This window comes from Alteromonas sp. 14N.309.X.WAT.G.H12, assembly GCF_036697315.1.
Classification (GTDB): domain Bacteria; phylum Pseudomonadota; class Gammaproteobacteria; order Enterobacterales; family Alteromonadaceae; genus Alteromonas.
Window position 1 is genome coordinate 1 of the sequence record NZ_JBAHZB010000009.1, and the last position, 57359, is coordinate 57359.

Consider the following 57359-nt stretch of genomic DNA (forward strand, 5'->3'; position numbering starts at 1 on the left):
CCATATGCCAGTATTGCGAAAGGGGGATAAAAGTGGCTCACAATGCTGGCCATAAGAAAAGCCGCGGCAGTATGACCAGAGGGTAAGCTAAACTTGTCTGAGGGTGTCACGTGTGCGGTAAAACCCGCCAGCAAATCGCAAGGACGGGGCCGTTTAAACATTTTCTTTAAAACCACATAAAGGGGGAGTTCCAGCGCGTATGCCATCAACGCGGTATATAAAAATAATTCACCGTATTGAGGTTCAAATACCCATAACAACAACCCAATGCAGAAATACAGGTAGCCGTCACCGGTTTTTGAAAGCCAGATGATGCTAGTGCAATTTCGTTTTTGTGTCAGTCGATAAAGCCGGAAGAATAAATGGGTATCGGCTTTCGACAAGGTTTTTAGTCTAAACATCGCCTGGGTACTCTCATGCCGGAATAGAATAGAATTTAAACAGGGTCTGTGACCACACCGTGACAAAAAAAAGAACTCTTTGTGACAGCACGACAACGTATGTGCATCGTTGTATTTGAGGGATTTTGTATTTATATAACAATAAATAATGCTATGCTAGAGCCAGGCTGTGAATACCGGATATGTGAGGCATTTGCCGGCCTGTAAAATCAGATGGATAGCAACTGTCAATGAGACCGTTGCTATGCGGCGTTTATCTTCAGCGAAAAGGCACAACGATGGACTATAACACTTCTGAATTATGCGATTTATTTGCAGACAGCGTCGATGTGGTAGACCCAATATTTGTTAGTTACGGTGGGCGTTATTCTTTTGGTGGCGAAATAACTACCATTAAGTGTTTTGAAGACCGGGGGTTAATCGATCGCGTACTGGCTCAACCGGGGGCCGGGAAGGTGTTACTCATCGACGGCGGGGGTTCATCCCGACGTGCGCTGTTAGATGCGTCGTCAGCCCAATTAGCTATCGATAACGATTGGGAAGGAATTATCTGTTACGGCAGTGTTAGGGAAGTGGATGCCTTGTCTGATTTGGATATCGGTATTATGGCCGTGGCCTCTATTCCTGTAAATGCAGATGTAGAAAGTATTGGTGATGTTGATATTCCGGTAAATTTTGGTGGCGTGACATTTTTGCCTGAAGACCATATTTACGCCGACAGCACTGGGGTTATCTTATCACCTGAACCGCTGGATCTCGATTAACCGGTATCCAGCGGCCCAAGCCAAATGCATTACTGGGTTTTGTCCGTTACCGCAAAAATGTTATTTAAATAATCGGCAATACGAATCCCCGCTTTCTGTAGGCGTTGTTTTTCGATGGGTAAAAATTCGTACACATAATCATAACTGAGATTATTGGCATCTTCTGGATACAAGGTATCGCGAATTGCGATACTTTCAGCAATCCATACATTGGGATCCAGAGTATGCCATTGCTGAATATCCTTCGCGCTAATCTTCTTATCGAGCCAGTTTGTCCACTCGGTATAAGACAATTTCTTGCTATCGAGCATTTTTGAATCCCAAACCGTATGAAGATTGGTGTCTTCCCAGAAAAAGCGCACTTTTACATCGTTACCGCCACGGTCGGTGCCATTGCCCGCATGAAGGGGTTGGTGTAGATCGCCGATAATATGAACCACGAAGCGCAAGGCCAGCTGTTTGTCTTGACGACTCGCTGATTTATCTTTCAATATCTTGGTAAAATGCATTAATGCTGTGTAGGCATCGCCTTGCTCCGGCGCGCCTACCTGGGTATAAGTTTTGCCTTCGGGGACGGTTACATAATGCCATGGCGGTGAGGTTTTGCGCCAAAATACATCGGGGTCAGAACGCATTTCGTCGGCGTAAGTTGACGCTTCTGCCAGTGATTCGTTCGGTAGCAATTTCACGATGGCAGCTTTTGCCGCCGGTGTGAGATGTTTCTCGGCAATGGCTCCGGTTATGCGGTGCCCTGTTTGCCCCCAGCCTAAGGCCGGTAAGCTTGTCATTAATCCTGACGCGAAACACAGCGCCAGCGCAATCGTGCGTTTAGCAAACACTTGCATGAATTTTCCTCTTTATTTTAATTTTTGTTACTTGGTTGATAACCCCAACGCATCATCAACGTGTGATCGACGCCCAAATGGTCAAGAATACGGGCGACGACGAAATCTACCAGATCGCCGATGTTTTGGGGGTTATGATAAAAGCCCGGTGACGCTGGCATAATGATGGCCCCCATTTGTGACAGTTTAAGCATATTCTCCAGATGGAGGGATGATAACGGCATTTCTCGGGTGACAAGAAGGAGTTGACCTCGTTCTTTTAATATAACATCCGCCGCCCGTTCTATCAGGTTGTCGCTGGCCCCTACCGCGACGGAGGATAAGGTTCCCGTTGAACAGGGACATATGACCATCTGCTTAGGTGCCGCAGAGCCTGATGCCACCGGTGAAAACCAGTCATCTCTACCAAAGACCGTTATCTGGCCCTCGCGAGCATTAAAGTGCTGACCTAAAAAGGCACTGGCGGCTTCGGGGTTGCCGGGGAACTTCATGTTCTCTTCCGTGGCAAAAACCACTTTGGCGGCTGATGACATCAGCACAAATACGTCGATGTCGGCCTTCACCAACACCTCTAATAACCGCAGCGCGTAAGGTGCCCCAGATGCGCCTGTTATCGCTAGCGTGACTTGTTTTGTTGCCATAGTGTATTCCGCCAATTAGACACTCTTGTGCCGATGATAAAGTCAAAGTGAACTTATTGCAGTATATCAAGCAATCGTTGATGAATGCCTTCAAATCCACCATTACTCATGACCAGTATATGATCACCGGGTTGGTGTTCGTCTTTTACCCGTTGCACAATGTGCTCAACGTCATGATAACAGAGTGCCGGTGTGGCGCTGGTTTTGGCTGCATCGGCGAGAGACCAGTCCATACCCGGAGGCTCAAACAATAAGACTTCATCAGCCTGTTGCCAGCTATTTGCCAGGGTATGCTGATGCACCCCCATTTTCATGGTATTGGAACGTGGTTCAAGAATGGCAATAATGCGGCTATTACCCACTTTGTCACGTAACCCTTTAAGGGTGGTGGCAATGGCGGTGGGATGATGGGCAAAATCATCGTACAAGGTGACGCCGTTAATTTGGCCTTTGCATTCCATACGCCGCTTCACATTTTTAAACTGTGTTAATGCATTTATGGCATCAAGGGTGGTAACCCCCGCATGATGGGCAGCGGCAATAGCCATTAAGGCGTTATCCACATTGTGCTGACCCACTAACTCCCATCTAACGGTGCCAATGGTTTCGCCTTTAAACAACACGTTGAAATCGCTGCCGTCGGCTTGGTTTAGTTGGGCCTGCCAGTCAGTACCTAAGAACTGTTGCTCCGACCAGCAGCCTCTGGTTAAGGTTTCATGTAGGGCTTTATCATCCTTAGGGGAAACGATGAGTCCGTTTTGAGGCACAGTGCGAATTAGGTGGTGGAATTGGGTTTGAATGGCGCCGAGATCGGCAAAAATATCCGCGTGATCAAATTCCAAATTATTCAAAATCAGTGTGCGGGGGCGATAGTGAACAAACTTGGAGCGTTTATCAAAAAACGCGCTATCGTATTCATCCGCTTCAATTACGAAAAATGGGCTGTCTCCCACCCGGGCGGAAATACCAAAATTTTGCGGAATGCCGCCAATGAGAAAACCGGGGTTTAAACCCGCGTGTTCAAGGATCCAAGCCACCATACTGGAGGTGGTGGTTTTTCCGTGGGTACCGGCAATTCCAATAACCCAGCGAGAGGTGAGTAAATTATCCAATAACCACTGGGGACCACTGGTATAAGGTAAATTTCTGTCTAGTACATATTCTACCGCAGGATTGCCACGGGACATGGCATTGCCAATGATTACCATATCCGGCGCCGGTTCGAATTGGCTAGGATCGTATCCTTCAGTCAGCGTAATGCCCAAGGCTTCCAATTGGGTACTCATTGGTGGATAAACATTGCGGTCAGAGCCTGTCACCGTGTGGCCCAAAGATTTAGCGATTGCGGCAATGCCACCCATAAAGCTGCCACAAATCCCAAGAATATGAACGTGCATAAGATTCCCGTGTTTAATTAAGGCGGCTACTTTAGCAGAACTACCCGTGTGCATGCCAATATCAGAATAAGCCGTTTCCCTTCGGCCCATTCGCGGTTACAATCATTTTTAACTGTTTCCATTAAATTAAAAAAGCTTACGGCGTGTTGTGCGCGCAATGGTTGTATAACATCGAAGAAGCAGTGTTTATTTAGGGTTATGTTGGCAGGATCGCCGACCATTACCCAAATTGTCACCCTACATGCAAATAAAACAAGGCTATTGCTTACAATGAAACGATTAAATTCTCAACTTCAAAAAGACGGGGCTCCCCTCGAACTGATACTTCTAATACGTACTTTGCTGGCAGGATGTAAGGAAATCTCTTTCCGCGTAAGTCAAGGGGCGCTAGCTGGTGTGTTAGGGTCTACGCTGAGTGAGAATGTTCAAGGGGAAACACAAAAAAAACTGGATGTGATTTCCAATCAAATTTTAAAGGATACCTTGGCCGAATCCGGCTATGTGAAAGCCATTTCCTCTGAAGAAGAAGATACGGTGGTTCCTTGTAATCCTGAAGGGAATTATTTGGTGAGTTTTGATCCCCTCGATGGTTCATCAAACACGGAAATAAACAGCCTGATCGGTACCATTTTTTCTATTGCCCATGCGCCTCAGTGGATGGAGCCGGATGATCCCTCTGCCTTTTTACAGCCTGGCACTCAAATGGTCGCGGCAGGTTATGTGTTATACGGGCCCTCAACCATGCTGGCCATGACCACAGGACGGGGAACACATATCTACACACTGGATAAAACCCATGGCGGCTTTTTGCTTACCCATCCGAATATTCAAGTGCCGGAGCAAACAACGGAATTTGCAATCAACGCGTCGAACCAGCGTCATTGGGAAGGGCCCATGAAAGCCTATGTGGATGATTTGCTGGCTGGAAGTGATGGTCCGCGAGGAAAGAACTTCAATATGCGCTGGGTGGCGGCCATGGTGGGGGATATCCACCGTGTACTTTGTCGTGGCGGTATTTTTATGTACCCTTATGATAATCGTAACCCATCGAAACCCGGTAAACTTCGTTTGTTATACGAAGCCAACCCCATGGCCTTTTTGATGGAACAGGCGGGTGGTCTAGGTGAAACGGGCGAGGGACGTATTATGGAAGTTATGCCCACAGAAATTCACCAACGGGTGCCTGTACTGTTAGGTTCAAAAGAAGAAGTGGAAACCTGCTTGTCCTATTTTGACAACGCAAAATAAGCCTATTCACCGGCAAAATAATGAACAGCACCTAAGACATGTGTCTTAAGCAGTTTTTATTTTGCCGTACTCACCGTATACTTATGCGCGATTTACCCGGGAAAGAAAATGCGATACGTTTTTTTTCCCGGCTAAATTCCATTTTAATTAAGTAAACAAAGGACTATTTCATGAGCCTTAACTCCGTTCCTGCTGGTAAAGATATGCCAGAAGTTGTGAATGTAATCATCGAAATTCCAGCCCAGGCTAATCCGGTGAAATACGAAGTTGATAAAGAAACCGGCGCTATGTTTGTGGACCGTTTTATGGCCACCTGCATGCATTACCCTGTAAACTATGGTTATGTTAACAATACTCTGTCTGAAGACGGCGATCCTGTTGATGTATTAGTGATGACACCGTTTCCGATTATAAGTGGTTCCGTAATTAAGTGTCGTCCTGTTGGCGTACTTAATATGACTGACGAATCGGGTACTGATGCTAAAGTGTTGGCGGTTCCCGTTGATAAGTTGTCTACGATTTATCGTGATGTAAAAGATATCAACGATGTGCCTGAGTTACTGAAGCAACAAATTGAGCATTTCTTCTCTCACTACAAAGATCTTGAGCCTGGAAAATGGGTTGAAATCGATGGTTGGGCAGATGCTGCAGCAGCAAAAGAAGAAATTATCGCTAGCGCCAAACGTTACGAAACGGCGGAATAATAATTCCTTCGTTAATAAAAAAGGCCCATGGGGCCTTTTTTTGTGTCTGCGGTGCGGCGCTATTTATACAATGGCTTCGGATAAAGATTTCCACAGGTTATACTTTCGTTGTATAAGCACATATCCCCTCTTGTGAACAACCGTAAAAAACGACTGTTTTTTCAGGAAGTGCTTATGGATGATAGCGGCAAAGTCCTTTTTCCAAGCAGACCTGTTTAGGCACGACTAGGGGGGAATGTGTGCGTTAATAACCTTGATATCCTTAAGCCGTCACACAGGTGCTTGAGCAACAGGCAGGGGCGTTTTCTTTTTATACAAATGTTTTAAATTGCGCTACACCCCCCATTTTTACTAGATTTGATCCGATCCATACAATTATCCCATCGTCAACACCTACTCATCGATTTTGCAAATGAAAAATGTGATGACGAACAAAACGCATCTTCGTTTTTTCAGTTGTTGTTTGGCTTTTGTTTAATAACCTGATTTAGGTGGCTGAAATAGCAGTCACAAGAACGTGGAAATAAAGGGAATGGGGAAACCCTAAATTGAGCCAGAAAAGCGGACTTTTCCACAGTATTACTGGGGTTTCGTTCACAGACTTATCCACAGGAAGTGCAGAGGGGAGATTACATCAATGGTTGATGAAATTGGCTTGATATGGAATGAAACCTGCTGTTTAACATAGAGAAAAGAGTAAAGAGATCTGCGGTTTGTGCCGATAGAAGAAGAAACTAGCGGTTATGCAATTATAAGTGATTCCTGCTAAGTTTAAATGTATTGAATGGTATTATGGTTTTTACAGGTAAAGACTGCAATTAGCGCTAGTTTATAGGAGATAGCATGCTGGTACTAAGATCAACCTTGGATGCGAAAGTAAACGAGAATAAGGCATTAGTTTCAGAAAATGTATCGTTAAGGGATAAGATCGCTGAGTTAGAAGCGCAATTGGCCGACGCGCAGTCTGATGCTGATAAATTGGCGGCGTCTTCTAAAGATCAGTATGGCGGATTAAAAAAAGCCATGCTCGAATCGTTGCAGCAAATTGGCGGTATTCGGGAAACGGTTTTAAGTTCGTTTTTAAAAATAAATGAAGAAAAGGAATATATTCTCAACATTAGTGATGTGTTTAACGAAAGCTCACAATCGCTCCAAACTATTCTTACTGAAATGGAAATGCTCAATAGTAAAATGACGCAGATGAGCGAGCGTATTTCTGGTCTTTCCGATACCGCAGATAACATTAATAAATTTGTTTCTACTATTACCAGTATTTCTGATCAAACTAACTTACTTGCACTTAACGCGGCCATTGAAGCGGCGCGAGCAGGGGATGCCGGCCGTGGTTTTAGTGTGGTAGCCGACGAAGTCAGAGCGCTGGCAAACGAAACCAATAAATCGGCAAATGAGGTGGCTGAACTGGTGCAGGGCATTATTCAGTCCACCCGAGCTGCCGTGGGTGTGGTGGGTGAGCTGCAGGAAAATAACGAGCACCTTTCAGAGGGCGTTAGCGGGTTGCACGGAAATTACGAAAAAATGGTGGAATTTAGCACCAGTATGAAAGATACGATAACCGAGGCCTCGTTACAGACTTTTGTACAAACCGTGAAGTTGGATCATGTGGTTTGGAAAAGTGAAGTCTATGGGGTTATTTGCGGGCAAAGTCATAAGAAGCCAGAAGAATTCGCAGACCATCACGCTTGTCGTCTGGGGCAGTGGTACAAAGAACAGACCCACACCGCAGTGGGTAAAAGCATGGCATTTGGTCAGTTAGATAAGCCTCATGCTGAAGTCCATCGTCTCGGTGTTCAGGCCATACAGGCCGCACTGGATGGTAATGATGGTGAGGCGGAGTCTTTGCTGCAACGCATGGAAAGTGCCAGTGCTGAAGTTGTGTTAATTCTTGATAAGATTTCAGAGCAGACTATCTGATTTAATTTAGGCTGTGGATTTGCCCGTAAGAGGAAGGGAATTTCTCTTACCTAATTTCTCTTTGTATGCTCAACAATAACGACCGGTTATTGTTGACATTTACTTTGCATAAACTCATACAAAAAAATGAAATTGTATTATAATTGAACCGCATACCGGCTTTCTATTACCTATAAGTATAAAATTTCCATAGAGGACAGGTAGCCATTGAAAGCCATTGGATCCTACGTTGTTTGACCATCGCTATAGTGAGAAATAGAATGCGTAACAATCAACCTGTAACTCAGGTGTTATACCCTCTTTCGCCCGAATCAAGATTGATCTCATCCACTGATACAAGGGGGGTTATCCTTCATTGTAATGATGCATTCACTGAAGCTAGTGGGTATTCCAAAGATGAGTTAATCGGTAAAAATCATAATGTTATCCGCCATCCGGATATGCCTTCTATGGTCTTTAAAGAAATGTGGAAAACATTGAGAGCCGGGAGAATTTGGATGGGCTTGGTGAAAAATCGTCGTAAAAACGGTGATCACTATTGGGTTTCCGCATTTGTCACACCGGTATTTGAAAAGGGACAAATAGTGGGTTATGAGTCAGTGCGTATTCCCGCGACATCACAGGAAATTACCCGCGCAGAACAATGTTATAAACGCTTGCGCAATGGCGCAGCGGCTATTCCCAAAAGTAGCCTTGTAGCAAATTACCTTTCTCATTACTTACCCTTTATCGTGGTTGGTATTCCTTTAGTTGTCGCTATTACCTTGCTTGGCGGAGGGATCTCAGGTGGGCTGGCGGCTCTTGGCCTTATTGTGTGTGCATTGTGGATGAAGCAAGTGTCAAAGGCAGAATGGTTAGATCTTATTGCCTTGTCGCCGGGGAGCTATTCTAACTTATTGGTGGCGCAGACCTATTTTAATCATATAGCCCATCGGGCTCGGGCTAAGCTAGTACTCGCCGGTGAACTGGCGCGTAATCGAACAGCCTTGGAGCGCATTCGGGAAGGAGCAAAAGATTTAAATAGTATTGCTGATTCAACCCATGAACAATCCGAAATTACCAGCCGTTCAGTGATGCAGCAAAATGAAGCAACACAATCCATTGCCTCGGCGGTAAATCAGATGTCCCAGACGATTCAGGGGGTTGCCGAGCGGGTTGAAAGTAATGCTGACAGTGCCCGAAGCGCGTCTTCGGATGTTGAAGCCGGCAATGCCAAAGCCGATGAAGCATTAACTGCCATCAATGAACTTAAAGATGCGGTGACTTCAATTTCTCAGACGGTGCAAGAACTGGCGCAATCGACAAATGATATCGGCGAAGCCGCCAGTATTATCTCTACCATTGCCGATCAAACTAACTTGCTTGCCCTTAATGCCGCTATTGAAGCTGCCAGAGCCGGCGAGCAGGGACGGGGGTTTGCCGTTGTAGCCGACGAGGTACGATCACTTGCCTCTAAAACCCGGGATTCCACCGACCGAATTCATCATATTATTCAAGTGCTTGCTGAGCGTACCGAGCGCGCGGTGCGTGTGTCGGGTGACGGCATGGCGTCAGCAGAGAAAGGGGCTAAAGTGGTGGAAGATACCCGCACTACACTGGCCGATATCAATGCTGCCGTTAGCGTTATCGCCGAGCAAACGCTGGAAATGGCAACGGCAGTGGAACAACAAAGTTCGGTGGCCGAACACATTAACCAGCAAATCGTGGAAATCGCAGATGGCGCGAAAAGTACCCACCAAGCCTCAGAAGCATCGTTAATGGCGAGTGAGCGCTTACGTAATACCGTTAGCGAAGTACATTCCGTGATCACCCGGTTTTCTACCGACGGCAATCCAAGCTAGTAAGAATAGGCCTGGCGGTTAACCCGACAGGCCACTATGCAGTGCTTGACGGTAAGCTTTTATGGCGGGTACCAAACTGGCTAACCAGGTGGCCGCCAATACAAGCATTATCACGATGGCTGTGCTACCGGTAAAGATATCCGCACTAAGAAATAGTCCGTATTCACTACTCATCCAATCGGCTGTCATTGCAATGATTGCCGAAACCAAGCCTATGGAGATTAAGCAGGCCAATAGGCTGATTAATAAGGCTTCGGTTTGAATAAGTAACAACACCGTGAAGGGACCTGCACCAATTGCCCGCAATACCGCCATTTCTTTTTGTCTTTCTCTTAAGGTGACAAGGAGTAGCGTAATTAACCCAACTAATGATGAGACTAAGATAAGTACCGAGATCGCCAGTAATAACTTCTCAACATTACCCATCAACTGCCACAATTGGGTTAATGCTACGCCAGGTAAAATTGCCATTAACGGCGCTTCTTTAAATTGATTAACCTGATGCTGAATTTGTAGTACGGCAACGCGATTTTTTAGCCCCAGTAACACCGCGGAAACTTGGGATGGGGGTTCTGTGGATAAGCGGTGGTGTTCGTCATCATGGTCATGTTCCATTGCAATGTGATGCTCTCCATCTTCTTCATGAACGTCATTGTCATGATGCGGATGTTCGCTACCTTCATGCTCATGCTTGCCATGGCTGTGATCATGGGCGGCATCAAGGCCATGCATGGTGACTTGAATCGCGCGATCTACCGGTGTTCCAGTGGGGGCGAGAATGCCGCTAACGATAAATGGATGGTTGCTGTGATGCTGAAAACTAACTGCACCAAGCCCATGAGAAATGATAATTTCATCGCCGACATGGTAGCCCAATGCTTCGGCCACATCGAACCCCAGTACGGCATCGTCATCGCTTTGAAAGGTATGCCCATGGGCAAGCTTCAGATGTTGTTTATTACCATATTGGAAATGCTCAAAGTAGGCGTTCGAGGTTCCTACTACACGATAGCCTTTGTGTGAATCTCCAAGTACCAAGGGAATCGACCAAGCAACTTGAGGATGGCTGGTAATGGTTTGTACGTCTTTCCAATCTATGGGGGAGGTTGACTCACCAATATGAAAAACTGAGTACAGGAGTAAATTTAGCTGTCCGGTTCTCCCGCCTACAATGAGATCCGTACCCGATACGGTGCGGGTGAAGCTTTCTTTTACTTGCCCCCTAATATGTTCAACGCTCAATAAAAGGCTGACACTAATGACAATGGACATCAATGTTAGCAATACCGCGCCCCGTCGATGCTTTAAACTTTCTATTGCAAGGGTTAGTCTCATTGGACGTTTCCTTGTATCGCGTTGATCTCACGGATATCTTCATGACGGGAAAAATAACGCGCCAGACTGACATCGTGACTAACAAATATAACGGCGGTGTCTTGGGCAATATCCAGTAAAAGTTGCATAAATTGATCGCGGGTTTGAGCATCGAGTGACGAAGTGGGCTCATCGGCAATAAGTAACTGAGGGCGATTGATAAGGGCTCTGGCAATAGCTACTCGTTGACGTTGTCCTACGCTTAATGTTGCCGCTTTTTTGCGACCAATGGTCGGAGAGAGTTGTAGATGCTCCAGCATGCTAGGAATACGTTGGCGTGCTTCAGTCATGCCCGCCTTGCCTTTATAAAAATAGGCCGCTGCCTCAATATTTTGCTGAACGGTTAGGTATTCAATTAAATTAAATTGCTGAAAGACCACGCCAATATGGCGAGCCCGAAAAGCATCCCGCTTTCGTGAGGATAACGAGGAAAAGGGCTGGCCAAGAAGCGTAATCTCACCTTCAGTGGGTGCCAGCGTGCCGGTTAGTAAATTCAGTAACGTACTTTTACCTGCGCCGGAAGGCCCGGCAATAAAACATTTTTCACTTTTTGCCAGATGCCAAGAGGGAATATCGATAACAGGGTTATCTTGTTCGCTATAGGCAAACTTAAGATGAGAAAGACCCACGGCCTCACCCGTCGCATCTTCGTTGGCCTTAAACGACGTGTGGTCGGTTGGCAAATTAGGTGAATCAGGCATAACAAGATAATCTCACATAGGAAAGCGTCAGGTGAATATGCACTACCTAGACAGGCGATTGACCTAGCATATCCTAATTATTTGATCTCTCTCAACGTTATGTAACGTGCGGGGCTGCAAGTTATCTTTATTTATTGGCTTTGAGTTTCACCACGTCCGCTGATTCTGCCTCTAGTACATCCGTTGCCGAAGTGCCTTTTAAGAGTTTAGTTACGGCATCTTTATTTTTTGCCAGCATAACCGAGAGTTCTTCAATGATAGCCTCATCAAGTTTTATGCCTTTGGCGTCGATGTAAGTGGCTAAGTTGTCTGCTGCGTCCAGCATTTTATCGTACTGATCGGCTTCCTTTTTATCGGTAGTAACCAATTTTTCAACCCCTTTATGTGTAACAACGTATTGCACGGTAATCGCCATATTGTGCCTCCGGTCTGTATTTGCAGAAAAATGATAATAAATGCGCCACAGCGGCAACTGTATAAATAAACAGTATTTATTGCAACTGTTTTTACCCTTTTTACGGTTGCCCTAAGGTGTTTGTTTTATGTCCTATTTCTATTGAAGCACAATCCTGGGTTTCTTTCTGGCTTATTCTTAGTTTGTCCGATAAAGTGAAATCTGCATCCCTTAACCACACCATAATTGTAAGGCAGATCATGCAAGTAAAAACCCTTCCTTTACGCTTGTTGGCTTGTACCCTTGTACTCGTTGCCGGGTGCAATGACATAAAAACGCAACCGAAAACGAAAAGCAAGAGTGAAGCGCCGGCTACCCAAACCACCAAAATACAGTATGAAAAATTTCAGCTGGATAACGGATTGAATGTGATTTTCCATGTGGACCGTTCTGATCCCGTTGTGGGCGTTACATTAGCCGCGCATGTGGGCTCTGCCAGAGAAAAACCTGGACGTACAGGATTTGCCCATTTGTTCGAACACTTGTTGTTTTTAGAGTCGGAAAACTTAGGTAAAGGCGGCCTGGATGAAATGAGCGCTCGCATAGGGGGGTCAGGAGCCAACGGTTCTACCAGTCGAGATGTCACGAATTACCTGCAAACTGTACCGAATGACGGGTTAGAAAAAATGCTGTGGGCCGAAGCAGATAAGCTGGGTTACTTTATCAATACGGTAACAGATCCTGTGTTAGCCAAAGAAAAGGAAGTGGTTAAAAATGAAAAACGCCAACGGGTAGATAATCGTCCTTATGGCCATAAATTCGGCGTGATCACTGAAAATCTTTATCCCGAGGCTCACCCTTACAGCTGGCAAACCATAGGTTCTCTTGAAGATATTCAAGCTGCATCCCTTGCCGATGTAAAAGCCTTCTACAAGAAATGGTATGTGCCGAACAATGTTACACTGGTCGTGGCGGGTGATTTTGATACACAACAGGCAAAGTTGTGGGTTAAAAAGTACTTTGACGAAATTCCACGGGGCGAGGATATTGCACCGCTGGCGACGCAGCCTGCTAATCTTTCCCAAACCAAGGATCTTTACTACGAAGATAACTTTGCGACCTTGCCGCAACTGACACTGGTATGGCCCACGGCGGAAAAATTTCATCCAGACAGTTATGCCATAGAAATATTGTCCAGACTTTTGGCCGAGGGTAAACAAGCGCCACTCTATAATGAATTAGTCGATAAACAAAAGCTGACGGCAGATGTGTCTGTGTTTGATTATCGTACTGAATTGGCGGGCGAATTTATTCTTACTGTGAATGCTTTTGATGGCGTGGATTTAGATGCGGTAAAAGGTGGGTTGGATGCGGCCTTTTTACGGTTTGAAACTGAGAAATTCACTGATGCCGATTTACAGCGTATAAAAGCCGGGCTGGAAACGGAATATTATCGTCGCTTAGCCAGCGTCTTGGGAAAAAGCGCCAGATTGGCGGATGATAATTTGATCGCTGGCGATCCTGATCTTATCAATAAAGAAATCAACTTTTATCGCAATGTGACCACCGAAGATGTATGGCGGGTTTATGAGCGTTATATTAAGAATAAACCCTATGTTTCCACCAGTTTTGTGCCTAAAGGTCAGTTAGCGCTGGCATTAGAAGGGGCAAAGCCAGCTTTAGTGAAAGAAGAACATATAACGCCGGCCAAAGAGCAGGATTTTACCTCTGACGATGAGCTAAGTTACCAAAAGACACCATCTAGCTTTGATCGTACTGTGGAGCCACCTTATGGCGATACGCCGAAGATCCCAGTGCCCAATGTGATGCAATCCGCGTTACCTAATGGCATAAAAGTGGCCACTTTTTTCACCGACGAAGTGCCATTGGTTGAACTGCAACTTTCCTTAGATGGCGGCGCACTTTTCGATGGTAAGGAAAAAGCCGGAACAGCGAATTTGATGGCGGAGTTACTGAATCGGGGAACGAAAGATAAAACGCCCACCGAACTGGAACAGGCAATTAAACAATTGGGCGCCGAAATAGACATTTTTGCCAGTAAAGAGGCTCTTTCCGTACGGGTCAGTACGTTGTCCCGAAATTTCGATGCCACGGTGGCATTGGTGGGGGAAATGCTGTTGTCGCCGCGCTGGGATGCAACGGAATTTGAATTAGCTAAAAATGAGGTGCTTAGTCAAATAAAGCGCCGGGAAAGCAACCCTGACGCCATTGCAAAAATGGAAATGAACAAGCTGCTTTATCCAAAAGGGCACCCTTTAGCAAACCCCTTATTAGGCGATGCAGCAACGGTTAATCGCATCACTTTGGAAGATTTAAAACAGTATTACGAAAGCTATGTTGCACCGCAATTTGCCAGTGTGCTGATTGCAGGGGATGTACAACATGAAAATGCCATTAAGGCCTTGTCGGTGCTCAGTGAAAATTGGCCGCAGACATCAGTGGCCTTGCCCATATTGCCCGAGGTGAAAATACCACAACAATCTACGATCTATTTTTATGATATGCCAGGTGCAAAGCAATCCACGATAACCGTGGCACAGCCGTCGTTGTTAGCGGATAACCCAGATTATTATTCGGCCACGGTGATGAATTATATCTTAGGTGGAGGCGGCTTCGCTTCCCGTTTAACCCAAACGTTGCGGGAAGATAAAGGCTATACCTACGGAGCCTATTCGACGTTTAATGCGTCACAGTATTCCTCTGAGTTTATGATAAATACCAGTGTACGTACGAATGTGACCTATGAATCTCTGGCCCTGATTAAAGAGATTGTGACCGATTATGGCGATACCTTTAGCCAAAATGATCTTGCCACCACGAAAAGCTACTTATTGAAAAGTAATGCCCGTCGATTTGAAACCCTGGGCGCGAAATTGTCCATTCTGGAAAATATTGCCGTACTTGGGTTGCCTAATGATTATGTGCAGCAACGGGCGAAACAGGTTGAAGGTATGACCATAGAGGAAATTCAACGGTTGGCACACCAATACATTAAACCGCAAAACCTGATTTATGTGGTAGTGGGTGATGCAAAAACACAACGTGAACCCTTAAAGGCGCTGGGACTAGGCGAGGTAATACCCCTTAATTGATTGATAAATGAGGGCACAAACAATCTGCTTGGGTCCTCATTCATTACATATTGCGTTTTATGCCTTACAACGCACTAAGGGCGCTTATGATGTCGTCAGGTTCTGCGCGCTTGCGGTAGTCCACATCCACAAATCGCCATACCACTTCCCCTTTTTGATTCAGCACAAAGGTAGCGGGGATGGGCAGTACGTTACCGTTGCCATTATTGATTTCTGTTAAATCCAGTTGTCGGTCTTTGCGCATGTGCTCGGTAAGTACATCGGGGACGGTCCAGGCAACACCAAATGACTGTGCCACTTTGGCGTCTTGATCTGACAGCACCGGATAGGCCAGATTTTGTTTTTCAAGTTGGGAGAGGGATTCATCAGGTTTTTGCGGGCTTATTGCCACCAATTCGGCACCTAATTGACGGATCTCGTCAAGTTTACTTTGTAGTGCCCGCAGCTCTAAATTGCAGTAAGGACACCAACCGCCACGATAAAATGTAACGACAACTGGGCCTTTTTCCAGCAATGCGTCAAGGGAAACAGACGTGTTATTGGCATTAGGTAACGCAAAGTCTGGGGCGACCTGACCAAGGGTAAGGGCATTGCCTCCGGTTTCAAACGCTCTTGCTTCTTCAATAAGTGCATCTACCGCCGCCATAAAGGTGGGGTTTGCACTTCGTGTTTTTTCAATTTGTGCATCGGTTTGACTGCGTAAATCGGACATGACAAAACTCCTGATGTAAGTATTTCAACATTGATACTAAGTGAGTTGATGCTAACAAACGTGCTACGGCAAAGAATGTTAACCATGGTGTACCTATGATATTAACCGATGAATCACTCATAAGAACGCTATTTAGGCGATAACCCCTTAAAACCACATTCTTACGCCGGCAATCACGCCTGACTCTGTGGTGTAACTTGTATCGGTTTCCCTTTCTTTTTGCCAATACATGCCAATGTAAGGCGCGAATTCCCGAGTGATTTCAACTCGGTATCTTAGGCCGATACGTAGTTTTTCGAGGCCGCGTTGCCGATTGAAGCGGTGAGAATCCGACAGGTTTACATTGGCTGTAATACGGGGTTGAAGATAGCTTGTTTGGGTGAGAAGTAACTCGTATTCTACTTCGTTTAACCACTGCAATTGCCCAGTTTCATTGACAATGACATTGCTGTCCACCTCAAACCAATAGGGGGCTAAGCCCGTTATACCCAATACCCCATAGTGCTCTCGTTGATTTGTGGACATTGATTGTCGAATGCCTAGTCCTGCCTGCAATGACCAAAACGGTGCAAATAAATAGCTATAACTGAGGTCATTTCGTTCAAGGTCTGACCCTTGAGCGTCGTTAAGTACATTTTCGCCTTCCGAGCGCAACACCACGCGATGGTAATCGCCCCCGTACCAGCCTGTAAGGTCCCAGTTAATACTGGATTGGCCGTTGTATCGGTTCACTTCTAACTGATCTACCATCAATTGGCCTAAATAGGTTTCTTCCATGGGCGCGGGCCACTGTGAGGGATCGGCAATAGCTGGAGTACAGAAAAAACCACACGCACAAATGAGCCAGACTTTAATCATGGCTGTTTCCTCCATCCTGAACATTGACTACCCGAAACATCCCGGCTTTCATGTGATAAAGCAGGTGGCAATGAAAGGCCCATTTTCCTTTGGCATCCGCGGTAACTAAAAGGGACAGCTTTTCTGCTGGTTTTAAACTAACAGTATGTTTCCGAGGGCGGGGGGACTGGCCATTTTCAAGCTCCATCCACATACCATGCAAATGAATGGGATGATCCATCATGGTGTCGTTTACCAGAATCAGTCTGAGCCGCTCACCGTATTCAAAATGAATGGGGCCAGTTACTTCACTGAATTTTATGCCATCAAAGGACCACATATATCGCTGCATATTGCCGGTGAGGTGAAGCTCGATATGCCTATGGGGAGGTCGGTTATCCGGCCAGGGCGTGGCGCCAATTAAATCTTGATAGACCAGTACCCGGCGCCCGTTATTTTCTAAACCTAAGCCAGGTTCATCCATTCGCGGTTTAGGATCATGGGCAATCATGGCAGCGCCCGCACCATGCTCCTTAGGGCTGTGATGGATTGGGATTGTATTCACTGGGATCTCAGCCGGTTGTGGTGATCTATGTGCCATGTGCTGGTGGCCCGCAGTGGCCGACATAGGTTCGGAAGACGATGAACCTGCCATATTCATTGTATGGTGACCTGTCATTTCATGATCCATAGACATGGCGTTCATACCCCGTTCCACCATCTTTCGGCGGGCGGGAACGGCTGCGGTCAAACCAGGTTGCGGGGTGAGTGTGCCACGGACAAAACCGCTGCGATCATAGCTCTCGGCAAATAGGGTGTAGGCTTTGTGGCTTTTCGGTTGGACCACAATATCGTAGGTTTCGGCGATGGCAATGCGTATTTCATCCACGGTGACAGGTTTTACAGGCTGCCCGTCTGCGGCCACCACCGTTAATGATAACCCCGGTATACGAAAATCGAAGTAAGTCATGGCTGAACCATTGATTAGTCGTAAACGGACTTTTTCACCGGGTTTAAACAGCGCCTCGTAGTTCATCAGTGAATCTTTACCGTTCATCAGATAGGTATATACGCTGCCGGTAACATCAGCGATATCTCTTGGATCCATGCGCATGCTATTCCACATGCTACGATCTTGCCACGTGGCGGCTAATCCATTTGTGTGTATATCCTGTAGGGTGTCAAAAATCGTCCGTTTTTGATAATTGTAATACCCCTCAGAGACTTTAAGATGCCGGTAAATGTCATGGGGATCCGCAAAGGTCCAATCAGACAATAAAATGGTATGCTCTCTATCCGCCCCCATATCACCATTTTTAGGCATGATCACCAGCGGACCAATATGGCCAGACTGTTCCTGTAACCCTGAATGACTGTGATACCAATAGGTACCGTTTTGATTAAGGTCGAAGGTATAGCGGAAGGTCGAGTTCGGTTTTATTCCAGAGAATGAGAGGCCAGGTACGCCGTCCATATCAGAGGGCAGAATAATACCGTGCCAATGCACCGAGGTATCTTCTTTTAACTGATTGACCACGTCGATGATAGCGGTTTGCCCTTCGGTGAAGCGTAGTAAGGGGCCTGGCATCTGGCCATTTAAGGTGATGGAACTTTGTTGTTTGCTACCAAACTGAAAATTGTGTTTGGCGACGCGTAAGGTAAAAGGGCCCGTATGCACGGGCGTGTTAGCTGTTAAGCCCTGACTATAAGCCCAACGAGGCGCTGCTTGGTTTAGCACCAAGGCAGACAATGAAGTAACTGCGCCGCATAAAAATTGTCGGCGCGCAGGTAAAGTGGATGACATAAAATCCGCCCTATAAAAATAACGACTTATTCGCCCGATTAATCCTCTGGCGAACCTTAAAGATGAAAAGTGGTGTTATTGTTTAGGGGGTTTAAATAGCAGGGTGCTATATGCAGGTAAGGGAGAAACAGAGGTAAGGAATACAGCATTAAAACTAGGTACCGCGAAGGAGGAGGCTAAAGCCGGCAGAATAAATAGACTGTAATGGCATAGGGTCGCGTCACAATCACATTGGGTTTGTTGGCAGCAGTCTTTTTGTGGCTGAGCGCCGTCATCGGCGGGCATATCAGCCATAACATGATGGGACATGTGACTATGCAGGTGGGCTGAAGACAGCACTGAGGCGAACGAATTCGTTGAGAATATCGCCATTGCTATAACTAGCCACCATGCCGCAAACCTATTCATTGGCAGTTTTTATTACCTTGCATTTGATTGACGTAGAAATACTAGAGGATCCCCCTATCAGAAACAAGGTATCCAGCTTAAGTTAAAACGGGTAGGCTTGAGAGTAGCAGTAAAAGCATGGTAGGCAGTAGTATGAACCTTAGCGGTATAAAAGGCGTTATTTTTGATTTAGATGGCACCTTGGTGGAATCCACATTGGATTTTGCGAAGATGCGCGCTGCAGTAGGGTGCCCGCAGCAAAAGGATATACTGACTTTTGTTAATGGGTTAACGGATACCGCACAAAGACAAGCGGCCCATCAAGTGCTCCTTGAACAGGAACTCACCGATGCCCGAACGGCAAAGTGGCTGGAAAACGGCAAACGCATGGTTGATTGCGTGCAACAGGCAGGCTTGCCCATGGCCATTGTTACCCGTAACTGCAAACAGGCCACCGCAATAAAAATACAAAACAATAAAATCCCTATTTCCCTCGTGCTGACCCGAGAATGTGCACCGCCAAAACCGGATCCGACCGCATTACTTATTATTGCTGAAAAATGGAAGTTACCCCCAGCAGATTTACTGTACGTGGGGGATTTTATTTATGACCAACAAGCCGCAGAAAATGCCGGCATGCAGTGGTTGTTGGTTTAGATATCATCTGAGCTTATAGGCCAGTCGGGAAGTTTTGGCACTATAGGCAAGTTATCCGGTTTCCCTAGTCCCGTATATTCATTTGTAATTAATAATTCCATATCAATATTTGAGTTTCCTCCAGTAATTTTTTCTAAATCAATCGTGTTTACTTCTTGAATATTGCAAAATTGTAATGTATTCATATTAATACTCATTGTGTTGTGATGAGTTAGATATCGTATTTTATGTTCATGGATCTTGCTGTGAGTAAACGGATATTCAGTGTTAATAAATCAGGTTATTTTCTCTTTGTCCTAAAATTTATAGTGATTTGGAATTTTAGTGCCTGTTCGCATGCCAGCGTGTATTGGGATCGCGCGAATAATGTCTTTTCTGATACGAGCACAGGCATTATCCGAGATATTTTATTGAGGGATGACGGGGTATGGCTCGGGGCTGAAAATGGTGTTTTTCTTATTCAAGGCGATAATGAAAAACGCTTAACGATGCCCAGCCATTATGATGGCTATATTTCAGATTTAGAAACATCCACTGACGGAAAAGTTTGGGTGACGATTTATGGTGAAGGAATCTATCTGGTTGATAATAGTTTAAGACTAGAGCCCATTTATACTGGAAATGATTTTTCAAAGTCGTGGCAAACTACAGATTTTAAAGGCAAGTTATATATTTTAACTATAGGGAAAATACTTGTTGTTGATAAAAAGAGTGGAACTATCATAAAAGAAATTGATGGTTTTTCAGATCGTCGCTTTTCTTCATTTCCCGTAATTAATATAATTGATGATAAGGTTTTTATATCAGAAGGTGATAAGTTTTTAATCTTAGGTGCAGATGAAATAAATTTAAATGAAGGAAATGTTAGTGAATTCTGGCCTAAAGTTAGAACAATAAAATATATATCTAAGGTTGATGGTAAATACTATGTTTTCGGCGATAAGGGGGTATATAAGAGTGATGAATTGTTTTCTCCCGGTATTTTTTATCCGAGTGTTAAACCTATAAAAAATGTTTTTGATGTACAGAAAATAGATAAAAATTTACGTATTATTGCTGATGGTATTTTTGAGATAGATTCGAACTATTTAAATAGAGTTAGTTGGTCATCACTCCTATGGAATCAGACTGTTTCTGGGTCTATAACTGCAGGGCAATTCTCTTCGACAGGAAATTTTTTTCTTAGCTCATCTCAAAAGGGCTTTATATTCCAACCTAATTTTTATGATTCTATCAAGATACTTTTACCTGGTGATTCTATAAGCAACAGTGTCATAAATGGACTAATTCGTAGCTACGAGCATTCAGATTCAAAAATATATTCCCAATATATATATAGCGCCTGCCTGCGCTCCATAATGGAAAAGTATGAAAGTATAGATAGACTATGTAATACAAATTTTCATCTATTAGAAAGTTATACTAATAATCATTGGCTAGGCTTTACTACCTCTGCGGATGAGACGAAATTCACTGTATATGATGAGAAATTTGACATTGTTGATGAATTTTTATACTCGGTATTAGCAAAAGATCTTACCGTTGATGGTTTTGGTCAGATTTACCTCATAACGGAAGATAATAAGATACTGACACAACTCTCTAGGTACGCATGGAGAACGCCAAAAGTTGAATTCCCTAAAAATGAAGAAGTCACCTGTTTTCTACATCTGTCTAATAAAAAAATTCTACTATGCACCGAAAGCGCAGGACTTTGGTTATTTAATACTGCCAATGAAAATTTGAATAAGGTTTCATTGCCTGGGAATGCCGATATTCGTTATATACGAGGAGCCCAAGTAGACAATGATGGAGACCTTTGGGTGGCAACCAACTCTGGGCTTTTCGTTTCTGATGTGAATTTCGAAACCATTTTTAAAGTAGTCGAAGCCGATGGAATAAAAGACTTGGATTTTGAGTACCAAGGGTTTGTGAATGTTGGTGATAAACTTTATATCGACGGTGATAATTTTGATTACAAGATAGATGTTCAAAGCTTTAAGGCCAACATAAAGAGACGGTTAAAGCGGGTTAATCATGTTCAACTCGTTGAGTCAGAAGCGTTACGTAACGTCGTGGGTGACATTCCATTGCCGGAGTTAAAAGATATATCTTGGGAGTACGGTCATGGGCCAAACAAGATCGAGGCATTTGTAAACGACTTCATCAACAGGGATGAATTAAGGATAGAATATTCTCTAACTGATGAACCCACTGAATGGATTAAAACGGATACATCTTTTGCTGCCATTGGTCTCAACCAACTCCCCTCCGGTACACATACGCTTCGATTGCGAGTTCATGATCCTAGAAGCTACCAACAACAGCCTGTCACGTTACTGAATATAAAGGTACTTCCGCCTTGGTGGCGAAGCTGGCAAGCATTGGTTTGTTATGGCGTTTTACTCACCGTCATTATCTTTTCCGTGTATTGGAATTACAGAAAGCGGATTCGAGAGCAAGGCGCTTATTTAACGGCCTTGGTAAATGAAAAAAACCGTGTTCTTGAAGAAACGAACGATTCCATAAAACGTATGTTAGAGCGTAAGCAAACCGCCTTTTCCAACCTTTCTCATGAATTACGCACACCCTTGTCTCTCATTTTAGGCCCATTATCCCAGCTTAAGAAAATGGTTACCTCAAGCAAGGCGCTTGAACATTTGAGACTGGCCGAGCGTAACGCCGAGCGTATTCAAGTATTGCTTGATCAAATGCTTGAGGTAGAACGATTGGATCACGTCAAAACTCTACCCGTTACTGAATGTGACATTGCTTCTGTCACCCAATGTATTTTGTATGATTTAAGTGCTCTTGCAGAGATAAAACATCAGTCATTAAATTGGCAATGCACCACCAGAGAAAAAATACACCTCTATGCCGGTACGTTGGAAAAAATACTGATGAATTTAGTGTCTAATGCGGTGAAATACACCGACGAATCGGGAGAAATTAACGTAGAGGTTAAAGTGGAAAATCTTCAACTGATTATACAGGTTGAAGATAACGGTATTGGTATGACAGAGGCCGAACGCGCGCGTATTTTTGAACGCTATACGCGGTTTAATGACGGTGAAAACGGTGCTGGCGTTGGGTTAGCCCTGGTTAAGGAGCTAGTTACGGCCAACGGTGGCTGGATAAATGTCACAAGTGAGCAAGGTCGCGGTACCTGTTTTGCGGTGACGTTACCCATGCTTAATCAGCTTCAAAATGATGCAATCGAAGAACCCAATCTAAACGACTATGAAGTGGGCGAAGATGTTGGCGATAAACATGCGGTTATTCTGGTGGTTGACGACAATCAGGAAATGAGAAATTACCTACAAAGTCTGTTTGCAAATAATTACACCTGTTTGTTGGCAAATAACGGGGAAAGTGCGCTGACAATTATTGAAAAAATTCGCCCGGATCTCATAATCACCGATTACAAAATGCCGGTGATGAATGGATTAACGTTAGCGAATCGATTACGTAGCGACAGCGACAACCCCTACATTCCCATTATTATGCTATCCGCGTTTGGGGATTCAGGCAGTATGGTTAAAGGTTTACAAGCGAATATAGACTATTACCTTACTAAGCCGATAAATGAAGAAACCTTATTACTAACGGTAACTAACCTATTAAACCGGGAAGAAACACGGCGATCTAAGACCAATGAGCTTGTGGAAGGGGAAAATGATTGGCCTTTACCGGATTTTGTATCTGAACGGGAGCAGCAATTTTACTTTAAGCTGATGGCCTTAATTGAAAAAATGTATGGTCAGGAGAACTGCACTCGTATGGAAGTGGCGCAGCGAATGGCCATGAGCGATCGCCATTTACAGCGCAAAGTAAAAGCCATGTTTGGCAAAAATTTCACCGACTTTCTTCGCGAATTTCGTATGAGCAAGGCAAAAGATATGCTTGAACAAGGCAAGCAGATCACCCAGGTTGTTTACGATGTGGGCTTTACGTCGCCGTCTTATTTTAGTCGCAGTTTTAAAGATGTTTATGACATGACGCCATCGGAATACCAAAAGCATAATTATAAGCCCCAGATAAAATCCCAGTCGAACGGTTAAACCCTGCCAACGTTTGGCGGTCACCTTGCGCTGGCTGCAAGGTGACGCCATATGGTTAATAGTAAGACAGCTTTTCTGATTTACCTGAGAAAATACGATATACCATGGCCGTGTAGGCCAGTATGCAGGGCACAACAATCACTGCGCCTACCAATAAAAAGCGTAAGGAGTTGGCATCGCTAACGGCATCCATAATGGTGAGTTTGCCGGGCACAACATAGGGATAGTAACTCACGCCGAAAGCAAAGAAACACAGTACAAATACCAGAAGAGCAATGGCAAAGGGTAACCACTCACCTTTCCCTTGCGCTTCGGGCAATTTGTTTAGCACTACGCCACATAAAGCTAACAGGCCGAAACAGGCTACCGGGATGGCCATAAGTAGAAATCCAGCGGGACTTTCCAACCATAAGGTGCGCACACTTTCATGTAATGTAAGGTTAAGAAAACTCACGGCAATAATGCCGCCGGCCAGTATCATCAGGCAGCGTTTTGCCCAGTAAAATGCTTTTTGCTGTAAATCACCTTCTGTTTTCAAAATCAACCAGCAAGCCCCAATAAACGCATAGGCCGCTGTCACACCTAGTGCCGCTAGCAGCGCAAAACCTTGGGCTAGGAAGTCGGTTCGTAACCCTGTCACCCAAATACCCAGCATATAGCCTTGAGAAAGGGTTGTGAGTAGCGATCCGTATTTAAAACAGGTATCCCATTTTTTCTTTTTGCCCTGAGGCACTTTGGCGCGAAAATCAAATGACACGCCCCGTAAAATAAGCCCAAGTAGCATAAAGGTGGCAGGTAAATATAACGCCTGTAATATTTGACTGTGTGCCATGGGAAAGGCAATGAGTAGTAATCCCACCGCTAAGACTAACCAGGTTTCATTGGCATCCCAGTAGGGCCCAATAGAGGCAATCATATCGTCTTTAAAGCCTTCATTTCTGGGGGGAAACAATACGCCCACACCCAGATCATAACCGTCGAGAACGGCATAAAGAAGCACGGCCAGCCCTAATAAACCAATATAGATATTGGCCAGAGTTTCGATGGATAAGGAATCAAATGGCATAGTAACGCTCCTAGTGTGCGCTTAGTGCAAATAGCCGTTTGTTCTTGGCTTCTTTGCGTTCTTCAAGGCTGATTTCTTGTATTCCCACAGACTTCCGACACATCAGCGTGAGGGTACCTATGTAAGCGATAAGCAAAACAACATACATCAGTGCATACAGGGTAAAGGACAAGGCGACATTCGATGGCGGTAACGCGGTCACGGCATCCTGGGTTTTTAGTACCCCGCTAACCAGGTATGGTTGCCGGCCAACTTCGGTAACATACCAGCCTGACAAGGTGGCTATCCAGCCACTGAAACTCATGCCAATGAAAAGGCGATTGAGCCACACTGGCATGGCGTTTTTACGCAACAGATAATACGCACCGCACCAAGCCGTAAAGAGCATCAGCATTCCCATGCCCACCATGATCCGAAAGGAAAAGAAAACCGGTGCTACCGGGGGATGTTTACCCTCAAATTCATTTAATCCTTTAAGCTCGCCGTCTACATCATGGGTGAGAATGAGGCTGGCACCCCTTGGAATACCAATTTCAAAGTGATTCTCCTGACTGTCCTCATCGGGAAGGGCAAACAATAACAAGGGCGCCCCTTTCTCTGTATGCCAAATTCCTTCCATGGCGGCTATTTTTTGGGGCTGATGCTCTAAGGTATTTAAACCGTGCATGTCACCGGCCATAATTTGCAGAGGGATCAGTACCGCAGCGGTATAGGTTGCCGTTTTTAGGGCAATTTTGGGGGCAATTTTATCGTCGCCACGGTATAACCGGTATGCTGAAAGTCCGGCGATAAGAAAACTCGCGGTTAATCCTGATGCCAATAACATGTGGCTTAAACGATACGGGAATGACGGATTAAAAATGATCGCAGACCAGTCTTTGGCATAAATCACACCGTCTATAACTTCATGCCCTTGGGGAGTTTGCATCCAGCTGTTTAGGGCTAAAATCCAAAAAGCGGACACGGTTGTGCCTGCGGCGACGACAAAAGAGGCAAGTGTATGTAACCAGTTAGGCACACGCTTGGTACCAAACAACATGATCCCTAAAAATGTCGCTTCGAGGAAAAAGGCCGTGAGCACTTCGTAACCCAATAAGGGGCCTGCCACATTGCCAGCTTTTTCCATAAAGCCCGGCCAATTGGTTCCGAACTGGAATGACATGGTAACGCCGCTAACCACACCCAGTGCAAAGGTAAGGGCAAATACTCGTACCCAGAAGCGGTAGATACGCATCCATACCGGATCGCCAGAGAAGTTAGATCGCACCTTGAAGTAAAACAGATACCAACCCAGCGCAATGGTAATGGTGGGAAACAAAATATGGAAACTGATATTTAGCGCAAACTGTAGTCGGGACAATAATAATACGTCCATAAAAACCTCCTATTTTTCCTGGGACTTACCAGGAAGAAGTTTGTCTTTAAGTTCGAGGATACGACCAACACCGGCGCCCAGTTTCATCAAGGTGTCGAGCTTTTCAGGACCGAGGTTTTGAAGTTCTTGGGACCAGGCCGTCACTGATTCGAGCAAATCGTGAATTTCATGCAATCGTTCTTGAACCACTTGCTCTTGTTTAGAGCTGGGGGAATCAAGTATTAAATCCCGCAACAGGGTTAATGTGGGATCGATCTCTCTTTTTCTACGCTCTTCAAAGACCCGGTTTGCCAGTACCCAAATGGAACCTGCGGGGACGAAAAACTCTTTTCTTTCGCCAGGGACGTGGTGTTGTTTAATGACTTGCCATGATTGAAGCTCTTTGAGCCCCATGCTGGTGTTGCCGCGAGAAATACTAAGGGCATCGGCAATCTCTTGTGCCGAAAGCGGTTCGTCGTTAAGTACAATAAGGGCAAATATTTGTCCTACGGTACGATTGAAACCCCAGCGACTGCCCATTTCTCCAAAATGCATGACGGCCGTGGTGATAAGCGGTGACATATTCATATTATTTCCTTACTGAACTTTCAGAAATTACTGAAAGTTTATGCGGAAAGATGATCTAAATCAATCCTTCACAGGAAAATAATGGAGAATCTCCTCGCATCTGATAAAGCTTTTCTGCGTTGTGTTTACGTGGATACCCGACTAATAACGGCTTTCCTGATTAAAGGGCTGATTTGAGCGAGGGGGGGCATTGGCAGGACGGCTACGCTGCTGTGCATATGCTTACTGCCGCATCATTTGTGTCGTGCAGCCACACCGAAAGGACTTGGCTGCTGTTACGCTTGCGTTCTATCGGGCAATCTCAATGGCGAGCATTAACGGGTCGGGCTCTAGACACCATTGACGTTTTGGGATGCTCAATTCTGGGCACGACGAAGAACATCAGCCTGTTCACAAGAGAGCTGGTAGTTTAATTGCTCTGGCGAAAAGTCTACCACTTCAACAGTAAAACCAATACGCGGATTGTTCTTTGGCATTACACTCTACTTTCTTAAGGCGTTTGGTTAGCCATGGCGTCGGCTAAGGGAGTATCAGCAGGGGTGACAAGATCATAAAGATCGGCTAAGGAAAGTGCCGCCGGGTTATCACTGGTTAACACCGAGGCGCCAGCATTCACCTCAGATACGGTAAAGCGAAGATTTTTCAACGGATGTTGTACAGCAATCCCTGTGTAGGGTGTTCTTTTCAGGGCGCGCTTTTTCAGCAGTGAAAAGCTATCGCCTAAACTGACGCCTTGATCGCTACCCATCCCAACTACCAAGCCGTCGGGTAATTTATCCACAATTTGTGTAATAGAGGCTTTGCAGGCAATGGCAGTGCTGATATCAGAAACAGCGGCATTCACCGTATTTAATGACACGCGACCATATTCACTGCGCCAGAACAAGCTATTGTGGGTGTCAACGGCAGACGCTTCGGTGAAGGACCAGTTAGCTTCACTGTGGTAACTGTCCTGTAGAAGTAGGGCGTTTCTAAATGCGTCGATGACATAGACATCCAGGGTAAAATTGCGCTTGAGGGCCGCATCGTCATCGTCATTCTCAGTATTAATTTGTTCAAACAAACTAATGTCTCTGATAAAACCGAATACAATAAATTGTCTGCCGTAAGTTTGCGCCAGATACGACGCTTTTTCGTACATCATTTGCGGCTGCATGGCGTTGAAGCTGGTGGTTTCGGCAAACGCTTGATCCATCAATTGGACGCTAAGGGAATTAGGTTGGCGTATCAGTTGTTGTTCAATGCGCTTACTGATTTGCTGTCCAAAATCATAAATGTCGCCATAGGCGGCCTGGCGGGGTTTGAGTAATTGAAATCGGGTTACTAGCACAGTTCGGCTGTACTTGTCGCTTTCGCAGGAAAAAATGGGGGTGATATTGACCCGCACAACGACGGTGAGTTTTCCATCTTCCACCGTTTCGCTCAGTATTTCTACTCGCTGAATGCGTCCTGTTGAGTGTATCTCGGCTTTACTGCTGACCAGCAAGCCGTTGAGCACCACATCTTCGGCTGAAATAAGGCTGCCCGCTTGAAAGGAGGCATCGGCAATGGCATTTTTAATGGCCACAAGACGTACATCATCTAAAGGGGCATCTTTGATTGCTAAGGTGGATTCCCCCTGTACCCATTCGGCGAATGCTGATAACGGCGATAAGCAAGCTAGGAGCAGCAAAAAAATACGCAGAATAGGTGTCATAAAAGGTTATCCAAAAATCGAAAATAATTTACTCAGTAAGCTACGCTTCTGATTGTCCTGTAAAGGGCCTTTTCCACTATACTCAATGAGCGCATTGCCGATTTTTTCTGAACTGACAGTATTGTTTTCATTGATGTCTTTGGTCCGCACTTCACCAGAGAAACGAATATACTCCTTACCTTGGTTCATTGTTATCCATTTTTCGCCGGCAACCACAAGATTTTTGTTAGGTAATACCTCAACCACATAAACGGTTATTTTCCCTTCCAGTTCATTCGATTGGCTGGCATTGGCCGAACTATTAAATTCCCCGTCTTGCTCATGATCGACATTTAAATCGTCATCGGAAATATGGATAGGACCGGCGTTTACTGTTAGCGGTTCGATGGTAAAACTGGCACTTTTATCTTCGCTGTAGTCCACAGATTTTGATGATGTGGTTTCTTCATTCAGTTCTACCAGGATCATGTCGCCCACTTTAAAGTTGTGGTGCAATTCGTACAAACCCGTTGCGTTGTCAGGATCGAACAAGGAGCCCGTGGGTACACGAACTACTGATACAGGTTCACTGCGTGGCGGACGGTACGCCGGATCACCTTGGTACACTTCATCACTGCGGGCTTCTACAGCGCGTTGCTGAACATTGGGGTTCGTGGCGCTCTCTGCGACGACGCTTTCTTCCTCTGTTGGCGTTTGCGCACAGCCGGCCAATTGTAAAGATAGAATCATCAGTAAATTATGGCATCTTATTTTCATAGCTCTATGTGTTAACTGTGCAGTAGCGTGCATGTAAATCTCTCTTGACATTCATGGAGTTTGAAAGACTGATCCCCGGTAAACTTGACTAGATACTAACTGAGAAATTCGCTATGTCATGTGTGCAAGCTATTGATTTGCGAAATATTTACAAAACTGACATATGCCTGCAGGGTAGGGATTTTTATGCTCTTAATTGATACGTTTTCAGACTTTTTTGGCTTCGGTGGCGCTGACACTAGCAGCACCGATGAAGCGTCAACAATCGATACAGAACAGGCACAACCGGCCGCCGATTTCGCCAGTTTATTGACGATGTTTAGCGCAGGGGGAAGCGGCACTGACACGAGCAGTGATGAGGGCATATCACAGATGCAATCTCAGCTAATGAGCTCGTTAGGGGTTGCTGGGTTAGGGATGGACACCCTTACCGATATGGTCTCTGATGATAATTTAGCGTCTATGCAATCGACCTTTCTAACTATGCTTCAAGCTGACCTTTTCTCCACCGGTAGCACCACAGACAGTGCAACGGAAAGCACGGATATCGCGTCAACGGTTGAAGATGGGGAATCCACCTGGGATGCCTTTAAAAACTACGGTTTTGGCTCGGATGGTCTGGGTTGGACCGATGGGTTTGATACGGTAAACCTGTTGAACCATATCCCTATTGTGTCTGATGTTTATCAAGCCGCGACATCCACTGATATCAGCGCCGTGTCAGACTTAGCCGGTAGTTTCTTATTCGCTGGGCCGGTAGGCTTAGCGTATTCTGCGCTCGACTTAGGGGTTAAGGGTATGACCGGCGATTCTATCACGGGAAATCTATGGTCGTTAGGGGATGAGTGGTTATTTGAGGAAGGCGTGGTTTCTGACACTGAAAGCTTAGCGGAAGCCGTGGGCGGTGAGTCGGGTGAAGCGGCTGCATCTTCGGCGTACAATTTTGCCAGACGGCAATTTGATTCAGATGACAGTACAATAAGCGGCAACGAATAACCGCTTATTGCCGCTCGTCGTTACTCTGTGCCGCTGATAATCTGTACCTGTGCCAAATCCGTATCGCCTTTTAGTACTTTGTAAATGGCATCTTGTACCAGTGTACGCATGCCGTCGTCCATGGCTTGAGCTTTCATTTTAGCGACACTGCTTTCTTTATAAATTAAGCCTCGTAGTTCGGGCGTCATGCCTAATAATTCATGTACCCCGGTACGTCCTCGATAGCCAGTACCACCACATTCTTCACAACCCCCCGGACGATGCAGCTTTAGTTGTTCAGGCAGGTTGAGTTCATCAAGATGTTCATCGCCATATTGGCGTTTGATAAAGGCCACATCATCTTCTGAAGCCACATACTCTTCTTTACAGTTTCCACACAAGGTACGAATTAATCGCTGAGCTAGTATTCCCACACAAGCATCGGAAAAGTTAACCGGATCTAACCCCAAGTCGAGTAAGCGGGTGATGGTTTCCGGCGCCGAGTTCGTATGCAGTGTTGACAGCACTAAGTGACCGGTAAGGGAGGCTTCGATACCGGCATGTGCGGTTTCTTTATCCCGCATCTCACCGATAAGAATAATATCGGGGTCGGCACGCAAAAAGGCGCGCAGCGCATTGGCAAAGGTAAAACCAATTTTGGGACTGACCTGAACCTGCTGTAGGCCAGCCTGAGTAATTTCCACTGGATCTTCTGCTGTCCAGATTTTCTTATCTGGGGTGTTTAGATAGCCAAGAATGGCATGGAGTGTGGTTGTTTTACCTGAACCGGTGGGCCCCACAACCAGTAGTATACCGTGGGGCTTTTTAATCATGGTTTTTAAACGACGCATATTTGAAGGGGCGAGATTCATTTTATCAATGGGCATGGCGCCACCGGATGCTAAAATACGCATTACCACGCCTTCGCCCGCCACAGTAGGGATGGTTGCCACCCGTACTTCCACTAACTGGCCATTCATTCTAAACGCCAATTTGCCATCTTGAGGCACGCGCTTTTCCGCAATATTTAAGTTCGACAGAATTTTAATGCGGGCAATCACTGCACTGTGATGAGATTGGGGAATTTGGCTCATATCCCGACATACGCCGTCTATACGCATTCTTACCCGTGTCGGGCCATTCTTTTCCGGGTCAACGTGAATATCCGAGGCGTTAAGGCGTTTTGCATCATGTAACACCCTACTAACCAAGCGCACCACCGCAGGGGCATCGTCAGACATCTCATCGACATGTTCATCCCCTTCTTCATCGCCGGCATTGATCTCATCGAGAATTTCGCTCATCTCGCCCGGTGATCCGCGTCCACTGCTTTCACCTAAATACTGTAAAATCTGGGTAGGTAAGGCGACGGCGATTTCGTAGCTGTCGATCCCCATGGCACTTTCGATTTCCATTAACAGTGCGGCGTTATTGGGTTCGGCCATAAGCACAATGGGGCGGTCGTGGGCATCGGCTATCACGGCAACAAGATTGCGTTTAAGGTATGACGGGTTTAGCCGACTTTCATTTTGATACAGATGATATTTCTCAGGCAGATACCCAATGTAGGGTACCTGATAATGCACCGACAACGTATTCCCGATATCCCCTTCACGGATATTGTGCTCTGACATAAGACGCTGAATGATAGTACGTTGATCGCTACTGTTATCGATAATATCGGTTAACGCTGCAGGCTCGATTTGTTTACGGTGCAGTAGTAAGTCGAAGGGGTTGTTGGTACCGCCGAGTTCATAGCGGAACTTATTCCCTAAAATTTCAGCCAATTCCTGCGCCACTTTAAGGTCATTCTCGTTAAACGGGCCGTCGGATTTATTAATAACCTGCATGACGCCTAATAAAACCCCGGCGTTTAAGACAGGAAGACAAAGAATATTATTGGTTTTAAAGTTACTGCTTTTATCGAATTTATCGGCAAAGCGTAAACGGGGATGTATTTGGGTAAGTTCTTCTTTGTCGTATGGATTGCTGATGAGTATGGGGCGCTGTGCCAGTGCCACATAGCCAGCAATAGATAAGGGCGAAATGGGGACTTTGATTTCCTGTGTCACTTTGCCGGTTTTAAAACGGGCGACCAAATCCTGATGTTGTCGACGACGCTGAAATATGCTCATACGCTGGGCGCTGAAAAGTTCAAGCACGATAGGTTCTATTTCACTGAGCGCATCTATTAATGAAGAATGCTTAGCAAGCAGCGTATTAATTTTGTCGAATGCGAGTTGTTGAATACTGTTTCCGAGCATAGTTTTTTTTTCTGTCTGTGACGTAGATTACAAGTCGCGAGTCCTGAGGCGGCAAAACCGCTATTATCAGGAGATGCACTGTCCATTGCTTATTAGGGTCAACAATATACCTTTATGTATGTTGCGGCAACTTGACCTTTGTCGGGTTTCTTCGGCTTTACATTTTCTAGACGGTTTTCAAGTAGAACAAAAATAAAGCACTACAAATGCAAATAGCACTTGCGCAAAGGCGGCAAAGCTGTATAATTCGCGCCCACTTGCCCTGAATGGGCATGGTTTCGGCCGCAGCTACACTGCTTTTAGGGTAGATGCCGAAGTTACGATAAGCGGATTTAATCACGTAGACGTAGCGGGCGTGTCAGAAACAAAGAACAAGATTCCGATTGGGAATCACTGGTTTATACGCACATCTTTTCATCCCAGATATAAAAGGGAGTGAGAAGATGATTTTTTTGTTCTTTCGATTGGAGCTTAATCGATGCCAAATCAAAGAATTCGTATTCGTCTGAAAGCGTTTGATCACAAGTTGATCGATCAATCAACGGCTGAAATCGTTGAAACAGCGAAACGTACTGGTGCTCAGGTCAGCGGTCCAATTCCTCTGCCTACTCGCAAAGAACGCTATACAGTTCTGGTTTCTCCGCACGTCAATAAAGACGCGCGTGACCAATACGAAATCCGTACTCACAAGCGTTTGGTAGACATCATCGAGCCAACTGATAAAACAGTTGATGCGTTGATGCGTTTGGACTTGGCTGCCGGTGTTGATGTTCAAATCAGCCTGGGCTAACAAGAGAGGGTAATAACAATGGCGATTGGTCTTGTCGGTCGTAAAGTGGGTATGACTCGCATCTTCACTGAAGATGGTACGTCTATCCCTGTGACTGTTATCGAAGCGACCCCAAACCGTGTTACTCAGTTACGCACTGAAGAAACTGACGGTTATCGCGCTCTTCAGGTTACTGCTGGAACTAAGAAAGCGAACCGCGTCAACAAAGCTCAAGCAGGTCATTTTGCTAAAGCGGGTGTTGAAGCAGGGCGTTCTCTGGTGGAATTCCGCCTAGAAGAAAATGAAGGTGCTGATATTGAAGTGGGCAGTGAAATCACTGTTGAAATCTTCAACGACACCAAAAAAATTGATGTAACTGGTACATCTAAAGGTAAAGGCTTTGCCGGTGCGATCAAACGTTGGAACTTCAGTTCACAACGTATGACTCACGGTAACTCTTTGTCACACCGCGCACCTGGTTCAATTGGTCAGAACCAATCACCAGGTAAAGTTTTCAAAGGTAAAAAAATGGCTGGTCAGCTTGGTAACAAGCAAGTGACTACCCAATCTTTGGAAGTAGTACGTGTTGACGTAGAAAATAACCTTATCTTGGTTAAAGGTGCCGTACCTGGCGCAACTGGCAATGACGTTATCGTCAAGCCAGCTGTTAAAGCGTAACGTCTGGGGAGTGAACTGATGGAATTAACATTGAAAGATGCGCAAAGCGCTCTTGAAGTATCCGAAGCGACCTTTGGACGTGATTTCAACGAAGCCCTGGTACACCAGGTAGTCGTTGCTTACGGTGCCGGTGCTCGTCAAGGTACTAAAGCGCAGAAAACGCGTTCTGAAGTACGTGGTGGTGGTAAGAAACCATGGCGTCAAAAAGGCACTGGTCGTGCTCGTGCTGGTACAATCCGCAGCCCAATCTGGGTTGGTGGTGGCCGTGCATTTGCAGCCAAGCCTCGTGACTTTGATCAAAAAGTTAACAAAAAAATGTACCGCGGTGCGATCAAAAGCATCCTGTCTGAACTGATTCGCCAAGACCGTTTGGTTGTGGTTGAAAAGTTCGCAGTGGATGCGCCTAAAACTAAGGCTCTGATTGCTAAGCTGAACGATCTGGATCTGAACGACGTTCTTATCGTAACGCCTGAAGTAGATGAGAACCTGTTCTTGGCTGCACGCAACCTGTACAAAGTAGATGTACGTGATGTTGCTGGTATTGACCCAGTTAGCCTGATCGCTTTTGAAAAAGTGCTGATTACTGCTGATGCAGTGAAACAGCTTGAGGAGGCGTTAGCATGAACGAAGAACGTCTACTGAAGGTGCTTAAAGCACCTCACGTTTCAGAAAAGTCTACTCTGGCAGCTGAAGCGAGCAACACGGTTGTATTCAAAGTAACAAAAGACGCGAACAAAGCTGAAATCAAAGCAGCAGTTGAGAAACTGTTTGAAGTTGAAGTAGCGGGTGTTCGTACTGTGAACGTTAAGGGTAAAACCAAGCGTCACGGCATGTCTTTCGGTAAGCGTAGCGACTGGAAAAAAGCGTATGTATCGCTTAAAGAAGGTCAGGACATCGACTTTGTCGGTGGCGCTGAATAAGAAGGGGATTAGAAATGCCATTAATGAAAGCTAAGCCAACTTCTGCCGGTCGTCGTCACGTTGTTCAGGTTGTTAACCCTGATCTGCACAAAGGTGCACCTTATGCACCTCTGCTAGACAAGAACAGCAAGTCTGGTGGCCGCAACAACAATGGTCGTATTACGGTACGCCATATCGGTGGTGGTCATAAGCAACACTACCGTATTGTTGACTTCAAACGTAACAAAGATGGCGTTCCTGCCAAAATTGAACGTTTGGAATATGATCCAAACCGCTCTGCAAACATTGCATTAGTATTGTATGCAGACGGTGAGCGTCGTTACATTCTGGCTCCTAAAGGTCTGAAAGCAGGTGATGCTATTCAGTCTGGTTCTGATGCGCCTATCAAAGCAGGTAACTGCTTGCCTATGCGTAACATTCCAGTAGGTTCTACTGTACACGCTATTGAAATGAAACCAGGCAAAGGCGCGCAAATTGCTCGTTCAGCCGGTGCATATGCGCAAATCCTAGCGCGTGATGGTAACTACGTTACCTTACGTTTGCGTTCTGGAGAAATGCGTAAAGTTTTGTCTGATTGCCGTGCAACTATCGGTGAAGTAGGCAATGCAGAACACATGCTGCGTTCATTGGGTAAAGCTGGTGCAACTCGCTGGCGTGGTGTTCGTCCTACCGTTCGTGGTGTTGCCATGAACCCGGTAGACCATCCACACGGTGGTGGTGAAGGACGTACATCCGGTGGCCGTCACCCGGTTACTCCATGGGGTGTTCCTACCAAAGGTAAGAAAACCCGTAGCAACAAGCGTACTGATAAGCTTATCGTACGTCGTCGTAACAAGTAAAAGCGAGGATTCACCATGCCACGTTCTCTCAAGAAAGGTCCATTTATTGACCTTCACTTGCTGAAGAAGGTAGAGGCTGCAGTGGAAAAGAACGATCGTAAACCAATTAAGACTTGGTCTCGTCGTTCTATGATCATCCCAGATATGATTGGGTTGACCATTGCGGTCCATAACGGTCGCCAACATGTACCTGTCATTATTAGTGACGAAATGGTCGGCCATAAGTTGGGCGAATTTGCGCCAACGCGTACTTACCGCGGCCATGTCGCGGATAAGAAAGCTAAACGTTAAGGGGTAGGAATATGGAAGCATTAGCTAAACACCGTTTCGCCCGCACGTCGGCTCAGAAAGCACGCTTGGTTGCGGATCAAATTCGCGGTCTACACGTTGAAAAAGCTCTTGAAGTTTTAGCGTACAGCCCGAAGAAAAGCGCAGCATTAGTTAAGAAAGTACTGGAGTCTGCGATTGCAAATGCAGAAAACAACGAAGGTGCCGATATTGACGAATTGCACGTAGCGAAAATCTTCGTTGATGAAGGTCCAACAATGAAACGTATCAAGCCACGTGCTAAAGGACGTGCAGATCGTATCTTTAAGCGTAGCAGTCACATCACTGTGGTTGTAGCGGATAACTAGGAGTAGATAATGGGACAGAAGGTACATCCTACAGGTATACGCCTGGGTATCAGCAAACCATGGACTTCTACCTGGTACGCTAATACTGCAGACTATGCAGACAACCTGTATAACGATCATCAGGTACGACAGTATCTGACCAAGCAACTTAAAAACGCTTCACTTTCTAAGATCGTGATTGAGCGTCCAGCTAAGAGTATCCGTGTGACTATTCACACCGCTCGTCCTGGCGTTGTTATCGGTAAGAAAGGCGAAGACGTAGAAAAGCTGCGTAACTATGTATCTAAGTTGGCCGGTGTGCCTGCTCAGATAAACATTGCGGAAGTACGCAAGCCTGAGCTTGATGCACAGTTAGTCGCTGATAGCATTTCAAGCCAGCTGGAGCGTCGTGTTATGTTCCGTCGCGCCATGAAGCGTGCGGTACAAAATGCAATGCGCCTCGGTGCTAAAGGTATCAAAGTTGAAGTAAGCGGCCGTTTGGGCGGTGCAGAGATTGCACGTTCTGAGTGGTATCGTGAAGGACGTGTTCCACTGCACACATTCCGTGCGGACATCGATTACGCCACTTCAGAAGCGTTGACTACCTACGGTATCATCGGTACTAAAGTGTGGATCTTCAAAGGTGAGGTTCTGGGCGGTCTGCCTACAAACCAAGAGCAACCACCTGCTCAACCTAAGAAGAAAGGCCGCAACGCTAAGCGAGAGGGCTAATCATGTTACAACCAAAACGCATGAAATTTCGTAAAATGCATAAAGGTCGTAACCGTGGTCTTGCTATTGCTGGCAGCAAAGTAAGCTTCGGCACTTATGGCCTGAAAGCAGTTGGCCGTGGTCGTATGACTGCGCGTCAAATCGAAGCAGCGCGTCGTGCTATGACTCGTCACGTTAAGCGTCAAGGTAAAATCTGGATTCGGGTTTTTCCTGACAAGCCAATTACTGAGAAGCCTCTTGAGGTTCGTCAAGGTAAAGGTAAAGGTAACGTTGAGTACTGGGTATGCCAAATTCAACCTGGCCGTGTATTGTACGAGATGGAAGGTGTTCCTGAATCGCTTGCACGGGAAGCGTTTGAATTGGCAGCGGCAAAACTGCCATTTAAGACAACCTTTGTAACTCGGACGGTGATGTAATGAAAGCGACTGAACTGAAAGAAAAAAGCGTAGAAGAGCTGAACGCAGAGTTGTTAAACCTGCTACGCGAACAGTTCAACTTGCGCATGCAGCACTCAACAGGTCAGCTTGAAAAAACTGATCAGTTGAAGAAAGTGCGTCGCAACATCGCGCGTGTTAAAACCATTCTGACTGAAAAGGCTGATGCGTAATGACTGAACAAAAAATTCGTACAGTGCAAGGTCGTGTGGTTAGCAACAAGATGGACAAGTCTATCACTGTTGTAGTTGAACGTTTCGTTAAACACCCTATCTATGGGAAGTTCATCAAGCGCTCTACTAAGCTTCACGCCCACGACGAAAACAATGTGTGCAAAGAAGGCGATACAGTCACCTTGCGTGAATGTCGTCCTCTCTCCAAGAACAAAACTTGGACACTAGTTGACGTTGTAGAAAAAGCCAGCATGTAATGGTGGATTTTTCTTAAAAAAAGCCCGGTTTCTCCGGGCTTTTTTGTGTCTGTTTTTTGGCAATATCAACAGGACAGGTACTTATCAAACGCCGACTTATTTACTCACATTACGGCTTTAGGACGGGGTTTTACTTGGCAGCGCGTTTAATTACCCGAGCGCACTTTTCCCGCCATTCGTCATCGAGTATTTCTAACCCTTCAAATTGTTTTGCCGCATCAACATCACCAAGATCATGAACTGCACGCATCAGTGCACCAATGGATACCGTTTTATCGTGTCGACTCAGCAGTGTTACTGGATCGTTGCGATGGATCACGCCGGTTTCAATAACCCGATAGTACCAGCCGGTGATGCCTTCTTTTCCCACAAAGCGGTCGAGGTTTTTAATGCCGTACCGGTGGGAAATTTTATTACACGGCGCCCGTGGCGCACTGACTTGCAAGATCACTTCGCCAATGCGGTATCGATCACCAATAAAGACATTTTCATCGTTCATGCCGGGTATCAGGATATTCTCGCCGATGGTTCCTAATGGAAACGCGTGATCAGGAAATGCACTAGTTAACCGGTGGTAGCCGTCATGGCTGAATTGATGGATGACTTTTTCAGCCCCGCCATGGAGCTTTTTGTTGCCCTGTTCGTCTTCGGCAGTGCCGTCGGTGTGCACTGTGAGAAAGGCTACCGGTGCTTTTTTAATGGCGCTAGGGGCGCCTCTAGGACCAAAAGCTGTGGGTTTTCCTGCGAACAAGGCTTCAACGTACATGCAATTCTCCCCATTAGGTTATAGTGCCATAGCGCACCTAATTAAAAATTAATGATGGGCAGTTTAAACCTTTGTGGTTTTTTACTCGACTAACTTTTCATATAACGGTTAACGCCAGATAGCACTGGGAATACAAAATGAACAAGAAGTTCACCGTTTCGGCATCAAGTTTTGCTGATTCGGATAAGGTTGATGAAGCCGATGTCATTGCTCGCGCCTGTAAGGGGGATACCGACGCCTATCGTAATCTTTATGATATCCACGTAGGACGGGTATATGCATTGTGTCTACGGCTTACCGGTGAGCAGGGCCTGGCTGAAGATGCAACCCAAGAGGTATTCATACAGGTTTGGCGCAAGTTGCAAAATTTCAGCGGTGAAAGCCAATTTTCTACCTGGCTTTACCGGGTAAGCGTGAATGTCACCATTAGTTACCAGCGAAAACAGAAAAACTGGTTACAGAGAATGTTTAATATTGAAGAGGCTGGGGGCGGGCAAATGGTAGCGCCGTCCTGTAGTAGTGAGGTGGATTTAGATGCACTTATCTGTAAATTACCCGAGCGGGCACGTTGGGTCTTTGTATTACACGGCATTGAAGGTTACCGCCATGAAGAAATCGCCACTATGTTGAATATGGCCGTGGGAACCAGTAAAGCACAGTACCACCGAGCTAGGCAGCTCCTACAAGGCTGGATGGGATCATGAAAAAAGCGGACGCTGAATTAGACAACAAACTCGGGGCACTGCCAAAGCAGATTGCCCCCAAGAGGGACTTATGGCGAGGTATTGAATTAAGCCTTACCGAAAACCCCGAAAACGGGGAGGAAAGATCTGGCAAAGGCCGTTTTCCCCTGGCAATCGCCGCAAGCGTGCTTGTAGGTGTGTTATTGGCTAGCGTAATTTTAGGCAAATTTTCACTGCCTGGCAGCCAACGGGATTTATCCTCATTGGCGTTAGTGAATCAATTAAACCAACAGCACCAAATGCAAGTGAATCAATTGCTTAGCGAGTTTAAAGGACAGCCAGCCTTAACACAGAACTGGCAAGAGCAGTTGCAACAACTTACCGCCGCCGCCGATGCAATTCGACTGGCGTTAGAAAACGACCCGAATAATCCTGCATTACTGAGTCTATTGCAGCATGTTTATCAACAGCAACTTTTGCTTATTGAGCGAGTGCACGCGCCCCAATGGCAGCCTATATAAAATTAAGGAGTAGGTTTATGAAAACAAAACGTATGCGTATTCACCAGTTAGTTCAATTGGCTACCGTCGCCACCTTGTTAATAAGCGCAAGTTTTTCTACTCAGGCAAAGGAGCGCGTAAATCAAACGTTGGATACCAGCGACGCGCCTAATATTGAGTTTGAACATGTTGCCGGTGAGATTGGGATCCAAGGATGGGATAACAATACCGTGAAAGTTGAGGGGGAGCTGGGCGAGCGAACCGAAGACTTTATTTTTCAGCAGTCGGGAAATGATGTTGTCATTAAAGTAAAAACCGACCATAGAAACGTCAATTATCAAAGCGATAAGCCTCACAATGGCGATAAGCTCACGGTGTTTGTGCCGGCAAAAAGCCGGTTAACGTACAATGCGGTCGTTGCGGAAGTTAAGGCCAGTGGGTTAAAAAGCGACAGTAAGTTCGAAATGGTCAACGGCGATCTGTCAGTGACAGATCTGTCTGGCCGAGTGAAGATTGTGGTGGTAAATGCGGATGTAGCGCTCAAAAATATCCAAGGAAAGCTCAGTGTGGAAACGGTGAATGGCGATATTGAAGGCAGGCACAAAGGGAATGATAACGTGACACTTCGTACCGTCAATGGCGACATTGAATTTGCAACAACAAGTCCTCGCGTGCTTGTGGATTCGGTGAATGGTGATTCGGAGTTAAACCTGGCCCGCATTCAATCCCTTTCGTTGTCTACCGTTAATGGCGATATGGAGGCGGGTTTAATTCTAATGAGTGATGGTGATATTGATGCCTCGTCCGTTGGCGGAAAAATCGAATTAAGCTTACAACCCGATGTGTCTGCCCGTTTTGAATTACAGGCTCATGCCGGCGGTGACATTATTAACCGGATCACAAACGATAAGCCTCAGTCGGCCAAATATGGTCCGAGTGAGTGGTTAAATTTCACGGTTAACGGGGGCAGCGCAAGAGTAGAAATGTCCACCGTCCATGGTGAACTGAGCCTTGAAACATCATCTGACTAACGGTTTTGTTCATCGTGCTATCGACGGGGAGGGCTGTGGATAGCACCCATTTCAATTCGCCTTGTTGATACAATTACTCTATTCATCAGAGACATGGCATGCTTATTTCGTATCTGCGCCGATAGCGTGTTCTATTTTGTCATTGCTTTTCAGTTAAATTCACGGAAAATACCAGATCCATGAATACCGGACGTTTATTGTGAAAGCTGTTTCTGCCTCAAAAGATAAAAATGTCGAAAAGCTAAAGGTTCCCCCACACAGTATTGAAGCTGAACAAGCGATACTGGGGAGCATGCTTATTGATCCTGAAAGTTGGGATAAAGTTGCAGAAGTGGTCACAGAAAACGACTTCTACAATCATTCCCATCAGGTGATTTTTAAGGTGGTGTTGGATTTATTGGGGAAAAGTCAGCCCATCGATCTTATTACCGTTTCAGAAGCCTTAGAGCATCGTAATCAATTGGAAGACGCTGGCGGCTTTGCCTATTTGGCGGAATTGGCAAAAAATACCCCCAGTTCTGCCAACGTGACCACTTATGCAAAAATTGTCAGCGAGCGGGCTATCACCCGGGAACTCATTGGGGTCGCCCATGAAATCGCAGAGGTGGGTTATAACCCGGAAGGCCGGGATAGTGCTGACATTCTGGATATGGCCGAAAGTAAAGTATTCGAGATCGCAGAAAAGCGGACCGGAGAAAACGAAGGGCCACGGGACGTTGATTCTGTATTAGATAAAACCATAAAGCGTCTGGAAGCTTTGATTCAAACCAGTAAAGAAGTGACTGGGGTGACCACGGGGTTCACCGATTTGGATAAAAAAACCAGCGGCTTACAGCCTTCCGATTTAATTATCGTTGCCGCCCGTCCATCAATGGGAAAAACCACCTTTGCCATGAACTTGTGTGAAAACGCAATGATGTCCGAGGAAAAACCGGTTTTGGTATTTAGCTTAGAGATGCCTTCAGAACAGATCATGATGCGTATGTTAGCGTCACTAAGCCGGGTAGACCAAACCCGTATTAGAACCGCCCAACTTGATGATCAAGAGTGGGCTCGGGTATCCAATACCATGGCCATGCTGAAGGAAAAAGACAACCTATTTATCGATGATTCGTCGGGATTGACGCCCATGGATGTTCGCTCTCGAGCCAGGAAGCTGGCGCGGGAAAAAGGGGGGATCAGCCTTATAATGGTGGATTACCTGCAATTGATGCGGGTGCCTTCGTTAAGTGAAAACCGGACATTGGAGATTGCTGAAATCTCCCGTTCATTAAAAGCCTTGGCTAAAGAGTTGGAAGTGCCGGTGGTGGCCTTGTCACAGCTTAATCGAAGCCTTGAGCAGCGGGCGGACAAACGGCCGGTCAATTCGGATTTGCGGGAGTCTGGCTCCATTGAGCAGGATGCCGATTTGATCATGTTTATATACCGTGATGAAGTGTATCACGAGAACAGCGAATATAAAGGCATTGCAGAAATCATTATCGGTAAGCAGCGGAATGGACCTATCGGCACCAGCCGTCTCACCTTCCAGGGACACTTCTCTCGGTTTGATAATTATGCAGGGCCAGATTTCGATGACGATTACTAAGCATTGAAAATGGACAAACAAAAAAGGCGCTCAATGAGCGCCTTTTTTACTTTAATATGAATTCCGGCTTAACGCTTTTCTGGTACTTCTACAATAGCAGTAACACGAATAGCGATACGACGGTTAACACGGTTCGCTTCAGAAGAGCTACCTTCCATCAATAACTGAGATTCACCAAAACCTTCAGCGGTTAAACGTGAGGCATCAATGCCATATTCATTAACCAGCAGGTCTTTAAATGCTTCAGCACGACGCTTAGATAAATCCATGTTGTAAGCGGCATCACCTGGTGCGGATGCGTGACCTTCAATTACCGCTTGAGTTTTGCCATAGCGTTTGAAGAAATCAACAAACTCTTCAATTTCGGCTGAATGTGGATCAGATACTTCGGCACTGTTGTTGGCGAACTGAACATGTAACGTATGGGTAATTTCTTCTTGATCGAAAACAGTACAGCCGTCAGCGTCTACTTTATCGGTCATAGGCGTGTCAGGGCACATGTCTTTGCTATCCGCTACACCATCGTTATCGCTATCGACAATCACTGCGCAGCCTTTGCTGTCAACTTCGGTGCCAGCCGGTGTGTTCGGACACATATCTTGGCTGTTAAGTACGCCATCGTTGTCACTGTCACCATCAACAACAGGGGCTGGTGCGGTATAGTTAGTTTCCGTTACTTTACCAAATGGGAAGCTTACACCAATTTTAACGCTGTAATCGTAGTAAGAATCATCAAAGTCGCGATACGCAGCAAGTTCAGTGGTTAATTGAACGTCGTCGTTCAAGTCCCAGTGCTTACCGATACCCACGTTAGCCAAGTTGTAGTTGTCATCAAGAATCTGACGTTTGACACCACCAAACAGATACCATAGGTCATCAGGCATAAAATACATGGCGTCTACACCAAACATGTGGCCAGATACGCTATCTTGAGAACCGTTGATTTGCGCGTAGTCCAGATCAAGCGCGGTGTATTCACCACGAACTGCCCAGCTTTCGTCGAAGCGCCAGCCGTATTCGAAGCCAAAACCAGCGCCGTCTTCCATAAAGTCTGGTCCCGGTTTATCAGACTCGTCGGCGTTGTAGTACATGCCGTGGAAGCCTAACCAGCTTTGATACGGTGCTGTGGAATCATCTTCTTGAGCAACAACGTGTGATGAAGTCATCACAGCGAGGGCTAAAGCGGTAAACCTAAATGTTTTCTTCATTTTCACATCCTGTATAACGTTGAGTGATTGATAAATCATAAACTATGGTAACAATAAGCACAGTACGTGCCAATTATCAAAAAGGTGTAATTTCTCAAGGGAATGATTTTACCGCCACAGACCTTGAACAGTAGCGACTATGCGCCGATTCCCCCCAGAATTGCGGTGCTCACCTAAAATTATACCTTGCCAGACTCCCAGTTGTAACTGCCCTTCTTTGATCGGGATCGTCACTTCGCAACCTAATAGGCTGGATTTAATGTGCGCAGGCATATCATCCCTACCTTCATAGGTGTGGGTGTAATAGCTATTTTCTTCCAGTACAGTATGGTTAAACCATGCTTCGAGATCACTTCTTACTGTGGGATCGGCATTTTCGTTAATGGTAAGACTGGCGCTGGTGTGCTGAAGCCAGAGGTGTAGCTGCCCAATGTGTACTTTTTGAAGCTCAGGCAATTGGTCACAGATGTGTTCTGTGACCAAATGAAAGCCCCGCTGAAAAGCGGGGAGTGTAATGGTTTTCTGCAACCAGTTATTTGTCAAAACAGATTTCCATATGAGCGATGCCCTCATCGCACATAAAGGGCATAATAAGCTTAGAACCATCGACTTGGTGACTAATGGTATGTTGCTTTCCTGACACAACGATGGGGGTGGCCATGCCAAACTCAAACCCTTTCTCAGCCAGCTCACGTTTTGCATTGCCGCAAATCATGTTGGTGACTTCACCTACCATATCACCGACTTCCGCATCCAGCTTTTCTGGTCGTTCTCCAACCATACGTTCCATGATGGCTAGGGCAAGTCCCTCATCGAAGGTAATTGACATGGAGCCTTTGATTTGTGGCCCTACCATGCCAATTAAACCAGAGACATCGCCTTTAGCAATATCACTTTGTTTTCGCTTGGGTTTCCCCGGTTTTAGGGTGGTTTGAGCCATGGTTTCCATGACATTTAGTAAGCCACTAATAAAGGGGTTTACAAACTCAACATTCATGTTTTATGTCCTCTATCTGTGTCGTTTCTGCCTCCTGACAGTCGGCACATAGTCCGTGAGCTTCCACCGTTTGCTTAGAGACTTTAAAGCCAAATTTTTTGGCTTGGGCGTCTAAGGTTTCTTGTAATCCTTCAGATTGAATTTCTGCAACATCGCCACAACTGTCGCAAATTAGGAACTGTACCGGATGTTGGCAACCAAAATGATGGCATGCAACGAAAGCGTTTGTTGATTCCAAGCGATGGATAAAACTAAATTCCAGTAAAAAATCCAGTGCCCTGTATACCGTGGCTGGTTTTGCACTTGATTCCGTTTCTTTTAATGTATCGAGAAGTTCATAAGCCCCCATAGGACCATGCTTTCCAAGTAGGATCTGGTAAACTTTTTCTCGCAAAGGGGTAAATCTAGCGCCACGTTGCTCGCAATAAGCTCTGGCTTTGTTAATCAAAGTTGTATTATTCATTATTTGAAACCGGCAAACGTTTTAGTCTTCATTGTAATCATATCAGGGCGAATTCGCTAATCCCTAGGCTTATCTGACATTTTGTCAAGACGCTGATACATATGTGTAATTAATTCATCTTCCAAGCCGAAGCGTTCTTCAAGGACTTCGCCCAACACGGCCAGTTCGTTGTCAAATGATGAGGCCTGTTGATTTGAGAATGTGTCGCTGAAATGATCTGAAAAAGCCAATATTTTGTCAGTGGTATCGGCGATTTGGGGGTAATAACGGTCTTTCAGGCTTTGCGCCTGATCATCGGTATCCGTCAGCTTGTCATATATACCGAAATGCCCGGCAGAACAATAGTCCATCATGAGCGTACAAAATTCGCTGATTTCTTTGGCATCGGGTAAGGCACTGTTGTTATCTGACAATCCGGCTAATTCACAATACCGTACCAATAATTGTTGTCTTGCTTTGAGCCAGTTATCAATAGTACGCGAGACGCCGCCCCATTTTTCCTTGGCTTGTTCCAGTTTACTCAGCATTTCTATCTCCATAGGCAGCTTACTGCGTATCGTTCAAGTATAACACTGGCACAGGCCTTAACAATGATAGTCGCAGGGTGGATAATAAATTTACTGTAACTTTTCCGGTCAGGCCTTAAAATAGCAAGAGAAATCAGAGAAGAGTAGAAGCGATGATACGTGCGGTTACCGAATCACAATTAAGCACTTGCGAAGGAATATGGGTAATATTCAGTCGCGACCAACTGCTGGTAAAGAAACATACCCCGGTACTTCATATCGGTCGTTGGCAGGAGTTAGATTTTCTACATCATCATCAAAGTAGTGTGGTAGAACTGTTGCCACTTGCTGATTCTCATAAGCTGGATAAGCCCGTTTTCGTCATCGATTTAGGGGCTGAATTTCCTCAGCACCCTGATTGGGAGCTGTGTTCCATGCGCAGCGTACTGGGTGTGGGTACCGATACTCAGTTTTATGTTGTGGCCAGAGCTTGGCAATATGTGCATTTTTTAAGAACACACCGATACTGCGGGCAATGCGGTGGGCGAACCGAGCAGGTGGATTGGGAAATGGCGGTTCAGTGCCATCAGTGTAAACACCGTGCTTATCCGCGAATTTCCCCCTGTATTATTGTTGCTATTTATCGCGACAATCAAATTCTACTGGCCAAAGGTGTGCGTCATAAAGACAGTAATATGTATTCAACCTTGGCGGGATTTGTTGAAAGTGGTGAAAGTTTGGAACACGCCGTTCATCGCGAAGTAGAAGAAGAAGTAAACGTTAAAATAAAGAACCTTTCTTATTTTGGCAGTCAGCCGTGGCCGTTCCCCCATTCATTGATGATGGGTTATCTGGCCGAGTACGAAAGCGGAGACATCATTCCTCAAGAGGGCGAAATTGTTGACGCCCAGTGGTTTGATGTGGATAAATTGCCCACCATCCCGCCTAAAATGTCCATAGCCGGCCGTCTGATTGACGCTGTGGTGCGCAAATCACTGGGTTAAAAATAAGACAATAAAAAACCCCGCAAGCGGGGTTCGTAGGAAGTTATATCGCGGTCTCATAGATGAGCTTCTTCTTATTAAATCTATTATTAGCAAGGTACGATGGGATATACAAGACTAAAGTCTTATACTTTTGTCTATTTTTTTAATCCTTTTTATGAATTAGGCCCATCGGAAGCGTGATATTCACCCCGTCTGTGAAAGTTTGCTATACTGCCGGCGAATTTTAATCATCCAAATAAGAGGATTTGCATGTCGGCACCCCGTCCATCAGAAGCGCGTCCAGCGTTAAAAAATGATCGCTATTTACGTGCTTTACAAAAACAGCCTGTTGATATGACACCCGTATGGATGATGCGCCAGGCTGGCCGCTATTTGCCGGAATATAAAGCGACTCGCGCTGAGGCCGGCGACTTTATGTCGTTGTGTAAAAACGCCGATCTTGCCTGTGAAGTGACATTGCAACCCTTGCGCCGTTTTCCATTGGATGCTGCAATTTTGTTTTCCGATATTCTCACGATTCCCGATGCCATGGGTTTGGGTTTGTATTTTGAAGCCGGTGAAGGCCCGCGGTTTGCGCATCCTATTACCTGTCAGGCTGATGTGAATAAAATTGGCGTTCCTGATCCGGAAGGCGAACTCCAGTACGTGATGAATGCCGTGCGCACCATTCGTCGGGAGTTGAAAGGGGAGGTGCCGTTGATTGGATTTTCTGGTAGTCCTTGGACTTTAGCCACCTATATGGTGGAAGGGGGAACCAGTAAAGCCTTTACCAAAATAAAAAAAATGGCCTTTGCAGAGCCCGGGTTACTGCATCAATTATTGGAAAAGCTAGCAGATTCTGTTACCCATTACCTTAATGCGCAAATTGCCGCCGGGGCGCAGTCGGTGATGATTTTTGATACCTGGGGGGGTGTTTTATCGCCTCGGGATTACAAGCTCTTCTCGTTGCAGTACATGGCTCGGATCGTAGAAGGCTTAACGCGGGAAAACGAAGGCAGACGTGTGCCGGTAACCCTGTTTACCAAAAACGGTGGTATGTGGCTAGAAGCCATTGCCGATACCGGCTGTGATGCTGTGGGTTTAGATTGGACCATTGATATCGCAGAAGCAAAAGCGCGGGTAGGGGACAAGGTGGCCTTACAAGGTAATATGGATCCATCTATGCTCTATGCCTCCGCACAAAGAATCGAAGAAGAAGTCGCCCACATACTGTCTGGGTTTGGTGAGGGATCTGGCCACGTGTTTAACTTAGGTCATGGTATTCACCTAGATGTGCCGCCAGAAAATGCCGGTGTATTTGTCGACGCCGTACATAAACTTAGTCAGCCATACCACAAATAAATATTTTTTATCAAAGAGATGTCGCTTAGGCATCTCTTGATAATCCTTTCTCAATCACACGGGTTAATCGATTTTTCTGTCGGTTGACGTCATCAGACTGGCCCTGTTTTCGCGCAAGTTCACCTAAAGCCCAATCAATATGCTCTTGTACGAGGTCAGACACCCTACCACTTTTGTTGTTCAGGGCGGTGATGAACGTTGCACTCGGGCTGGCATTGCCCATTGCCACGGCGATATTTCTTAACCATCGCTCATAACCAATTCTGCGAATGGGTGAACCTTCAGTTTGTTTTAAGAACGTGGCTTCATCCCAGCTAAATAAGACGTCTAACCTTTGTCCGTGCAGTTGTTGTCGGGGGTGAAAATCCTTTTCTTCGGTAATACTGGCAAAGCGATTCCATGGACACACTAATTGACAATCATCGCAGCCGTAGATGCGATTTCCCATCAGGGGGCGCAATGATTCGGGAATAGGACCGTCGTTTTCAATGGTGAGATAAGAAATACACCGTCTTGCATCGACGGTATAGGGCGCGACGATAGCCCTTGTGGGACAAATGGTCAGACAGGCGGTACAACTACCACAGCCTTCTTCAACCGGGGCATCCACAGGGAGAGGTAAATTAATGAATAGTTCACCAAGAAAAAACCATGATCCCGCTTCTTTACTCAGGGTCAGGGAGTGTTTTCCGGTCCAGCCTAAGCCTGCTTTTTCTGCCAGTGCATGTTCAAGGACGGGGGCAGAATCCACAAAGGGACGATAGGCAGTGTCAGACAGCGCACTTTTTATTTTTTCGCCCAACTGCTTTAACCGGTTGCGCACCACTTTATGATAATCGCGGCCTAAAGCGTAACGGCTAATATAGGCAATTTGGTCATCTTTAAGGTGTCTGGCAAAGGAGGCGTCGGGGGGTAAATAATCCATACGAACACTGATTACCCGCATTGTGCCGGGAACTAGCTCCGCAGGACGGGCTCGCTTCATGCCATGGGATTCCATGTACGTCATATCCCCGTGATAGCCTTTTTCCAGCCATTGGGATAGGTGCTTTTCATGGGAAGCTAGATCAATATCACTGATGCCGACGTGCTGAAACCCTAGCGCACGGCCCCAAGCCTTGATATCGTTTGCTAACTTTATAAGATCAATTGATTGCAACGCGGACACGAAACCATGCTAGATACTAAACTCGCAACAAGCTTAGCACACAAACTCTTTCGCGCCGAACAGGTTAGAGAAAATGAAGGTGCAGCCGCCGAACAAAGCGGGTGCGATATGTACACCTTAATGCAGCGAGCAGGTGACGCTGTGTTTAGACAATGCCAGAATTTACTGCCTAATACCGATATCTATTTGGTAATTGTTGGCCAGGGAAATAACGCTGGCGACGGATATATCGCCGCTTTAAAAGCGAAGCAAGCAGGTAAGCAGGTTTGGGTGTGTGCGGTAGAGCCTGACCGTGTATTAAAGGGTGATGCGGGTAAGGCCCAAGCCCAGTGGCGAGAGTCCGGCGGTAGTATCAGGCATTTTGATCCGGCGCTGCTAGATAAGGCCGGTTTAGTGGTAGATGCCATGTTAGGCACGGGGATCACCAGTTATATACGCAATGAATTTGCCGATATTATCGATGCACTTAATGCCCATAGTATCCCTGTTGTCAGTATTGATGTGCCGTCAGGGTTGGACGCGAATACCGGTCAGTCTCTGGGGCGCTGCGTCCAGGCCGATGTGACAGTTACCTTTGTCGGCATTAAGCCGGGTCTGACCACAGGTGCGGGTAAGCAGTCATGTGGGAAATTGGTTTTTGATGATCTGGGAATAGGCAAAGCGTTTGCTGGTTTGGCGCGGTCTTCGGCAACGCTGCTTGATATTGAACAATTTCGTGGCCTCGGTCCAAGAGATGTGCACAGTCATAAAGGCACCTATGGGCGTTTACTGTGTGTTGGCGGTAACAAGGGCACTGCTGGGGCAATCCGCCTGAGTGGTGAGGCGGCACTGCGCAGCGGCGCGGGGATGGTGAGGGTTTTTACCCACGAAGCCTCCATTGTGCAAGTAAGTGCCGGACGCCCGGAACTGATGGTGAGTGCTGACGAGCTGGAAGCCGCCCTTGAGTGGGCAACCTGTGTGGTTATTGGTCCGGGTTTAGGGCAGGACGAATGGGCAGAGTCAGTATTTACCACTGTGATGAAGCATTGCCAATCAACAAGCAAGGCGGTAGTCATTGATGCGGATGCATTAAACATTCTTTGTCGTCAAGCGACGGCATACACCATCAGTGATTGTATTTTAACGCCCCACGCAGGCGAAGCAGCGCGATTGCTTGGCGTTACTATCGATGATGTGGAAACCGAACGATTTAATTATGCGCGACAGTGTGCCCAGCGTTATCACGCCACCTGTGTGTTAAAAGGCGCTGGAACCATTATCGATAACGAATGGTCTACTTGGGTATGTAAACATGGTAACCCGGGCATGGCGACGGCTGGCAGTGGAGATGTGCTAAGTGGGATTTTAGGGGCATTACTGGCCCAAGGCTTAGCACGAGATATGGCGGCCAAATATGGCGTTACGATACACGCGAAAGCCGGCGATGAAATTGCGGGGTTGTATGGTCAACGTGGTATGATAGCCAGCGATTTATATGACGCTGTACGTGCGTTGATTAACCAGTGATTTTTTATCTATGTGAAGTAGAGAGTGCATGTCGGACCATACGTTAATTTATGACACGCCTGAACTGGAAGAGACCCAGTCTGTGGCGGTTAAACTGGCACAAGTGTGTGAAAAAGCCTTACCCGCAGGGATTGTAATCTATTTAAAAGGCGATCTTGGCGCGGGTAAAACCACCTTTAGCCGGTATTTTATCCAGCAATTGGGGCATCAGGGTAAGGTGAAAAGTCCTACTTATACGCTGGTGGAACCCTATGAGCTCGACGGCGTGACGGTATTTCATTTTGACTTATATCGATTAGCGGATCCGGAAGAGCTGGAATTTATGGGAATTCGGGACTATTTTGCTGAGAGTACAATTTGTTTGGTGGAGTGGCCGCAAAAAGGGGCGGAATACTTGGCAGCCGCTGATTTAGTGATTAGTATCAATGTTCACGATAATAGTAGAAAAATAATGATCGCCGCTAAAACACCCAAGGGCGCAGGTGTGCTGACGCAATTGTCTACATCAATGGGTACATAAGGCGGAGAATAATATAATAACAGCGATTAAAAGCAGGTTTTAGGGTTAATAATGTTGCGCATTTTCATCCTCACAATATGTGTCTGGAGTTTAGCTTTGCCTGTTTGGTCTCAAAACCAAATAAGCGGGGTAAGAGCTGCGCCTTCTGGGAATAAAACGCGTGTGGTATTGGAAGTCAGTGAAAAGCCGGTATTTACCTATTTTACCCTGGAAAACCCAAATCGATTAGTCATCGATCTGGCTGATACCAGTAGAAAGAGCAATTTATCCCAAGCCAATATATCCGGTAGCCTGGTTAAAAAAGTACGTTATTCCACGCCTAAAAATCCACAATCGGCGCGTATTGTTATTGAAATGGCGCGTAAAGCTACGCCGACATTATTCCCGGTTGAGCCGGACGGCGCTTATGGCCATCGTCTGGTGATTGATTTACAGGATCCCAATCCTCCGCCTGCTTCCGTGGCTCCTTCTGTTGTTCTTAATGCTGATAATAATACCCGGGATCGAGACATTATTGTTGCCATTGATGCTGGCCATGGCGGGAATGATCCAGGCTCTATCGGCCGAGCAGGGACCTATGAAAAACACATTACCTTAAGTATTGCCAAATACCTGGAAAAACTGGTCAATGACGAGCCGGGTATGCGGGCCGTGATGACGCGTAACGGCGATTACTATGTTGCTTTGAATAAAAGACCGGAAATAGCCCGTAAGAGTAAAGCTGATTTGCTGATATCCATTCACGCCGATGCCTTTACCGCCCCAGGCCCCCGTGGTGGTTCGGTGTGGGTCTTGTCCATGCGTCGGGCTGATACTGAATTAGGACGTTGGTTGGAGCGGTCAGAGCGTCATTCTGAATTGCTCGGCGGTGCCGCAGAGGTGATTTCCGATAATGCCAGTGAACGCTACTTAGCGGAAACCATACTGGGATTGTCTATGGATCACTCCATGTCCACCAGTTACGATCTTAGCCGTAAAGTTATCAGCGAAATGAAGTCGGTAACTCAGATGCATAAAAGTTCCCCCCAAGCAGCGAGTTTAGCGGTACTAACAGCGCCGGACATTCCTTCTATTTTGGTTGAAACCGGGTTTATCAGTAACCCCCAGGAAGAGAAAAATCTTAATTGGAGCACATATCGCAAAAAACTGGCCAGCTCCATGTTTTCGGCGATTAAATCGTATTTTCGCCAAGTGCCCCCAGATGGCACGTTATGGGCAAGCCAGAAAATGAACAATCGCACCCATAAAGTACGTAGTGGGGAGTCTTTATCCTTGCTGGCGCAACGTTACAATGTCAAAATCAGTAGTTTAAAGGCTGTTAATAATTTACACAGCGATACCGTACGTATTGGTCAGGTGCTGACCATCCCCAGAACTTAATCTGTAAACCGTAAGGCAGGATTTCAATTGCCAATTCAACTACTCCCTCCACAATTGGCGAATCAGATTGCTGCCGGCGAAGTGGTCGAACGGCCCGCCTCCGTGGTCAAAGAACTGATGGAAAATAGTTTGGATGCCGGGGCAACAAAAATTGAACTTGAGGTTGAAAAAGGCGGTCACAAACGTCTTAGAATACGAGACAACGGTTGCGGTATTAGCAAAGATGAATTGACGCTGGCACTCAGTCGTCATGCCACCAGTAAAATTTCTACCCTTGATGATTTAGAGCAAATCATGTCATTGGGATTTCGTGGCGAGGCGCTGGCCAGTATTAGTTCTGTCAGTCGTTTGAAACTGACGTCGAAACCCGTGGAACAACAACAAGCTTGGCAGGCCCATTGTGAAGGGCGCAGTATGGAAGTACAAATCCATCCCGCTGCGCATCCTGCCGGCACCACCATTGATGTGGCAGATCTTTTTTACAATACACCGGCGCGCAGAAAGTTCTTACGTACAGAAAAAACCGAATATCAGCACATTGAAGATGTGGTCAGGCGTATTGCACTGAGCCATCCTCATGTTGCTTTCCAGCTAAAGCACAATGGGAAGGTGACCAAACGTTACCCGGTGGCATCAACGGATGCGTTAACGCAACGCATTGCCGCTGTGATGGGACAAAAATTCTTGACCAATGCGACCTTTGTGGATACCACGCATCTGGATATGCGCATTAAGGCATGGCTTGGAAATGAGCGGGTTTTGCGCAGCAGTACCGATTGTCAATTTAGCTTTGTGAACGGACGGGCAATGCGGGATAAGTTGATATTGCATGCTATTCGCCAAGCTTACGAGAGTGTTTGGGGGGTGGTGGAACAACCCTCTTTTGTAATGTATGTCGAGGTAGATCCAAAAGAGGTGGATGTCAATGTGCATCCGGCCAAGCATGAAGTACGTTTCCAACAAAGCCGCCTAGTGCATGATTTTATATGCAAAACGGCAACGGACGCACTGTCTGACGGCAACACGCCTACCGGCGATAATGAGCCTGGCCCAACGCACGATTATATTCGACCTCTGGCCCCAATTGCGCCAGACAAAACCTTGGATAGTCCGAATAGGACGACCTTTGGTGGACAAACTCGAGCGGCGAGACCCCATTTTTCGTCTTCACAGAAACGTAATGTGAATGAGCAATATAGTCAGCTGATGACGCCCCGTGATGATAGTTTAGTATCCGTGCTTGGGTTGTCGTTTTTGCAGCTAACAGAAGAGGCACGCGTTTACACCCACAAGAACGATTGTTGGCTTTTAACTATGGCGTCTATACTTACTCATTGGATAGTGAAAACGGTAAAACGAGGCGAGACCTCCCAGCCGTTGCTGATGCCTGTTTCTATCGCAGCAAAGGATATCAATGAAGAGGCGTTGGGCGTGCTAAACGAAAACCGGTTTTGTGTTGATAAAGTGGCAGGCAAGGTGTTACTTAGGCAGGTGCCCGCGGGGTGTCGGCATTTTCCGTGGGTAAAATGGTTCCCAGACATGCTCTCATCAGGCCAGCCATGCCTTGAAGGTATGTTAGAGTCCGTGCAATTGAAATCTGGCGATAAACTTCCCTCGGATATCACAACAGCAGTTTGGCACGATCTAGACGAACAACCCTTGTCTGAGCAGATAGCGGTGTTGGAAAAACATGGCTATAGGCAGAGTGTGGATGAAATGATAAGTCGTTGGCCCGTATCATGAGTAGACGTAATTTACCGGTTATTAGTATTATGGGCCCCACCGCTTCTGGCAAAACGGGGCTGGCACTGGCATTGGCCAGTAAAGTTCCCTGTGAAATCATCAGTGTGGATTCGGCATTAATTTACCGCGGTATGGATATTGGTACGGCGAAACCCACTGCCGCTGAAATGCAGGCTGTGCCGCATTGGCTCATTGATATTCGTGATCCGGCTGATACTTATTCGGTGGCAGAATTTCGTAACGATGTGGTGAAATTAGTCGCAGAAATTCAAGGTCGTAACAAGCTGCCTCTTCTGGTAGGTGGTACGATGATGTACTTTAATGCCTTGATTAATGGAATTTCGCCCTTACCTAAGTCGGATGAAGTAATTCGGGCGTCGATTAATGCTGAGGCAGCACGCCTTGGATGGAATGAAATGCACGGGCAACTAAAGGCGGTTGACCCTGTGAGTGCGGCCCGCATCCATCCCAACGATCCCCAGCGCATCACCCGTGCGTTGGAAGTTTATCGTTCCACAGGGCGCAATCTTACCTCCTGGCAAGGGGAAAAAGGCGAACCATGCCCTTTTCCCATTGTACAATTTGCGATTGCACCTGAGGATAGAGCCGTTTTACATGAGCGCATTGCTCAGCGTTTTGAGCTCATGTTACAAAACGGTTTTGTGGAAGAAGTTGAAAAATTGTGTGCTCGTAGTGATCTACATGAAGATCTTCCGGCTATTCGTTCTGTAGGATATCGTCAAGTTTGGCAGTATCTTAAGGGACAAATCAGCTATGCACAGATGCAAGAGAAAGGTATCATTGCTACTCGTCAACTGGCAAAACGCCAGCTGACGTGGTTAAGAGGGTGGCCCTCGGTACAGTGGCTCGATACCTTTGCAGACGATAATTTGGTGAAAATTTTATCAAAAATCACGCTTTAGTTGTTGGAGTGTGGTATACATTAAGTAAGCGCGGTGGCAATCCATTTGGTTTGCCATGAAGATAATAAAAACTAAGGATTTCAAATGGCTAAAGGGCAGTCACTACAAGACCCATTTTTGAATGCGTTACGCAAAGAGCGCATTCCAGTGTCCATTTACCTGGTAAATGGTATAAAACTTCAGGGACAAGTAGAATCGTTCGATCAGTTCGTTATTCTGCTTAAAAACACAGTCAGTCAAATGGTATATAAACATGCTATTTCGACGGTCGTACCCTCACGTGCGATTACAATGCCCAGTGCAACCCAAGGGGATTCTGAAAATACTAAAAGTGAATAATTTAAAAGGTATACTGCTTGTTTGACCGTTATGAAGCCGGTGAACAGGCTATTCTTGTTCATATAAATTTTGCTGATGAAAGCAGCAAAGAGGATCTGGCTGAGCTAGAATTGCTCGTCTCTTCTGCTGGGGTTAATGCGGTAGATGTACTTACAACATCGCGCAGCGCGCCTCATGCCAAGTATTTTGTAGGTTCTGGTAAAGCGGAAGAAATTGCTGCCTCTGTGAAGGCGCATGATGCAAATGTAGTGATTTTTAATCATGCGCTATCTCCTTCCCAAGAGCGAAACCTTGAAGCCGTGTGCAAATGTCGGGTGTTAGATCGTACGGGTCTTATTCTTGATATCTTCGCGCAGCGTGCGCGTACCCACGAAGGTAAACTTCAGGTCGAACTCGCCCAATTACGCCACATTTCTACCCGTCTTATTCGTGGTTGGACTCACCTTGAACGTCAAAAAGGTGGGATAGGTTTACGTGGGCCAGGTGAAACGCAGTTGGAAACTGACCGACGGTTGCTCAGAGGCAGAATTAAATCCATTTTACGTCGATTGGAAAAAGTGCAAAAACAGCGCGAGCAAGGCCGACGCTCCCGTAAACGCGCAGAAATTCCAACGGTTTCTTTGGTGGGTTACACCAATGCCGGTAAATCTACTCTCTTTAATGCGATTACCGATGCCCATGTGTATGCGGCGGATCAGCTGTTTGCTACACTGGACCCTACGCTCCGAAAAGTCGAGTTGCGGGATGTGGGGCCGGCCATACTTGCCGATACCGTTGGTTTTATTCGCCATCTTCCCCATGATTTAGTTGCCGCTTTTAAAGCGACACTGCAAGAAACTCAGGAAGCGGATCTATTGCTTCATGTTGTAGATATTGCGGCGTCAAACTATCGTGAGACCATGGACGAGGTCAATGCGGTTTTAGAAGAAATTGAGGCAGATGAGATTCAACAATTAATAATCTGTAACAAGATTGATAAACTTGATGACGTTTCGCCTCGTATTGAACGCAATGAAGAAGGTATACCAACACGAGTGTGGCTTTCCGCTCATTCGGGAGAAGGGCTTGATTTACTGAGTGAAGCCCTCACTGAATGTTTAGGCAAAAGCATGGTAAGTTATACCTTGAGGATCCCTCCGGCACAAAGTAAATTGCGCGGAGTGTTATACGAACTAAACTGTATTGCCAGTGAAGCGTACGATTCAGAGGGCGACTGGGTGGTTGATGTTACAATGCCCACCGCCGACTGGAATCGTCTAGAGAAGCGCCTGGATAGCGGAATATCCGGTTACGTCGTTCGTCATTAGCTTATTTTTGGCGGTACGAGAAATTCAATTAGCTTTATAACCACTTATGGAGTAACAGCATGGCTTGGAATGAGCCGGGTGGCAAAAATAATGATCCTTGGAAAAATCGCGGTGGCCGCGATCAGGGACCCCCGGATTTGGACGACATGTTCAAAAACCTGTTTGGTAAATTTGGAAAGATGGGCGGCGGTAGCGGCGGTTCCGGCAAAAGCCTGGGCACGTGGGGGGCTGGCGTTATCGTTGCATTACTGGTTGTGGTGTGGGTTGTTAGTGGTTTTTACACCATTCGCGAATCAGAGCGGGGCGTAGTACTGCGCTTTGGCGAATACTACAAACAGGTTGAACCAGGTCTGCGTTGGAAGCCAACGTTTGTGGATACGGTCATTCCCGTGGATGTCACCTCAATTCGTGATCAAGCTTCTAGCGGCTCTATGCTCACAGAAGATGAAAACGTT

Annotated in this window: 59 protein-coding genes (1 of these 59 running past the window's edge); 34 read left to right on the forward strand and 25 right to left on the reverse strand. The window is 46.1% G+C overall.

The window, feature by feature from the left end; translation table 11 throughout:
- On the reverse strand, window positions 1-401 hold a 401-nt coding region (locus tag V5298_RS05205; protein WP_332930416.1), incomplete at its 3' end, for a phosphatase PAP2 family protein.
- Between the two features lie 278 nt (window positions 402-679).
- Here V5298_RS05205 and rraA point away from each other — a divergent pair.
- Window positions 680-1165 (forward strand): ribonuclease E activity regulator RraA, encoded by a 486-nt coding sequence (gene rraA, locus V5298_RS05210; RefSeq protein ID WP_332930417.1) that lies wholly within the window; start codon window positions 680-682, stop codon window positions 1163-1165.
- A 29-nt stretch (window positions 1166-1194) separates the two neighbouring features.
- On the opposite strand, the gene V5298_RS05215 is transcribed toward rraA, so the two are convergent.
- From V5298_RS05215 to mpl, 3 genes are read right to left on the reverse strand one after another with little or no spacing between them, the layout of a single operon-like run.
- Window positions 1195-2010 (reverse strand): S1/P1 nuclease, encoded by an 816-nt coding sequence (locus tag V5298_RS05215; protein ID WP_416351149.1) that lies wholly within the window; start codon window positions 2008-2010, stop codon window positions 1195-1197.
- A gap of 17 nt (window positions 2011-2027) precedes the next feature.
- Window positions 2028-2651 carry a flavin prenyltransferase UbiX gene (locus V5298_RS05220; RefSeq protein ID WP_332930418.1) on the reverse strand — a complete coding sequence of 208 codons (624 nt, stop codon included), beginning with the start codon at window positions 2649-2651 and terminating at the stop codon, window positions 2028-2030.
- A gap of 53 nt (window positions 2652-2704) precedes the next feature.
- Window positions 2705-4048 carry a UDP-N-acetylmuramate:L-alanyl-gamma-D-glutamyl-meso-diaminopimelate ligase gene (gene mpl / locus V5298_RS05225; RefSeq protein ID WP_332930476.1) on the reverse strand — a complete coding sequence of 448 codons (1344 nt, stop codon included), beginning with the start codon at window positions 4046-4048 and terminating at the stop codon, window positions 2705-2707.
- Window positions 4049-4318: 270 nt separating this feature from the next.
- Here mpl and V5298_RS05230 point away from each other — a divergent pair, with 270 nt between their 5' ends.
- The 4 genes from V5298_RS05230 to V5298_RS05245 all read left to right on the forward strand — a co-directional run bounded on the left by V5298_RS05230 (window position 4319) and on the right by V5298_RS05245 (window position 9773).
- A complete protein-coding gene (locus V5298_RS05230) occupies window positions 4319-5296 on the forward strand; it encodes a class 1 fructose-bisphosphatase (protein ID WP_332930419.1) in 978 nt (325 codons plus the stop codon).
- A gap of 170 nt (window positions 5297-5466) precedes the next feature.
- Window positions 5467-6000: an inorganic diphosphatase gene (gene ppa / locus V5298_RS05235; RefSeq protein WP_332930420.1), complete on the forward strand. Its 534-nt coding sequence runs from the start codon at window positions 5467-5469 to the stop codon at window positions 5998-6000.
- 843 nt (window positions 6001-6843) lie between these two features.
- On the forward strand, window positions 6844-7932 hold the full coding sequence (locus V5298_RS05240) for a methyl-accepting chemotaxis protein (protein WP_332930421.1): 1089 nt from the start codon (window positions 6844-6846) through the stop codon (window positions 7930-7932).
- Window positions 7933-8192: 260 nt separating this feature from the next.
- The gene (locus V5298_RS05245; RefSeq protein ID WP_332930422.1) at window positions 8193-9773 is read left to right on the forward strand and encodes a PAS domain-containing methyl-accepting chemotaxis protein; all 1581 of its coding nucleotides are present in this window, start codon (window positions 8193-8195) and stop codon (window positions 9771-9773) included.
- An 18-nt stretch (window positions 9774-9791) separates the two neighbouring features.
- On the opposite strand, the gene V5298_RS05250 is transcribed toward V5298_RS05245, so the two are convergent.
- The 3 genes from V5298_RS05250 to V5298_RS05260 all read right to left on the reverse strand — a co-directional run bounded on the left by V5298_RS05250 (window position 9792) and on the right by V5298_RS05260 (window position 12263).
- Window positions 9792-11108 carry an ABC transporter permease gene (locus V5298_RS05250; protein ID WP_332930423.1) on the reverse strand — a complete coding sequence of 439 codons (1317 nt, stop codon included), beginning with the start codon at window positions 11106-11108 and terminating at the stop codon, window positions 9792-9794.
- Window positions 11105-11848: an ATP-binding cassette domain-containing protein gene (locus tag V5298_RS05255; RefSeq protein WP_332930424.1), complete on the reverse strand. Its 744-nt coding sequence runs from the start codon at window positions 11846-11848 to the stop codon at window positions 11105-11107. The genes V5298_RS05250 and V5298_RS05255 overlap by 4 nt, the downstream gene beginning before the upstream one ends.
- A 127-nt stretch (window positions 11849-11975) precedes the next feature.
- Window positions 11976-12263 carry a YebG family protein gene (locus tag V5298_RS05260; RefSeq protein ID WP_332930425.1) on the reverse strand — a complete coding sequence of 96 codons (288 nt, stop codon included), beginning with the start codon at window positions 12261-12263 and terminating at the stop codon, window positions 11976-11978.
- Window positions 12264-12502: 239 nt separating this feature from the next.
- Here V5298_RS05260 and V5298_RS05265 point away from each other — a divergent pair, with 239 nt between their 5' ends.
- A complete protein-coding gene (locus V5298_RS05265) occupies window positions 12503-15355 on the forward strand; it encodes a pitrilysin family protein (RefSeq protein ID WP_332930426.1) in 2853 nt (950 codons plus the stop codon).
- Between the two features lie 64 nt (window positions 15356-15419).
- Here V5298_RS05265 and V5298_RS05270 read toward each other — a convergent pair whose 3' ends face one another.
- The 4 genes from V5298_RS05270 to V5298_RS05285 all read right to left on the reverse strand — a co-directional run bounded on the left by V5298_RS05270 (window position 15420) and on the right by V5298_RS05285 (window position 19116).
- Complete coding sequence (locus V5298_RS05270) at window positions 15420-16067, reverse strand: peroxiredoxin-like family protein (RefSeq protein ID WP_332930427.1); 648 nt, start codon at window positions 16065-16067, stop codon at window positions 15420-15422.
- 147 nt (window positions 16068-16214) lie between these two features.
- Window positions 16215-16925, reverse strand: coding sequence for a copper resistance protein B (locus V5298_RS05275; RefSeq protein ID WP_332930428.1), 711 nt, complete (start codon window positions 16923-16925; stop codon window positions 16215-16217).
- The gene (locus tag V5298_RS05280) at window positions 16918-18708 is read right to left on the reverse strand and encodes a copper resistance system multicopper oxidase (RefSeq protein WP_332930429.1); all 1791 of its coding nucleotides are present in this window, start codon (window positions 18706-18708) and stop codon (window positions 16918-16920) included. The genes V5298_RS05275 and V5298_RS05280 overlap by 8 nt, the downstream gene beginning before the upstream one ends.
- A gap of 75 nt (window positions 18709-18783) precedes the next feature.
- Window positions 18784-19116 (reverse strand): hypothetical protein, encoded by a 333-nt coding sequence (locus V5298_RS05285; RefSeq protein ID WP_332930430.1) that lies wholly within the window; start codon window positions 19114-19116, stop codon window positions 18784-18786.
- A 117-nt stretch (window positions 19117-19233) separates the two neighbouring features.
- On the opposite strand from V5298_RS05285, the gene V5298_RS05290 reads away from it, so the two are divergent.
- Window positions 19234-19752 carry an HAD-IA family hydrolase gene (locus V5298_RS05290; RefSeq protein ID WP_332930431.1) on the forward strand — a complete coding sequence of 173 codons (519 nt, stop codon included), beginning with the start codon at window positions 19234-19236 and terminating at the stop codon, window positions 19750-19752.
- Here V5298_RS05290 and V5298_RS05295 read toward each other — a convergent pair.
- On the reverse strand, window positions 19749-19937 hold the full coding sequence (locus tag V5298_RS05295) for a hypothetical protein (protein ID WP_332930432.1): 189 nt from the start codon (window positions 19935-19937) through the stop codon (window positions 19749-19751). The genes V5298_RS05290 and V5298_RS05295 overlap by 4 nt on opposite strands.
- A gap of 60 nt (window positions 19938-19997) precedes the next feature.
- On the opposite strand from V5298_RS05295, the gene V5298_RS05300 reads away from it, so the two are divergent.
- On the forward strand, window positions 19998-23813 hold the full coding sequence (locus tag V5298_RS05300) for a hybrid sensor histidine kinase/response regulator transcription factor (RefSeq protein WP_332930433.1): 3816 nt from the start codon (window positions 19998-20000) through the stop codon (window positions 23811-23813).
- A 55-nt stretch (window positions 23814-23868) separates the two neighbouring features.
- On the opposite strand, the gene V5298_RS05305 is transcribed toward V5298_RS05300, so the two are convergent.
- From V5298_RS05305 to V5298_RS05325, 5 genes are all read right to left on the reverse strand, one after another.
- Window positions 23869-24879, reverse strand: coding sequence for a cytochrome d ubiquinol oxidase subunit II (locus V5298_RS05305; protein WP_332930434.1), 1011 nt, complete (start codon window positions 24877-24879; stop codon window positions 23869-23871).
- 10 nt (window positions 24880-24889) lie between these two features.
- Entirely contained in the window at window positions 24890-26254 is a 1365-nt protein-coding gene (locus tag V5298_RS05310; protein WP_332930435.1) for a cytochrome ubiquinol oxidase subunit I, read from the reverse strand.
- 9 nt (window positions 26255-26263) lie between these two features.
- Window positions 26264-26821: a GbsR/MarR family transcriptional regulator gene (locus tag V5298_RS05315; RefSeq protein ID WP_332930436.1), complete on the reverse strand. Its 558-nt coding sequence runs from the start codon at window positions 26819-26821 to the stop codon at window positions 26264-26266.
- Between the two features lie 490 nt (window positions 26822-27311).
- On the reverse strand, window positions 27312-28517 hold the full coding sequence (locus tag V5298_RS05320; protein ID WP_332930437.1) for a flagellar assembly protein T N-terminal domain-containing protein: 1206 nt from the start codon (window positions 28515-28517) through the stop codon (window positions 27312-27314).
- A gap of 6 nt (window positions 28518-28523) precedes the next feature.
- Window positions 28524-29246, reverse strand: coding sequence for a flagellar basal body L-ring protein FlgH (locus tag V5298_RS05325; RefSeq protein WP_332930438.1), 723 nt, complete (start codon window positions 29244-29246; stop codon window positions 28524-28526).
- 213 nt (window positions 29247-29459) lie between these two features.
- On the opposite strand from V5298_RS05325, the gene V5298_RS05330 reads away from it, so the two are divergent.
- A complete protein-coding gene (locus tag V5298_RS05330) occupies window positions 29460-30269 on the forward strand; it encodes a hypothetical protein (protein ID WP_332930439.1) in 810 nt (269 codons plus the stop codon).
- A 20-nt stretch (window positions 30270-30289) separates the two neighbouring features.
- Here V5298_RS05330 and V5298_RS05335 read toward each other — a convergent pair whose 3' ends face one another.
- Window positions 30290-32512: a GspE/PulE family protein gene (locus V5298_RS05335; protein ID WP_332930440.1), complete on the reverse strand. Its 2223-nt coding sequence runs from the start codon at window positions 32510-32512 to the stop codon at window positions 30290-30292.
- A gap of 478 nt (window positions 32513-32990) precedes the next feature.
- Between V5298_RS05335 and rpsJ the strand changes: the two genes are divergently transcribed.
- From rpsJ to rpsQ, 11 genes are read left to right on the forward strand one after another with little or no spacing between them, the layout of a single operon-like run.
- Window positions 32991-33302: a 30S ribosomal protein S10 gene (rpsJ, locus tag V5298_RS05340; protein ID WP_008845776.1), complete on the forward strand. Its 312-nt coding sequence runs from the start codon at window positions 32991-32993 to the stop codon at window positions 33300-33302.
- An 18-nt stretch (window positions 33303-33320) separates the two neighbouring features.
- Entirely contained in the window at window positions 33321-33959 is a 639-nt protein-coding gene (gene rplC, locus V5298_RS05345) for a 50S ribosomal protein L3 (RefSeq protein WP_332930441.1), read from the forward strand.
- Between the two features lie 18 nt (window positions 33960-33977).
- Window positions 33978-34583: a 50S ribosomal protein L4 gene (gene rplD, locus V5298_RS05350; protein ID WP_332930442.1), complete on the forward strand. Its 606-nt coding sequence runs from the start codon at window positions 33978-33980 to the stop codon at window positions 34581-34583.
- Complete coding sequence (rplW, locus tag V5298_RS05355) at window positions 34580-34879, forward strand: 50S ribosomal protein L23 (protein ID WP_332930443.1); 300 nt, start codon at window positions 34580-34582, stop codon at window positions 34877-34879. The genes rplD and rplW overlap by 4 nt, the downstream gene beginning before the upstream one ends.
- 14 nt (window positions 34880-34893) lie before the next feature.
- Window positions 34894-35718: a 50S ribosomal protein L2 gene (gene rplB, locus V5298_RS05360; protein WP_332930444.1), complete on the forward strand. Its 825-nt coding sequence runs from the start codon at window positions 34894-34896 to the stop codon at window positions 35716-35718.
- 15 nt (window positions 35719-35733) lie between these two features.
- Window positions 35734-36009, forward strand: coding sequence for a 30S ribosomal protein S19 (gene rpsS / locus V5298_RS05365; protein WP_332930445.1), 276 nt, complete (start codon window positions 35734-35736; stop codon window positions 36007-36009).
- A gap of 11 nt (window positions 36010-36020) precedes the next feature.
- The gene (gene rplV, locus V5298_RS05370; protein ID WP_332930446.1) at window positions 36021-36353 is read left to right on the forward strand and encodes a 50S ribosomal protein L22; all 333 of its coding nucleotides are present in this window, start codon (window positions 36021-36023) and stop codon (window positions 36351-36353) included.
- A 9-nt stretch (window positions 36354-36362) separates the two neighbouring features.
- Window positions 36363-37064, forward strand: a complete 702-nt coding sequence (rpsC, locus tag V5298_RS05375) for a 30S ribosomal protein S3 (protein ID WP_216031057.1) — start codon at window positions 36363-36365, stop codon at window positions 37062-37064.
- 2 nt (window positions 37065-37066) lie between these two features.
- The gene (rplP, locus tag V5298_RS05380; RefSeq protein ID WP_216027168.1) at window positions 37067-37480 is read left to right on the forward strand and encodes a 50S ribosomal protein L16; all 414 of its coding nucleotides are present in this window, start codon (window positions 37067-37069) and stop codon (window positions 37478-37480) included.
- Window positions 37480-37671, forward strand: coding sequence for a 50S ribosomal protein L29 (gene rpmC / locus V5298_RS05385; protein WP_216031059.1), 192 nt, complete (start codon window positions 37480-37482; stop codon window positions 37669-37671). The genes rplP and rpmC overlap by 1 nt, the downstream gene beginning before the upstream one ends.
- Window positions 37671-37928, forward strand: a complete 258-nt coding sequence (gene rpsQ, locus V5298_RS05390; protein ID WP_332930447.1) for a 30S ribosomal protein S17 — start codon at window positions 37671-37673, stop codon at window positions 37926-37928. The genes rpmC and rpsQ overlap by 1 nt, the downstream gene beginning before the upstream one ends.
- 130 nt (window positions 37929-38058) lie before the next feature.
- Here rpsQ and V5298_RS05395 read toward each other — a convergent pair whose 3' ends face one another.
- Window positions 38059-38694 (reverse strand): MOSC domain-containing protein, encoded by a 636-nt coding sequence (locus V5298_RS05395; protein ID WP_332930448.1) that lies wholly within the window; start codon window positions 38692-38694, stop codon window positions 38059-38061.
- 137 nt (window positions 38695-38831) lie between these two features.
- On the opposite strand from V5298_RS05395, the gene V5298_RS05400 reads away from it, so the two are divergent.
- The 4 genes from V5298_RS05400 to dnaB all read left to right on the forward strand — a co-directional run bounded on the left by V5298_RS05400 (window position 38832) and on the right by dnaB (window position 42496).
- Window positions 38832-39398: an RNA polymerase sigma factor gene (locus V5298_RS05400; protein ID WP_332930449.1), complete on the forward strand. Its 567-nt coding sequence runs from the start codon at window positions 38832-38834 to the stop codon at window positions 39396-39398.
- A complete protein-coding gene (locus tag V5298_RS05405; protein WP_332930450.1) occupies window positions 39395-39898 on the forward strand; it encodes a hypothetical protein in 504 nt (167 codons plus the stop codon). Before V5298_RS05400 ends, V5298_RS05405 begins: the two co-directional genes overlap by 4 nt.
- Window positions 39899-39915: 17 nt before the next feature.
- Window positions 39916-40908 (forward strand): hypothetical protein, encoded by a 993-nt coding sequence (locus V5298_RS05410; RefSeq protein ID WP_332930451.1) that lies wholly within the window; start codon window positions 39916-39918, stop codon window positions 40906-40908.
- A 199-nt stretch (window positions 40909-41107) separates the two neighbouring features.
- Window positions 41108-42496 (forward strand): replicative DNA helicase, encoded by a 1389-nt coding sequence (gene dnaB, locus V5298_RS05415; protein ID WP_332930452.1) that lies wholly within the window; start codon window positions 41108-41110, stop codon window positions 42494-42496.
- A 68-nt stretch (window positions 42497-42564) separates the two neighbouring features.
- Here the strand turns inward: dnaB and V5298_RS05420 are convergent, their stop codons facing one another.
- The 5 genes from V5298_RS05420 to rsd all read right to left on the reverse strand — a co-directional run bounded on the left by V5298_RS05420 (window position 42565) and on the right by rsd (window position 45691).
- Window positions 42565-43704 (reverse strand): OmpA family protein, encoded by a 1140-nt coding sequence (locus tag V5298_RS05420; protein WP_332930453.1) that lies wholly within the window; start codon window positions 43702-43704, stop codon window positions 42565-42567.
- A gap of 108 nt (window positions 43705-43812) precedes the next feature.
- On the reverse strand, window positions 43813-44277 hold the full coding sequence (locus V5298_RS05425; RefSeq protein ID WP_416351150.1) for a secondary thiamine-phosphate synthase enzyme YjbQ: 465 nt from the start codon (window positions 44275-44277) through the stop codon (window positions 43813-43815).
- Window positions 44237-44701 (reverse strand): chemotaxis protein CheX, encoded by a 465-nt coding sequence (locus V5298_RS05430; protein WP_332930455.1) that lies wholly within the window; start codon window positions 44699-44701, stop codon window positions 44237-44239. Before V5298_RS05430 ends, V5298_RS05425 begins: the two co-directional genes overlap by 41 nt.
- A complete protein-coding gene (locus V5298_RS05435) occupies window positions 44691-45164 on the reverse strand; it encodes a transcriptional repressor (protein WP_332930456.1) in 474 nt (157 codons plus the stop codon). The genes V5298_RS05430 and V5298_RS05435 overlap by 11 nt, the downstream gene beginning before the upstream one ends.
- A gap of 56 nt (window positions 45165-45220) precedes the next feature.
- Window positions 45221-45691 (reverse strand): sigma D regulator, encoded by a 471-nt coding sequence (gene rsd, locus V5298_RS05440; RefSeq protein ID WP_332930457.1) that lies wholly within the window; start codon window positions 45689-45691, stop codon window positions 45221-45223.
- A gap of 152 nt (window positions 45692-45843) precedes the next feature.
- On the opposite strand from rsd, the gene nudC reads away from it, so the two are divergent.
- Window positions 45844-46674, forward strand: a complete 831-nt coding sequence (gene nudC / locus V5298_RS05445) for an NAD(+) diphosphatase (protein WP_332930458.1) — start codon at window positions 45844-45846, stop codon at window positions 46672-46674.
- A 252-nt stretch (window positions 46675-46926) separates the two neighbouring features.
- On the forward strand, window positions 46927-48018 hold the full coding sequence (gene hemE, locus V5298_RS05450; protein ID WP_332930459.1) for a uroporphyrinogen decarboxylase: 1092 nt from the start codon (window positions 46927-46929) through the stop codon (window positions 48016-48018).
- Window positions 48019-48043: 25 nt separating this feature from the next.
- On the opposite strand, the gene queG is transcribed toward hemE, so the two are convergent.
- Complete coding sequence (queG, locus tag V5298_RS05455; RefSeq protein ID WP_332930460.1) at window positions 48044-49186, reverse strand: tRNA epoxyqueuosine(34) reductase QueG; 1143 nt, start codon at window positions 49184-49186, stop codon at window positions 48044-48046.
- A gap of 6 nt (window positions 49187-49192) precedes the next feature.
- Between queG and V5298_RS05460 the strand changes: the two genes are divergently transcribed.
- The 8 genes from V5298_RS05460 to hflK all read left to right on the forward strand — a co-directional run.
- Complete coding sequence (locus V5298_RS05460) at window positions 49193-50692, forward strand: NAD(P)H-hydrate dehydratase (protein WP_332930461.1); 1500 nt, start codon at window positions 49193-49195, stop codon at window positions 50690-50692.
- 28 nt (window positions 50693-50720) lie between these two features.
- Window positions 50721-51212, forward strand: a complete 492-nt coding sequence (gene tsaE, locus V5298_RS05465) for a tRNA (adenosine(37)-N6)-threonylcarbamoyltransferase complex ATPase subunit type 1 TsaE (RefSeq protein WP_332930462.1) — start codon at window positions 50721-50723, stop codon at window positions 51210-51212.
- 51 nt (window positions 51213-51263) lie between these two features.
- Window positions 51264-52592: an N-acetylmuramoyl-L-alanine amidase gene (locus tag V5298_RS05470; RefSeq protein ID WP_332930463.1), complete on the forward strand. Its 1329-nt coding sequence runs from the start codon at window positions 51264-51266 to the stop codon at window positions 52590-52592.
- 27 nt (window positions 52593-52619) lie between these two features.
- Window positions 52620-54335, forward strand: coding sequence for a DNA mismatch repair endonuclease MutL (mutL, locus tag V5298_RS05475; protein ID WP_332930464.1), 1716 nt, complete (start codon window positions 52620-52622; stop codon window positions 54333-54335).
- Window positions 54332-55258, forward strand: coding sequence for a tRNA (adenosine(37)-N6)-dimethylallyltransferase MiaA (gene miaA, locus V5298_RS05480; protein ID WP_332930465.1), 927 nt, complete (start codon window positions 54332-54334; stop codon window positions 55256-55258). The genes mutL and miaA overlap by 4 nt, the downstream gene beginning before the upstream one ends.
- An 84-nt stretch (window positions 55259-55342) precedes the next feature.
- On the forward strand, window positions 55343-55597 hold the full coding sequence (hfq, locus tag V5298_RS05485; RefSeq protein ID WP_332930466.1) for an RNA chaperone Hfq: 255 nt from the start codon (window positions 55343-55345) through the stop codon (window positions 55595-55597).
- Window positions 55598-55614: 17 nt separating this feature from the next.
- A complete protein-coding gene (gene hflX, locus V5298_RS05490; protein WP_332930467.1) occupies window positions 55615-56904 on the forward strand; it encodes a ribosome rescue GTPase HflX in 1290 nt (429 codons plus the stop codon).
- A gap of 59 nt (window positions 56905-56963) precedes the next feature.
- Window positions 56964-57359, forward strand: partial view of an FtsH protease activity modulator HflK gene (hflK, locus tag V5298_RS05495; protein WP_332930468.1) — the 5' end (the start) only. It continues 759 nt past the right edge of the window; only the first 396 of its 1155 coding nucleotides appear in the window; the start codon lies at window positions 56964-56966; the stop codon falls past the right edge of the window.

Bases quoted from the DNA above. Each gene is read 5' to 3' on its own strand.
- rraA (WP_332930417.1), top strand. From the start codon at position 680: ATGGACTATAACACTTCTGAATTATGCGATTTATTTGCAGACAGCGTC.
- V5298_RS05215 (WP_416351149.1), bottom strand. From the start codon at position 2,010: ATGCAAGTGTTTGCTAAACGCACGATTGCGCTGGCGCTGTGTTTCGCG.
- V5298_RS05220 (WP_332930418.1), bottom strand. From the start codon at position 2,651: ATGGCAACAAAACAAGTCACGCTAGCGATAACAGGCGCATCTGGGGCA.
- mpl (WP_332930476.1), bottom strand. From the start codon at position 4,048: ATGCACGTTCATATTCTTGGGATTTGTGGCAGCTTTATGGGTGGCATT.
- V5298_RS05230 (WP_332930419.1), top strand. From the start codon at position 4,319: ATGAAACGATTAAATTCTCAACTTCAAAAAGACGGGGCTCCCCTCGAA.
- ppa (WP_332930420.1), top strand. From the start codon at position 5,467: ATGAGCCTTAACTCCGTTCCTGCTGGTAAAGATATGCCAGAAGTTGTG.
- V5298_RS05240 (WP_332930421.1), top strand. From the start codon at position 6,844: ATGCTGGTACTAAGATCAACCTTGGATGCGAAAGTAAACGAGAATAAG.
- V5298_RS05245 (WP_332930422.1), top strand. From the start codon at position 8,193: ATGCGTAACAATCAACCTGTAACTCAGGTGTTATACCCTCTTTCGCCC.
- V5298_RS05250 (WP_332930423.1), bottom strand. From the start codon at position 11,108: ATGAGACTAACCCTTGCAATAGAAAGTTTAAAGCATCGACGGGGCGCG.
- V5298_RS05255 (WP_332930424.1), bottom strand. From the start codon at position 11,848: ATGCCTGATTCACCTAATTTGCCAACCGACCACACGTCGTTTAAGGCC.
- V5298_RS05260 (WP_332930425.1), bottom strand. From the start codon at position 12,263: ATGGCGATTACCGTGCAATACGTTGTTACACATAAAGGGGTTGAAAAA.
- V5298_RS05265 (WP_332930426.1), top strand. From the start codon at position 12,503: ATGCAAGTAAAAACCCTTCCTTTACGCTTGTTGGCTTGTACCCTTGTA.
- V5298_RS05270 (WP_332930427.1), bottom strand. From the start codon at position 16,067: ATGTCCGATTTACGCAGTCAAACCGATGCACAAATTGAAAAAACACGA.
- V5298_RS05275 (WP_332930428.1), bottom strand. From the start codon at position 16,925: ATGATTAAAGTCTGGCTCATTTGTGCGTGTGGTTTTTTCTGTACTCCA.
- V5298_RS05280 (WP_332930429.1), bottom strand. From the start codon at position 18,708: ATGTCATCCACTTTACCTGCGCGCCGACAATTTTTATGCGGCGCAGTT.
- V5298_RS05285 (WP_332930430.1), bottom strand. From the start codon at position 19,116: ATGAATAGGTTTGCGGCATGGTGGCTAGTTATAGCAATGGCGATATTC.
- V5298_RS05290 (WP_332930431.1), top strand. From the start codon at position 19,234: ATGGTAGGCAGTAGTATGAACCTTAGCGGTATAAAAGGCGTTATTTTT.
- V5298_RS05295 (WP_332930432.1), bottom strand. From the start codon at position 19,937: ATGAATACATTACAATTTTGCAATATTCAAGAAGTAAACACGATTGAT.
- V5298_RS05305 (WP_332930434.1), bottom strand. From the start codon at position 24,879: ATGCCATTTGATTCCTTATCCATCGAAACTCTGGCCAATATCTATATT.
- V5298_RS05310 (WP_332930435.1), bottom strand. From the start codon at position 26,254: ATGGACGTATTATTATTGTCCCGACTACAGTTTGCGCTAAATATCAGT.
- V5298_RS05315 (WP_332930436.1), bottom strand. From the start codon at position 26,821: ATGAATATGTCACCGCTTATCACCACGGCCGTCATGCATTTTGGAGAA.
- V5298_RS05320 (WP_332930437.1), bottom strand. From the start codon at position 28,517: ATGACACCTATTCTGCGTATTTTTTTGCTGCTCCTAGCTTGCTTATCG.
- V5298_RS05325 (WP_332930438.1), bottom strand. From the start codon at position 29,246: ATGATTCTATCTTTACAATTGGCCGGCTGTGCGCAAACGCCAACAGAG.
- V5298_RS05330 (WP_332930439.1), top strand. From the start codon at position 29,460: ATGCTCTTAATTGATACGTTTTCAGACTTTTTTGGCTTCGGTGGCGCT.
- V5298_RS05335 (WP_332930440.1), bottom strand. From the start codon at position 32,512: ATGCTCGGAAACAGTATTCAACAACTCGCATTCGACAAAATTAATACG.
- rpsJ (WP_008845776.1), top strand. From the start codon at position 32,991: ATGCCAAATCAAAGAATTCGTATTCGTCTGAAAGCGTTTGATCACAAG.
- rplC (WP_332930441.1), top strand. From the start codon at position 33,321: ATGGCGATTGGTCTTGTCGGTCGTAAAGTGGGTATGACTCGCATCTTC.
- rplD (WP_332930442.1), top strand. From the start codon at position 33,978: ATGGAATTAACATTGAAAGATGCGCAAAGCGCTCTTGAAGTATCCGAA.
- rplW (WP_332930443.1), top strand. From the start codon at position 34,580: ATGAACGAAGAACGTCTACTGAAGGTGCTTAAAGCACCTCACGTTTCA.
- rplB (WP_332930444.1), top strand. From the start codon at position 34,894: ATGCCATTAATGAAAGCTAAGCCAACTTCTGCCGGTCGTCGTCACGTT.
- rpsS (WP_332930445.1), top strand. From the start codon at position 35,734: ATGCCACGTTCTCTCAAGAAAGGTCCATTTATTGACCTTCACTTGCTG.
- rplV (WP_332930446.1), top strand. From the start codon at position 36,021: ATGGAAGCATTAGCTAAACACCGTTTCGCCCGCACGTCGGCTCAGAAA.
- rpsC (WP_216031057.1), top strand. From the start codon at position 36,363: ATGGGACAGAAGGTACATCCTACAGGTATACGCCTGGGTATCAGCAAA.
- rplP (WP_216027168.1), top strand. From the start codon at position 37,067: ATGTTACAACCAAAACGCATGAAATTTCGTAAAATGCATAAAGGTCGT.
- rpmC (WP_216031059.1), top strand. From the start codon at position 37,480: ATGAAAGCGACTGAACTGAAAGAAAAAAGCGTAGAAGAGCTGAACGCA.
- rpsQ (WP_332930447.1), top strand. From the start codon at position 37,671: ATGACTGAACAAAAAATTCGTACAGTGCAAGGTCGTGTGGTTAGCAAC.
- V5298_RS05395 (WP_332930448.1), bottom strand. From the start codon at position 38,694: ATGTACGTTGAAGCCTTGTTCGCAGGAAAACCCACAGCTTTTGGTCCT.
- V5298_RS05400 (WP_332930449.1), top strand. From the start codon at position 38,832: ATGAACAAGAAGTTCACCGTTTCGGCATCAAGTTTTGCTGATTCGGAT.
- V5298_RS05405 (WP_332930450.1), top strand. From the start codon at position 39,395: ATGAAAAAAGCGGACGCTGAATTAGACAACAAACTCGGGGCACTGCCA.
- V5298_RS05410 (WP_332930451.1), top strand. From the start codon at position 39,916: ATGAAAACAAAACGTATGCGTATTCACCAGTTAGTTCAATTGGCTACC.
- V5298_RS05420 (WP_332930453.1), bottom strand. From the start codon at position 43,704: ATGAAGAAAACATTTAGGTTTACCGCTTTAGCCCTCGCTGTGATGACT.
- V5298_RS05425 (WP_416351150.1), bottom strand. From the start codon at position 44,277: ATGAGGGCATCGCTCATATGGAAATCTGTTTTGACAAATAACTGGTTG.
- V5298_RS05430 (WP_332930455.1), bottom strand. From the start codon at position 44,701: ATGAATGTTGAGTTTGTAAACCCCTTTATTAGTGGCTTACTAAATGTC.
- V5298_RS05435 (WP_332930456.1), bottom strand. From the start codon at position 45,164: ATGAATAATACAACTTTGATTAACAAAGCCAGAGCTTATTGCGAGCAA.
- rsd (WP_332930457.1), bottom strand. From the start codon at position 45,691: ATGCTGAGTAAACTGGAACAAGCCAAGGAAAAATGGGGCGGCGTCTCG.
- nudC (WP_332930458.1), top strand. From the start codon at position 45,844: ATGATACGTGCGGTTACCGAATCACAATTAAGCACTTGCGAAGGAATA.
- hemE (WP_332930459.1), top strand. From the start codon at position 46,927: ATGTCGGCACCCCGTCCATCAGAAGCGCGTCCAGCGTTAAAAAATGAT.
- V5298_RS05460 (WP_332930461.1), top strand. From the start codon at position 49,193: ATGCTAGATACTAAACTCGCAACAAGCTTAGCACACAAACTCTTTCGC.
- tsaE (WP_332930462.1), top strand. From the start codon at position 50,721: ATGTCGGACCATACGTTAATTTATGACACGCCTGAACTGGAAGAGACC.
- V5298_RS05470 (WP_332930463.1), top strand. From the start codon at position 51,264: ATGTTGCGCATTTTCATCCTCACAATATGTGTCTGGAGTTTAGCTTTG.
- miaA (WP_332930465.1), top strand. From the start codon at position 54,332: ATGAGTAGACGTAATTTACCGGTTATTAGTATTATGGGCCCCACCGCT.
- hfq (WP_332930466.1), top strand. From the start codon at position 55,343: ATGGCTAAAGGGCAGTCACTACAAGACCCATTTTTGAATGCGTTACGC.